Source organism: Shewanella sp. 10N.286.52.A9 (assembly GCF_041468985.1).
In the GTDB taxonomy this organism is placed as follows: domain Bacteria; phylum Pseudomonadota; class Gammaproteobacteria; order Enterobacterales; family Shewanellaceae; genus Shewanella; species Shewanella japonica.
This window is the reverse complement of record NZ_JBFRJQ010000004.1, coordinates 115,343-173,013: the sequence shown is the minus strand read 5'-3', so window position 1 is coordinate 173,013 and position 57,671 is coordinate 115,343. Positions and strand designations below refer to the sequence as shown.

Sequence of the window (57,671 nt, the reverse complement as noted above, 5' to 3'; positions counted from 1 at the left end):
ACCATTTATCCGATATTAATATTTATGGTGTATTCCCGCCTGGGGCGGCTGACTCAAAAAAATTACGTTTATTACTCGATTTTTTAAAGGTGTATTTTGATAAACAAATTAGTCAAATGAGCTTATCTAAAAAACATTTTAATCAGTAGATGAAACGTTTTTTAAGGCAGACTTCACTGTTAGTTTAAGACGATTTTTTGGCCGTTTTAATTGTGTCTTTACACCATTTAAGACTGCAGTACCAACTAACCAAAAAACAGCCTGCTGCTAATACATAAGTGATTGAGTTGTGCTCAGGAAAACTAAAAGGATGGCAAATTACATCAAGCCAAAAAAGGCTTGTGGTAATAGCCATGAGTACACTCAATGTGCCCAGTATGGTAATAGTCAGTTTGGAAAACATGATATGACGTTTTTTGCAATGACACATGGATGAAAAATCCACAATTTCTGCGTCACAATGAATGCAAGTTACTCTTCTTTTGTATGACTTACTCATCTGATTTCGAACCTGCTACACGTGAACCTGCTGTCGTGTGATTACTTAACATCAACAACTTACCTCTATCAATCTTGAATATTTGTTACCTAGGTAACCTTAGTGTTAAAGCTTGTTGGTTTCTTTGCATTAAATCAAAGAATACTGGATTAGAATTAAATTTTAAAAAAATAAAAAAATATTTTTTGATTTTTACTCATATAGATAGATGGTTTTTATAATATCTTTTTCCTCATATTTTATAGATTTATAAAATAAATCTAAAAAATGAAATTTTAATTTTCATTTTAAGGTCTCTTTATTTAACCGGTGCAGTGTTTTGTGCCAAGTGGAATAAGAAGATATTAATTGGAGTGAAATATGAATACCAAAATAATGATTTTGACCGCTTTTAGTTTTATGCTAACCAGTTTTACGGCTCAGTCATCAAGCATTACGTTTCATGATGATTTAGATGTTGATAGTGTGAATGGTGTTGTTATCGAATTTCAGCGTGAAGTGGATCTTATCCCTGGGGAGCAATTAATTGAAGTGAGCTATAGCGATCTGTTTCAAGATAACGCCGATGACTCAGGGCATTGGGTTAAGTCTGAACCACTTTATCTTAAGCTAAATGTCGAAGGTAATGAGCAGTATCATCTAGATTTACCTGAGTTGTATTCAGCTGATGATGCAAAAGACTTTTTACAAAATCCAGTGCTATCTTTGTCAGTTGATGGCGAGCCTCAAGATATTACATTATTGAGTCAATCACAGTTATTTACTTTACTATTATTAAAACAATAGTCATTGATTTTAATAAAATATTGCTTATAAGGTTATTTACATATCATCCTTAATTATTTCACTGTTTGAGATAGTTAACTCTGTGAAATATTTCTTTAGAATGCTACTCAATTATGAGTAGCATTTTTATATTTAATTACCCACCACGTTATAATAACCATTTGATTTGGATTTTAGTTAACTGCAAGTTGATGTTACTGATTTTCGATGAGTTGCCTCGAGTGTATGACATTCAATTTCAAGCTATAATTTTTAGATTCTAACTTGCGTTCCCTATACAGGATCCTTATTATCCTTATCCCAATTTTAAAAAGGCACCATCATGGCAATCAGAATCAAGCTTAGACCTAAGCGTGAAAAATCACTTGAACGTAAGCACCCTTGGGTATTTGCAAGTGGTATACATAACATAAAAGGTAAACCACAAGCAGGTGAAACCGTTGATGTTGTCGCTCATGATGGTCATTGGTTAGGCCGTGGTGCTTGGTCACCTGAATCACAAATTCAAGTGCGTGTTTGGACGTTTGATAAAGAAGAACAAATCGATAAAGACTTTTTTGTTCGTCGTATTCAGCGTGCTCAATTGGGGCGTGATGCATTAATTGAAGAACAAGGCCTTACCGGCTATCGTCTTATTGCTGCGGAATCAGATGGCTTACCGGGTATTACCATTGATAAGTACGCGAATGTTTTAGTCTGTCAATTACTGAGCACAGGGGCTGATTACTGGCGTGATACTTTAGTTGAGGTATTAGCAGAACTCTATCCTGATTGTGCCATTTACGAGCGTTCTGATGTCGACTCTCGTAAGAAAGAAGGTTTAAAGCCTGTCACCGGTTTATTGCACGGTGAATTACCAGTAATGCCAGTGGTAATTGAAGAAAATGGTATAAAAATTTCTGTTGATGTGACAAAAGGGCATAAAACGGGTTTTTATTTAGATCAACGTGATAACCGCGCTATTGCAGCACGCTTCGTAAAAAATAAGTCAGTGCTTAATTGCTTTTGCTATACAGGTACCTTCGGTTTGTATGCTGCAAAAGGCGGCGCAGCGAGCATTGAAAATGTCGATGTCTCTAAACTTGCGTTAGATACCGCGCGATTAAATATGGAAATAAACGGCTTTAATGATGATCACGTTAATTACCATGAAGCTGATGTGTTTAAGTTACTGCGCCAGTATCGTGATGAAGGTAAAACCTTTGATGTCATTGTGCTAGACCCACCTAAGTTTGCTGACAATAAAGCACAACTGAATGGTGCTTGCCGTGGTTACAAAGACATCAATATGATTGCGATGCAGTTATTAAATCCGGGTGGAACATTACTAACGTTCTCTTGTTCAGGGTTAATGGCCGCTGATTTATTCCAAAAAGTGGTTGCTGATGCGGCGCTTGATGCAAAGCGTGACGTTCAATTTATTGATAGATTGAGCCAAGCAAGTGATCATCCTATTGGTAGTGCATTTCCAGAAGGATTTTACCTTAAAGGCTTGGTTGCAAGAGTCTTTTAAAGACTATTGCCACTGACGCTCGTGATTAAGGCTGCCATATGGCAGCCTTTTTAATGCTTAAAATTCGCGAACTGTAATAATATGAACAATGCTTAAGCTAAGGTTTTGTTGATAGTTAACTTGATGTACTTTTAAGCATCATGGATAGGAAGGGCTAATAATGAAAAATATGAAAAAGACTTCTCGTGTAAACAGTATGCTGTCGTTTTTTATGATTGCGCCTTTGTTGTATGGCAGCGCAACTATGGTTAATGCCCACGAAGTACACGAGTTAACTACATCAAATGGTGGCACTTATGTTAAAGCATTTTCTTTTTCTAACCAGCAAAGTGTGGTGATTGCCGAAGGCCGTATCGAGCCACGTTCTATTGGTACCATAAGCATTAAGCTATATAAAAACTTGGATGTAGGTGATTTTGCTGATGGGATAATTATTCCTAGAGATGGCACAATTTTATCGGTAGAAGTCCTTAAAGATAATAGTGATGGCCAACAACTTAATATTACTACGGTAACCGCTGGAAGTGGAAACTATCAAACAAGCCAGTTGGTGTGTATTTCAGAAAACGCTGTCAGTTTATGCGACTAAAAAACAGTAAAACAAATATAATCGCTACACTAAGGCTGCTTATCGCAGCCTTTTTTAATGTGTATCTTCAATGTAAATTCGGTACCGTTAACTAAACCAATAAAGACCTAAAACACTCATAAACGTAACCATGACACTGGCTTCAAATACTTTCTTACTGCTCAATAAGCTTTGTTTACCTTGTTTTAAACTCCCAATTAATTGGTTTTGATTGTATAAACGACAGGTTAATTGCTCTGTTTGTGGGTCAATGAGTAACTGAAGTTGGCAAGGTTTGCCATTTTTAAGCTCAATACGGTGAGTACTTCTTTGGCTAAAGTTGATTTTACTTGATACAAGCTGATCATTAACTAAAACACGCTCTAATCCAAACCAATCACTGGCAAGCAATTCGATTTTTTCATGATTTAAATGATATTTAAAACTTGTCATTAATCTCTCCTTGGCGTGTAAACCTACCTTAAGATAAGCAGACAAATGTGACGTTTTCCACCAAGATAAATGAAGTTTTTTTGAATGGATTAGTATGTGATTGTTGAGATTGAAGAAAATTTTTTATTTTATTTTTGGAGCAAGCAATTGTTAGACAGAAACGTATAAAATATTTTTTGTCATTAATTATATGGTTTTATTTATATATAAAACAGTTAGTTATGGTTATTCGCCATTCAGGGGCTCTAAACCACAATAAAGAGCAAGTAGATCACGCCAACTCACAATACCGACAATTTCCTTATCCACTAATACAGGCAAGCAGGTGATCCCTTTAGATAAGATAAGTTCTGAAGCACTGTTAACATCCAACTCTGGAGGAATAGTGATAGGGTGGTGAGCCATCACTTGATGGACACGTTTTTGTAGTGTTTCAATATCTCGAGTTAGTTCTGCGGCCGTGCCAAGATTTGGACTGATAGCATTAACCAGATCGGCACGCGCCAAGATACCGGAGACTTGATTATGTTCATCTAACACCACAAGGTGATGAAAGGGTACATTGTCAAAAATATCTTTAGCCGTGGCTAACCGATCATCCATTTCAACGGTGACTACTCTGTGGCTCATTATTTGCTCAACAGTAACCATCTTGTTCTCCTTTTCAATTAATCTATTTATATCAGACAATTGAAAAGCCGACAAATGATGAATAATTGAGTCATGTATCGTGATTGATTAATTCATTGCTTATTTCAACAGTTATTTTATGGTTTAGTTAAGTGGTAATTAATGTATCGTTGCTGCTTTTTAGGTTTCAGCGCATGCACATCAACAAGTACCAGTCCATCAATACAGTTGCCAAAATCAGTATCGATACCAAAGTCGAGAAACGATACGCCATTTTGTTCGCACAATTCGCCATATTGTTTAAACAGTGGCGGTACTGCCGCCCCCATATTCGCCATTGTGTGTTTTAACACTTTGAAATTAGATGCGTAATCGTCAGCGGAATAAAGTGCATCGAGTTGTTGGCGTTTATCTTGGGTAAAGCGGTAAGGGCAATTAGAGATTGCTAACACCTCAGGGTTACTGAATTGCTTCTGATAGAAATGGACAAGCATTTCTTTCGCTTGTTCGGAGATTTGGTCACTAATAGACACAGGACCAAATAAATAGCGAAATTGTGGATTCTTAGCTAAATAAGCGCCAATACCAAGCCATAGGTAGTCTAGGCTTCGTTTTCCCCAATACTTTGGCTGCACGAAGCTACGGCCAAGCTCTAAGCCATTTTCAAAGTAGGGGGCAAACTCATCGTTATATTGAAACAATGATTGGCTATATAAGGCCGTTTTACCTTGATGCTCGTGAACCCACTTAGCACTTGCAAAACGATATGATCCTACAATTTCTAAATCATCCTTATCCCATAACACCAGGTGCTGATAATAAGGATCATATTGATCGTTATCTCGCCTGTTGCCGCTACCTTCCCCCACGGCACGAAATGCGATTTCTCTTAATCGGCCAATTTCTCGCATGATTGGATTGCAGCCTTGGTGCTGATATAAAAAGATTTGTTTATTGTCATTAGTCTCACCGAGCATCTCACATTGTTGCAAAGCTGATTGCAGTTCGCTTCGTGATTCTGGATGGGCAATGGCTTTTTGTGTAGCAAATAATGGCCGACGATTCTTTCCAATTCGATAAAGGTGATTCTTAAGTAACTGAACCTTGGTTTTGACATTAAAATCATGGCCAGTGATAGCTTCTTTAGGAATTAACTGTCCAATTCGTACTGGCATGGTGCGCTTTTGCTGTTTAAACATTTCTTTGACGAGCAATAAACTAGCGAGTGGCTTATAAATCATTGAAGCGCCATAGAATGAAAGTGAGTTTTTAGCATCAACAAACATTGGCAGTAACGGAGCATTGCAGGAGTTGGCCATTTTTAAAAAGCCAGAATGCCACTTTAAATCAGTGACACCTGAGGGTCTGAGTCTTGATACTTCTCCTGAAGGAAAAATTAATACAGCGCCTTCATTTTTTAGGTGCAAGTGAATATTTTCTAAGTGTTGTCTTGGGGTACCACCGGACATGTTATTCACGGGAAGCAGCAGTGAATGTAGTGGTTCAAGTGCCATCAGCAGTTCATTCGCGACGACTTTGATATCAGGTCGAACTTGGCTAATAAGTTTGATGAGAGCGAGTGCATCAAGGGAACCAATAGGGTGATTGGCATAAATAACCACTCTTCCGTCGATGGGAATATTTTCAATTTCATTACTAGGCACTGAGTAATTGAAATCAAAACAATCTAGTACATGCTCGACAAAATCTACCCCTTTCAAATAAGCGAATTCTGCCGCGATATCATTACATTGTTTTTCGTTTAATAAATAACGCAACATGGCTTTTGTTGGTGTTGCTAGCCAAGGTGTTTGGTGGATTTTGGGTAAGTTTTTTTCTACCACATTATCTACTGTAAAAATCATGTCCATAGCCTTTATTGTTATAAGAAGTGAATAGTCAGTGCTAAGCGACTTTTTGCTTTATTGGAGTAGCACTGGCTTCACTCAATGTGATTTGATTGATGACTTTGGTCGTGCACGCTTCATCACTCCAGCGAAGCAGCTGTAATTCACCACTGTGGGTTTCAGCAATCAGCGTACAATTTTCGACCCAGTCACCGTCGTTGGCATAAATGATATTCTTGTGTTGGGATAATTCTGGTTGGTGAATATGACCGCAAACCACTGCTTGTACTTGCTGTGTTTGTGCGTAGCGCAATACTGCATCTCGATACATGCTGATGGCATGTTGTGCTTTATTGACTCGGAGTTTCACGTAACTGGCTAAAGACCAATACGAAAAGCCTAAGCTGTGTCTAATACGATGTAATTTACGATTGAGTAATAACAAAACATCATATAAATGATCGCCAAGTTTGGCGTAGGTGCGACTTATACACACTTCTGAATCAAATTGATCGCCATGTAACATTAAAATTTTATCGCCAGTTATGCATTCATGTATATATTGGCGGGTGATGGTAATACCCCATATTTGGAAATTACTATAAGCTTTAAACTCTTCATCATGGTTGCCTGGTATAAACTTGATTTCGATACCGCTTTGCGCCAGTTGGATTAACTTTTGTAGGACTAGGTTATGACTTTCAGGCCAATAAACTTTACGTTTTAGTGCCCAGATATCAATGATGTCGCCAACTAAATAAAGCTTATTAGTGTGAGTTTGATTAAGCAGATCCAATAAATATTCTGCTTTGCAATCGACACTGCCTAGGTGAACATCTGAAATCCATAAAGCATTGAAAGTTTGTTTTACTTTGCCACTAGATTTAGGGGATTTGCTGGTTGTAATCGCATGTTCAAAAGGGCTGAAGTGAGAAGTGGGATTAGATGTAAGTTCATGTAAACCGGTCTTATCTTTAGCATTTTGAGTCATTGATATATCGCTCAACGATGAATGTCTAAACTAGCATAGGAGCGGTTTTTGAACTCAAGATGACGCCAATATGTCAAAGGGATGACAATTTACAGTGAACGGAGCCGAGTTAAACGAATGCAAGGCTAAGCAAGGCAATGCTACTTTGGATAAGATTTAGTAAGGCTCTAAGAGACAATAAGAGCCAAAATTTGGTCATTGGCAGTAAACGAATATAGATAACTAATATAAGTATCTAATATAAGTATCTAATAAAAGTATCTAATAAAAGTATCTAATATAAAAACTAATATAAGAAACTAAAGCAAAGTTAACGCTGGATTAGTAGCGATTCAATTCCAATAAAAAAAGGAGCCTGATGGCTCCCTTTAGTGAGGTCATAACCGTAACTCATTTTATAAAAAATAGGCTTATAAAATGAGTGCGTTGATTATTTAGCTGCGTTAATGATCTCACGCGCCATTTCGTCAGCAACATCACCGGTGGTGCAGTTGTCTTTTTCGGCTTGCTCGAAGATTTTGATTAACGTGTTATAGATTTCTTCGACTTTGGCAGTGGCTTTAGCTACATCATAGTCACTTTCGAAAGAAACATTGATGATACCGCCAGCATTGATGACATAATCAGGCGCATACAAAATGCCTAGCTCTTTTAATACTTCACCGTGACGAACTTCAGCTAACTGGTTATTTGCACAACCCGCAACAATTGTTGCTTTAAGCAATGGGATAGTCGTGTCGTTGATCGTTGCGCCAAGTGCACATGGTGCGTAAACATCAACATCTTGGGTATAGATATCTTGTGGTGCAACAACTGTAGCGCCAAATTCAGTGGCCACACGGTCTAAAGAAGCTTGGTGGATGTCAGTCACGATCAGTTCAGCGCCATCTTCATGAAGGTGCTTACATAAGTAATAACCAACATGTCCAACGCCTTGTACCGAAATTTTTAAGCCTTTTAAGCTATCTAGACCACGCTGATGTTTTACCGCGGCTTTAATACCTAAATACGTTCCTAAAGCAGTGAATGGAGATGGATCGCCACTTTTGCCCTCAAGACCAGCCATATAGGGTGTTTCTTCATGAGCAATCATAATATCAGCTGTGGTAGTACCCACATCTTCAGCAGAGTAGTACTTACCACCTAAAGTGTGAATAAAACGACCAAATGAGCGGAATAAGGCTTCACGATCGGTAGTTTTAGGGTCTGCGATGATAACTGACTTGCCGCCACCCATTGTTAAACCAGCAAGTGCGTTTTTATAAGTCATTCCACGAGATAGACGCAACACGTCATTGATTGCCTCGTCGTCTGAGTCATAATTCCACATACGACAACCGCCCACTGCAGGGCCTAGGTTAGTATTATGGATAGCGATAATTGCTTTTAAGCCACTTTCTTTGTCGTGACAAAATACGACTTGTTCGTGGTCATCAAACGATACATGATTAAATAGAGCCACTTGTGATCTCCGCTGTGCGATTAAATAGTCGTCAGAATAAAAGTGAATAACGACTGCTTGTTATTATTTATTGCAGAACGATAGCATTTAGCGATACTCTCAACAAAGTTAGATTCATATAATTTTGTGATCTACGTGGCAATTTAGCTTGCCACTTTACGTAAACGTAAACTTTTTTTGCGTTTCGTTGCATTTGTCACACAAATTGATATAAAGATGTAACTGTTATGATGACGACATATAACAATAAAATAGGAAGAAAGAATGACTGAATCAGTGGCTGAGCCTAAAACAGAACAACAAGATCCAGAAGTATTAAGACAACAATGGGTCCAAGCACAATTTCAAAAAGCCAATCGATTCCTTGCCGAAAAAGGCGTTATCCCGTCAAAAGTCCTTGCTGATGAAAGCCGCTATTTAGTGCCATATTTAGCAATTTGGAAAATGGAATCGAAACAACCTACCAAGCAAACTTTTTGGGTAATGTCAGGCGATTTACCTTCTGACTATGTCGATGTAAAAGTTGCTGGTACTGCGCGTGAGGCGATTCGTCACTTTTCAATGATGTGGCAAATTAAAGCTGAAAACTTACATAAGTCTGGCGCAACTCGCGATGAGACCCAACTTAAATTTGCTAACTTATTGGTGTCTCGCGCTGAGAGCCTATATAACATGCAAAATGATGAAAAGCTTTGGCAAGACCAAGCGTAATCAAATAGATATCAGTTTTTGTAAAAAATTAAAGGCACCGAGTTGGTGCCTTTTTTATTGGATGCAATGTGCTTAAATAGTCGGTTTAGATTAACGCTATTGACTGTTTAAATGACGTTGCATTAGGTTTTGATTAACGTCAGCCATGGATAATTGTTGATCTTCAAGTAGCACAATTAAGTGATACATAAGATCCGAAGCTTCATTAATTAACTCTTCTTTATCATGTGTTGCAGCAGCAAGCGCCGTTTCTAATCCTTCTTCGCCAACTTTTTGTGCAATTCTTTTTGTACCACGTTCAAAAAGCGATGCCGTGTAGCTTGAATCTGCGCTTTGGCCTTTTCGAGAAATGATCACATTGGTGAGGTTATCAATGAAGCTGTGAGCATTGCCGTTAGGCCAGCAGCTTTCAGTTCCTGTGTGGCAGGTAGGGCCATTTGGAATAACCTGAACCAGTAAACTGTCATTGTCACAGTCTTTATCAATGGCAACTAAATCTAATGTGTTGCCTGACGTTTCACCTTTAGTCCATAGGCGTTGTTTTGAGCGACTGAAAAAAGTTACTTTGCCTGTTTCTAAGGTATGTTCTAATGCCGCTTTATTCATATAACCGAGCATAAGCACCTTACCGGTTAAGTGGTTTTGAACCACGGCTGGTAATAAATCGTTTTGTTTATCCCATGCTAGTGCTGAGGTATCAAATGTCACAGTTGCAGATAATGTCATAATTCAGTTTCACTTCTTATTCAGTTTCTTTGCCTGTTAAATACGAATCGCAATGTTTTCATTGGCTAAATATTGCTTTAATTCAGCGATATCGATAATTCCCTTATGAAACACACTGGCTGCTAGGGCAGCATCAACTTTCGCTTGCTGAAACACTTCCTTGAAATGTGCCATTGTGCCAGCGCCGCCAGAAGCAATTAATGGGACATCACAAATTGCTCTTACCATGCTGAGCTGTTTAATATCATAACCGCCTCGCACGCCATCTTGGTTCATGACGTTCAGTACAATTTCGCCACAACCTCTAGTTTGAACTTCTTCAACCCAATCTTGAGTAAACCATTGCGTATCTTTAGTTGCAGCTTCGTCACCAGTAAATTGCTTTACTTTGTAGCTATCTGATTCGTCATCATAGAATGAGTCAATACCAATCACGATGCATTGGCGGCCAAATTCATCCTGTAATCGTGAAATTAAACTCGGGTCGCTGAGTGCTGGTGAGTTAATTGAAATTTTATCGGCACCATAAGCTAACATTTGTCGTGCTTGTTCGATGGTTTTAATTCCACCAGCGACGCAAAAAGGAATATCGATTTGCGCTGCGACTCGACTTACCCAAGACTTATCAATCACTCTATCATGGGCGCTGGCGGTAATATCATAAAACACTAACTCATCAGCACCTTCTGCCGCATATCTTGCTGCTAATGGTTCAATATCACCAATGATTTCATGGTTACGAAATTGAACCCCTTTTACGACTTGTCCATCACGAACATCGAGGCAGGGGACTAGGCGTTTGGCCAACATGTGATTGCCTCCTCAACGGTAAAATTATTTATCAGTAATGCTTTACCAATGATAATACCATTGGCGTTACTGTCTCTTACCGCCGCGACATCATCAAGGCTTGCTATTCCGCCAGAGGCTTGCCAAGTAATGTTTGGGTATTTACTTGCAAGCTCAGCATAAAGAACTGTATTAGCGCCTTGTAAAGTACCATCACGGCTAATATCGGTGACCAATGCATGTTTAAGTCCAACGGTGCTGTATTCTGACACTAATGATTCTAACGACTTACCACCGCCAGTTTGCCAGCCTGACACTGCGACAATTTTTTCGCCTTGCTCGTTAATATTGACATCTAACGCTAAACAAATGGCATCACTGCCGTATTTTACAAACCAGCTTTTTACCAATTCGGGCTCTTTGACTGCTAATGAACCAATGACGACACGTTTAACGCCACTATCTAATAATTCTTTTACTTGCTGCTCACTACGGATCCCGCCGCCGACTTGGATATCGGTGTTTAAGCCTGCAACCAATTGTGAAATCAATGCTATTTGGCGCTTTTCGGGATCCTTAGCACCTGTTAAATCTACGATATGAAGTAGCTTAGCTCCTTGGGATTCATAAGACTGAAGTTGAGCTAATGGACTTAAATCAAAAGTCGTTTTTTGTTGGTAGTCGCCTTGATATAAACGCACCACTTGGCCGTCGATTAAATCAATTGCTGGAATGATCATGTTTGGTTCCCCATATTTAGGAAATTTTGTAATATCTGCGAGCCTATTGCTGCACTTTTTTCTGGGTGAAATTGCACACCAAAAAAGTTATCTTTTGCGATGGCGGCACTAAATGCTTCACCGTATTGTGATGATGCGATGGTGTACTGACTGAGTGGCGCCTTAAAGCTATGGACAAAATACACATAACTACCGTCTTCAATCCCTTTAAATAACGGATGGTCAGATACTGTTATTTGGTTCCAGCCCATGTGTGGTAATGGCAAGCCTTGGCTGTCTAATTCATTAATTTGAGTAGGAATTAATCCCAAGCAGGTTATGTCTTGTTCTGTGCGCCCACCGTGCTCATTGGATTTCTCCGTGAGCATTTGCATCCCTAAACATACCCCCATGACAGGTTGGGTTAGGTTGTTAATAATGGACACTAGATCACGGCTCACAAGCGCATCCATCGCCGCGCCAGCAGTGCCGACACCAGGCAAAACGACTCTTGCGGCGGACTTAATCACTTGATGGTCAGCAGATACAATGACATCAGCGTTTAGGCGCTCAAATGCAAATCGTACCGAGCTTAGGTTGGCACAGCCAGTATCAAGAATGACGGTTGTGTTGTTATCTGACATGAATTGCGCTCCTTACAGTACACCTTTACTTGAAGGCAGCAAATCACCTTCGACTTTTACTGCTTGGCGTAACGTGCGGCCTAAAACTTTGAATAGCGCTTCAACTTTGTGGTGATCATTATCGCCATCGGTGCTGATGTGTAACGTACAACGCAGGCCATCGGCAAATGAGCGGAAAAAGTGTGGCACCATTTCAGTGGCCATTTCACCGACCATTTCACGATCGAACTGAGCATTGAATTTAATAAATGGACGACCAGAAATATCCATTAAACACTCTCCATTTGCTTCATCCATAGGCAGACTGAAGCCGAAACGGGCAATACCACGTTTATCGCCTAGTGCTTGGCGTAATGCGTCGCCTATGGCTAAGGCGGTATCTTCAACGCTGTGGTGATCGTCTATTTCTAAATCGCCATCAACAGTCACATCCATTCTGAAATTTCCGTGAGTTTGAATTTGATCTAGCATGTGGTCAAAAAAGCCAATACCTGTATCAATTTTGCCTTTGCTAGTATCATCAAGGTTAATATTAACTTTAATATCCGTCTCTTTTGTTGTGCGAACAACTTCACTGATACGGCCTTGATTTAAGATTGCATCTGTAATGGCAGCCCAATCGAGTGTTTCACGTTGATATTGAAAACTACGGATCCCCATAGCACTTGCAAGTTCTACATCAGTATAACGATCACCAATAACCGCCGAGGTCGTAAAATCGACTTTACCTTGTGTTAAGTACTCTTTGACCAAGCCTAATTTAGGCTTACGACAACTGCAATTATCAGCGTCAAAGTGTGGGCAAATGACGACATCATCAAATTTGACACCTTGGCTTTCAAAGATTTGCATCATCATATTGTGCGGTGCGTCAAAGTCTGCTTGTGGGAATGAATCTGTGCCTAAACCATCTTGGTTGGACACCATCACTAAACGGTAACCCGCTTTTTGTAGTTTCAGTAAAGAAGGAATGACTTGTGGTTCAAACACTAGCTTATCAAGTCTATCTAACTGCTTATCAATTGCTGGTTCCTCAACTAAGGTGCCATCTCTGTCGATAAATAAAATGTTTTGTTTCATCTCTTTTCCTTCAAAATATTTTTATTCTTTAAATTGGGTAATATCTATCAAACGGGTGAGTTTAGGCTGTTGATTGCATCGATGAGTCTGTCTGTGTCAGATGCATGGCTAAAACTAAATCGAATTCGACTTTGTAAACGTGGGTCTTTATAAGCCCGTGCAACTATCCCAGCTTGCTGCAAAGCGTTACTGACCGTATCAGGTTGAGTAAATTCAGCTAATACAAAATTACCGTGGGCAGGTAATACTTTAGCGCCAGCTTGTTGCAGCGCATTGGATAATCTCTGCCCTTGAGTGCTGAGCTGTGCAACTTGCTGCTGCATTAACTCAATACCCGTTATCGACAGTGCTTTTTGCGCTAATTCTGCAACGGGAAGAGGCACTGGGTAAGGCGCAATAACCCGCATAATTAAACTGATAATATCGCTGTTGGCCATTAAAAAACCGCAGCGAGATCCTGCTAATGCAAATGCTTTTGAAAGGGTTCTTAACACGACCAGGTTAGGATACTGAGTCACTAAGTCAGCCACTGAGTATTGCGGAGAAAACTCAATATATGCTTCATCAACCACCACAATGGCATTTGGCATAGCTTCAACGGCCGCTGTAATATCCTGCTTTTGAATAATCGTGCCAGTTGGATTATTGGGGTTGCAAATAAAGACGACTTTTGCGCCATCAATTTGCGAGGCATAATTTTCTGGGAGTTGATAGCTATCAGTTAGGTTTAAATTGTTGACACCTACATTGTATGTTTGTGCGCTGATCGCATACATACCGTAAGTCGGCCCAAAGCAAGCTATTTTATCAACGCCTGGGGTACAGAAGGTTCTAATAAGTAGCTCAATCCCCTCATCAGCACCACGAGTTGAAACGATATTTTCAACAGGCACCTTAGCATATTGACTGTAAGCATTAATTAATGGCTCAGGCTGACATTCAGGGTAACGATTTAATGTATCTAAATCGCTATTATTAAAAGGCGACTCATTGGCGTTTATCCAAATATCGCCGCGACCACCAATGCGTCTCGCACTTTCATAGGGAACAAGGCTTAACAGCTCTGGTCTAGCTAACGATTCTGCTAACGTTAGCGCAGATTTTGATGAGGATTCACTGTTATTTGTCATCTATCTTTACTCTTTATAAGCTATTTAAGCGAATGGCTACGGCATTTTTATGAGCATCAAGTAACTCATTTTCTGCTAGTACCATGACTGTTTCGCCAAGACCTTGTAAGCCTTGTGGAGTTAATTCTTGTACGGTAAATCGGCGAGAAAAATCAGCTAATGACAAACTAGAAACGCTGCGACTATATCCGTAAGTTGGTAATACATGGTTGGTTCCACTCGCGTAATCGCCAACTGATTCTGGCGTATATGCCCCTAGAAAAACACTACCTGCGGCTCGAATATTGGTTAATACATCACGAGGTTTTTCAGATTGTATGATTAAGTGCTCAGGACCATAAAGGTTAGATACCATGGCTGCTTGAGACATATCATCAACAATGATAGACCGGCTGCAACTGAGTGCTTGTGCGGCTATATCTTGTCGAGATAAGACGTTAAGTTGCTTACTGAGCTCTCGGTTGACTTCATTAGCCACTGATTCAGAATCTGTGACTAACATAACCTGTGAATCAGGCCCATGTTCTGCTTGGGATAACAAATCAGCCGCGATAAAGGCTGGATTTGCGAGTTCGTCTGCAATGACAAGCACTTCCGAAGGGCCAGCTGGCATATCAATTGCGACGCTGCAGCGGCCATCTTGTGAAACTAAACGTTTAGCTTCAGTGACAAAGCGATTACCGGGGCCGAAGATTTTATCAACACTTGGCACCGATTCAGTACCAAAGGCGAGGGCAGCGATAGCTTGTGCACCACCAACCTGATAAATTTCTGTGATGCCACAGACCTTTGCAGCATAAACAATTGCGTTATTAATTGGTGGAGGACTGACTAAAACACGTTGCTCACAGCCTGCAATTTTAGCTGGTAAAGCCAGCATCATTACCGTAGAAATTAGCGGCGCACTGCCGCCTGGTATGTATAAACCGACTTTCTGAATTGGCTCAGAGCGAAGCTCACAGCGAACACCGGGTTGCGTTTCTACATCAATTGCTTGGAATGTTTGTGCTTGGTGAAACGTTTCAATATTATTCACGGCATTAGCAACAGCAGACTTAACCTCTTCAGATACTCTGGTACAAGCTAGTGAGATATCATCATCAGACATAGCAATGGAGTCGATACTAACCCCATCGAACTGCTGACTATATTTGACTAAAGCGCTGTCACCATCAGCCACAACGGTGTTGATGATGTCTCTAACTGAACGCTCAACACTATTGTCACCAACTAATGGCGAGCGATTTAGCGCAGTTTGTTGCTTTGTTGAACTTAATTCATTCCAATCTAGAATTTGCATTGTTTGCTGTGTTTGCATATGCAGCTCCACTACGACAAATGTGTTAGTTAACCGGCCATTTTTTCGATAGGCATAACAAGGATTGAACTCGCACCCAGTGCGGTTAATTCTTCCATTGTGTCCCAGAATAAATCTTCAGTGCTAACGGCATGGATTGCGACCCGATCAGTATCATCATTGAGTGGTAATACGGTTGGGTTTTCAGCACCCGGTAATAGTGCAACGATTTGATCAAGAGTTTCTCTTGGTGCGTGTAGTAGAATGTACTTGCTTTCACGAGCTCGTACGACGCCGTTCATGCGTGAAAGGATTTTATCGATGAGTGCTTGTTTTGCTGGTACTTGTTCCTCAGCTGATTGAATAATGCATGCCATTGATTGATAGATGATATCTGTTTCGTATAAACCATTCGCTTCAAGAGTTGCACCTGTTGAAACTAAATCACAAATACCGTCAGCTAATCCTGCACGTGGGGCAACTTCAACCGAACCTTTTAACATACAGTCGCTATAGTTAATGCCTTTTTGTTGCATGTAACGACGTAGAAGGTTTGGATAAGAAGTCGCAATACGTAAACCTTCTAGTGAGCTTGCATCTTCATAGCTAAATTCATTTGGAACAGCGAGTGAAAGACGACATGCTCCGAAATCTAATTCACGTAATTTTACACAGTCAGCTGGCTTACCAAGTGTTTGACGTTCTATTTGTTCTTCTTCAAGAACATTCTCGCCAATAATACCTAAATCAACGACACCATCCATAACTAAGCCAGGGATATCATCATCACGTACACGCAGTAAATCGATTGGCATGTTGTCAGCGTGTACAATTAAACGTTGTTCGTTTACGTTGAACTTTACGCCACAACTTTTAAGTAATTTTTGTGATTCTTTTGAAAGGCGACCTGATTTTTGAATTGCAATACGCAGTCTGTTATTTTCGCTCATGATGTATTTCCTATTAAATTTGATATAAAAACAATTATTTAAAGCCTAAAACTAAAAAACCCCTGAAATTTCTTTCAGGGGTTTGTGTATGTTTTTACAACCGCCTGAAGGAAATAGTCCTCCGGCAGTAAGCATCCGAAGGCTACCGCAAATGGTGATGATGATGGTTTGTATTGATTCGGATGAACATAATAAATTCTCTATTAAACTAGCTTGTGTAATTTCATTACAAACAATCTAACCCCTTTTAATTTTGTTTGCAATACAGAATAAACACTATTTGCATTTTTTTGCTAAATAAAAAATATATCTTATATCAGTATGATTTTTAGGCTTATTTTTGCTCTGTTTGTATATACAAGTAAGGTGTTTAATTCAGATAAATCAATGTTTATCGTCGAAATCATCAATGATGAGCCTTAACTCAAAGAAACTTTATTTCATTGTTTACTGTTGTAAATCATTGGATAATGAAAAGCTTGATAGATGACCGAGTACGGTTATTTGTTTTTTCCACTAAAAAGGCAAGATTAAGCATCATAGTGAGCAGCAAATTACGCAAAGAAGTCGACTTGGCTTTTTCTCCTCAGGGCGCTTTAGCAAAAAGTGTTCATCAATATCGTCCAAGGCAAAGTCAGTACGACATGGCTTTGGCTGTGACGAGTGCCATCAGTGATAAACACAATTTAATTTTAGAAGCAGGAACAGGTGTAGGTAAAACGTTTGCTTATCTGATCCCTGCATTATTAAGTGGTAAGCAAGTGATCATTAGTACAGGGAGTAAAAACCTGCAAGAACAGCTTTTTTTCAAAGACTTACCACTATTATTAACCATGTTTTCTGTCGCGCCCAAAACGGCGCTACTAAAAGGTCGCAGTAATTACTTATGTCAGCTTAGGTTGGAAAAGAACTTACAAAAAATAAGTCAAATGTCACCGCAAGTGGTTGATGAGCTGATCAAGATAAATCAATGGGCTAGTATGACCAAAGATGGTGATATTGGTAACTTAACCTCAGTAGCAGAACATTCGGCCACCATTGCCACAGTCACCAGCACCAAAGAAAGCTGCACTGGTAAAAAGTGCAGTTATTACGATGCCTGTTTTAGTCGTAAAGCCAAGGTTAAAGCGCAAGATGCGAAAATTGTTGTGGTTAATCATCATTTATTCTTTGCCGACCGATTACTAAAAGACACAGGATTTGCAGAATTATTACCAGAAGCCGATGTCGTCGTTTTTGATGAAGCTCACTTGGTTCCTGATGTTTGCATTAACTATTTTGGCCAACAAATTGCGACGCGTGATATCGACAGAGTGCTAAATCAAATTATTGATGTGTATCGAACAGAGCTAAGAGACAGCATTCAATTGGAGCAGCTGAGTCAACGACTATTAGTGAAGTTATCTCGTTGGCAAAATGCATTGCTTGAGGGGGATGTCACAGATTGGCGCCACGTTATTTCAAATAAAGATTTAGCCACACAATCTTGGGATTTATTGAATGAACTGACGACGTTGCTTGCTGTGACAACAGAACATGTTGGCCGCAGTGAAACGTTAGATAATGTAGTAGGTCAACTATCTTCAATCGTTGCACAGCTTCAATTGTACTTTGAATGTAATGATCAAAATGCCGCTTACAGTGTTGAACCTAGTGGTCGATTTACTATGTTAAGAATTGCACCGATTAATATCGCAAAGCAATGTCAGCAATTGTTTGATAAACAAACTCAATGGGTTTTTACCTCGGCGACGTTACAAGTGAACCGACAGCTTAAACATTTTGCTGACGAGTTGGGGCTGGGTAAAGCAAAGCAAATTATCTTAGATAGTCCGTTTGATTATCCAAACCAAGCATTATTTTGTGTGCCAAGACATCTTGCTAAGTCTGGTCAAACTGAAGCTAATGTTAATCAACTCGTAGATGTCTGTACTCAAGCAATTAATGCAGCTCAAGGACGGACTTTTATTTTATTCACCAGTCATCATATGCTGCAGCAAGTTGCGATAATGCTTCAACGTAAAGTGAATTATCCTTTGTTGGTACAAGGACAGGCGAGTAAGCAAAGCTTGTTAAATAAATTTCGCCAACTCGGTAATGGTGTATTGCTGGGGACAAGTAGCTTTTGGGAAGGTATTGATGTGAGAGGGCGGTTACTTAGCTGCGTAATCATCGACAAATTACCTTTTGTTTCTCCTGATGACACGTTATATCGCGCTAGAGCGGCAAACGCTGAGAGAAGTCATAACGATCCTTTTACGTCTATATCATTACCGCAAGCCGTTATTAGCTTAAAGCAAGGTGTGGGTCGTCTCATTAGGGACGAGAAAGACAGAGGGGTATTAATACTGTGTGACAACCGTATTGTAAATAGACCCTATGGCGAAGCATTCATCAATTCATTACCGCCAATGAGCAGGACTCGTGATTTAGATACTGCGTTACGCTTTTTAAAAAGTATCCCATAAGTTATTATAGCGACCATTATTTACCGAATTACTCTAGGGTTAACACGTCTTACATGGCTCACATTGATTCAGATTTAACAATACTTGCATTAGACACTTGCACAGAATCTTGCTCAGCAGCGCTGTTGCATAACCAAGATTTACATTGTCGTTCAGCAAATGCACCAAGAGAACATAGCCAGCGTTTATTGCCAATGGTTGATGAAGTATTGAAAGAAGCAAATATTAAGATTGCAGATGTAAACTTGATTGCATATGGGCGTGGGCCAGGTAGTTTTACTGGAATTCGAATCTGTACAAGTATGACTCAAGGCTTAGCACTAGGACATGATATACCTGTTATCGGTATTTCTACTTTGGCAGCAATGGCACAAATGGCTATTGACGCTGACAGTGCTAAACAAGTATTTGTAGCCATTGATGCAAGAATGAATGAAATATACTGGGGACAGTTTACTAATTCAGATGGTATTGCAACGTTAGTTGGCGAAGAACATGTATCTACTCCAGAGCAAGTAAATATACTGTTAGATACTGAGCAAACGATCACACTGTGTGGCACTGGGTTTGATGCATATCCTGATTTATTGTCAAATCTTGATTCTACACAAATGAGTGATATTAAATTACCCGATGCCAAAGCGATGTTAACACTTGCGCAATTGGGATATAAGCAAGGTTTATCGACTCCTGTGGATGAGCTTGCTCCCGTGTATTTGCGTGATACGGTGACTTGGAAAAAATTACCAGGGCGCGAATAATAGATTAGCTTTATTTGCTTGATGAGTTTGTGTTTAACTCTTGGCTTATTATTAGCTTAGTATTAGCTAAATATAGGTTTAATATTAGCTTTCTAATAATGTAGTTAAGTATGTGTGTGGTTAAATATGTGTTTAGTTAAATAGGAGGACAATTTGCTTCATACAATGCAATCATCAATTCAGCCTTTGTCTTCTTATAATCCATTTACATTAAGAACTGACACAAACAAGATTGCTGATAATAATAGTCAAAATAACCAAGCGGTAAGTAATCAGCAATCGACAGTTGATAGGTTAACTCGTTCTCGCCAAGTCTCTGAAGTGAATCATACTTCTGCGGCAAAACAAGAAACCTTGACCAAGGCAGTTGAACCGACTAATGCGCACGTTGTCTTTGTTGAGCAATCTGTTATTAACGATGCCGTCGATGCAAAACTGCAGTACGACAAGCAAACGCATTTTAACGCATCACAGCAACAGCATGTTCAAGGAAGTGAAGGTGCGATTAAAGAATACTTATTAAACCAACATGCTGCTCAACGAGAGCAAATTCAACAAATGGTGGGTATTGATTTATATGCATGATCCTAAGCCTGCTCGCTTATCTGCTATTCCTTCTAAAGGGCTTTTCTTTTTTGAACTACTGATTGCTTTTCTGATTACTAAACTGCCTATTATCAGTATTCCTTTTAAATGGTTTGAAAGCTATTTTCATGAGATTTCCCACGGATTAGCGGCTATAGCCAGTGGTGGCATTGTCACTCAAATTCAACTATTTCCGAATGGTGCGGGCTTATGTTTTACCCAAGGTGGCTTTGCTCCTTTCATCACTTTTAGTGGCTATTTCGGTGCTGCGCTGTGGGGGTATATCATCTTCTTATTGGCGACTTGGCGAGCGGGCATTAAATTTACCTTAGGCATTCTTGGTACAACAGTCCTCGCATCATTAATTTTCTGGGCGAGAGATTTATTAACCATATTCATTTTAATTTCGTTAGCCGTTGTGTTTCTAATGCCGCTTAAATTTAATAATTTTGCATGGCTTAACAGTTTGTTACGAACACTGGGTTTGATGATTGTGCTTAATGCTATGGCGAGCCCGACAATTCTTTTTGGTTTATCAACTCAAGGAGATGCGGCTAAGCTATCACAGTTAACATGGCTACCAGCTTGGCTTTGGGTAATAATCTGGTTAGTGTTTAGCTGCACTATGTTATGGATGTGTTGGCGAAGAGTAGACGACAAAAAGCCAGAAACAGTTTAGAGTGATCAACTTAGCAATTTTTGCCGTATCAGTTGCTGTTTTTTAAAACAATTTCTTCAGGGAGAAGACAATGAAACGTACGTTATTGTTAACCACAATGTTAGGTTTAAGTTCGATTGGTCTATCGACCATCAGTACAAATGTGGTTGCACATGATCACGGTCATTCAACAAGTGACAAAGCACAAGCTGTTAAAGTTAACCCTCAACTCGCAGAAGCTGTAGCAAGTAGCTTCAGAAGCGAAAAAAATTCAGCCCGTGATGGATATCGTCATCCTGCTGAAACCTTAGCTTTTTTAGGTGTTCAAGCGGATGATACCGTTATTGAGCTTTGGCCTGGCGGCGGTTGGTATGCCGAAATCTTGGCACCTTACCTTGCAGAAAAAGGTCAGTACATTGGTGGTATTTTTGAAACCAATCCAAAAGAAGATACTAAGCGCACTCAATATTACGCTAAAGCAGGTAAAAAGTTTCAAAGCTGGTTAGCTGATAACAAAGATGCTGTAGGTAATGCTAAAACGGTGACTTTTCAGCCACCTGCATCTGTTGTTTTAGGTGAAGATAACAGTGCTGACTATGTATTAACATTCCGTAACTTACATAATTGGGCTGGCCAGAAACAACTTGAAAATGCTTTTACAGCTTCTTTTAATGTACTAAAAGATGGCGGCGTTTTTGGTGTGGTTGAACATCGTGCAAACCCTGGTATGTCATTTGATAGCGGCTATATGGATCAGGCTGAAATGATTGCACTGGCTGAAAAAGTCGGCTTTACATTAGCGGCGTCATCGGAAGTGAATGCCAACCCTAAGGATACAAAAGATTATCCAAAAGGTGTTTGGACATTACCGCCACGTTTAGCCCTTGAAGATCAGGACAAAGATAAATATCTCGCGATTGGTGAAAGTGATCGTATGACTTTAAAATTTGTTAAAAAAGCGAAATAACCACGCTATAACTGATAAAGAAGATAATGATGAATGAGCCAATTGATGCGGCATTAGAATTTGAAGATGTCGATTTTCAATTGGCTCATATTCGTTTAGCAGCAAAGCGATATGGAAGTAGTAATAAACCCGTTTTACTGGCTTTACATGGTTGGTTAGATAATGCCGACAGCTTCGTACCGTTAGTTAATGCGCTATCTGAGCAGCAAGTATTTACAGATTATCAAATTATTGCCGTCGATTGGCCTGGTCATGGCTTATCTCAACATCGTCCAGGGCAATATCCATTGCATTGGATTGATTACCTCTACGATTTACACGAACTCGTTTTATTACTTAAGCAAGACCAGCCTGTAACCGTTATCGGACACTCTTTAGGTGGGATAGTTGCGGCAGCTTATAATGCGGCTTTCCCTGATAGCTTAAAGCAACTCATATTAATTGAAGCTTTATCGCCATTATTTGAAGATGTGTCGAAATCTAAAGCAAGAGTTAATCGAAGCTTTCAGCAGCATATCAGATTCAATCAAGCTGGGATTCAGGGGCAGAAACAACCTGAGTCTTCATCAAACTTAACGCTTGAGCGGGCCGTAAATGCCCGTCATAAACTCACTGGTATGGATCCTGAGTGGTGTGAGTTAATTATAAAGCGAAATCTTGAAATCAAAGATCATCAATATTGTTGGAAAAGTGATCCTCGTTTGAAACTGGATTCTCCTTATAGATTAACCTTTGAACAGGTTGATGTTTTAATGAGCGTCAGTGATACCCCTTGTTTATTAATATTAGCCGAAGAGGGCTATAAACAGTTAAAATTAGCAATACCGCAAGCTAAGCTGTGGTTTACACAGCTTACGAATGTGCAGATTAAAGGCGATCACCATTTACATATGGGAAGCGCAGCACAAGTTGCTAACACGATTAGAATATTTATTCTAAATTAAGCTTTCTTTGTTTTAAAATCACTAGGATTTTTAATTTATTTATGTGATTATGGTCTGAATTAAAACGGTCGTATGATTTTTTGCGGCTCAAGAATAATAACTATCAATAACGTTTTTACTGCAACTCATAACAATAATAAAAATATCAGCTAGTTTTAAGTGCAGTGATCTTCGACCTTGTAAAAATTGAAGCCCGTCTTCTTAGCAATGGTCAGGATAAATAGGAGAATTTTGTGGACCAGCCTTGGATTAATAATTTACCAGAACACGTACCGGCAGAAATTGACTCAGCGCAATTTTCAACCCTTGTCGATATGTTTGAATCTGCGGTAGCTAAATATGCTGACCAACCTGCGTTTATCAATATGGGGGCGACACTGACTTATAGGAAGTTAGAAGAAAGAAGTCGTGCATTTGCAGCCTATTTACAAAATGAACTCAAGTTAGAAAAAGGCGACAGAGTCGCCTTGATGATGCCTAATTTACTGCAATACCCAATTGCATTATTTGGTGTATTACGTGCGGGCATGGTCGTGGTTAATGTTAACCCTCTATATACCCCAAGAGAATTAAAACATCAGTTAGTTGATTCTGGTGCTAAAGCCATTGTCGTTGTGTCGAATTTTGCACGAACATTGGAAGAAGTAGTTTCAGAAACGCCTGTTGAATCGGTGATCATCACTGGGTTAGGTGATCAACTGAGTGCACCAAAAAGAACCTTAGTCAACTTCGTGGTTAAGTACATCAAGAAGATGGTGCCTAAATACAACTTGCCCCATGCATTGTCTTTTAGGCAGTCTTTAAGTAAAGGCCGTCGTTTACAATACGTAAAACCTGAGATTTCACCAGACGATTTGTCTTTCTTGCAATATACCGGTGGTACTACGGGTGTTTCAAAAGGCGCGATGTTGAGTCATAAAAACGTTGTGAGTAATGTTTTGCAAGCCAATGGTGCTTATTCGCCAGCTTTGAAAGATGGTACCGAATTTGTCGTTACTGCATTGCCGCTTTATCACATCTTCGCACTCACAGTTAACTGTCTGCTGTTTTTACATAAAGGCAGTAAAAACTTATTAATTACTAACCCTCGTGATTTACCTGCGTTCGTTGGCGAGTTAAAGAAGTATCCTTTTACAGCGCTGACAGGGGTTAACACGTTATTCAACGCCTTAGTTAATGATGAAGACTTCAATAGTCTTGATTTCAGCCGCTTAAAGCTTTCTATTGGCGGCGGAATGGCCGTACAAAAAGCCGTTGCTGACAAATGGCAAAGCATTACTAAGACACGATTACTTGAAGGTTATGGGTTAACTGAAGCATCGCCACTGGTGACGTGTTGTCCTTATAACCTTGATGGTTATAACGGATCGATTGGTTTCCCTGCGCCGTCAACTGACATACAAGTGCGTGATGATGAAGGTAATGTATTAGCCCAAGGTGAAACTGGTGAGCTATTTGCGAAAGGCCCGCAAGTTATGCAAGGCTACTGGCAGCGTCCAGAGGAAACTGCAAAAGTCATCGACAAAGACGGTTGGCTAGCGACTGGTGATATTGGTTATATGGATGAAAAAGGATTCTTTTTCATTGTTGACCGTAAAAAAGACATGATTTTGGTATCAGGTTTTAATGTATTTCCAAATGAAGTTGAAGATGTCATTGCACTGCATCCTAAAGTCATTGAGGTTGCGGCTGTTGGTGTTCCAAATGAAGCCAGCGGTGAATTAGTTAAAGTATTTGTCGTCGCAAAAGATAACAGCTTAACTGATAGCGATATTATTAAACATTGTCGTCATCATTTAACAGGATATAAGGTACCAAAGCTGGTAGAATTCAGAGATGAGTTACCAAAATCCAATGTAGGTAAGATTTTACGACGAGAGCTTCGAGACGAAGTTAAATCAGCGTAAAGTAAAGCCGGCAGTTGCCGGCTTTTTAATGCATCCTATTTAGACCTTTCATTGGCGATAAGTTAATACTGGAGTGAATTTTGTTATCGTTCGAATACATTAGTGACCAAGCAAGTTTAGAAGCGTTAGTGGCACAATATCAACAAAGTGAATTACTGGTCTTAGACACTGAATTCGTAAGAACAAGAACCTACTACGCAAAGTTGGGTCTTATTCAAGCCTATGATGGCAAAACATTGGCGCTAATCGATCCCGTTGCTCTACCTGATTTATCGTGTTTTTGGGAGTTATTAACAAATACTTCAATTACTAAACTTGTGCATTCTTGTAGTGAAGATTTAGAAGTGTTCGCACGTTACGGACAATGTCAGCCAAGTCCTTTATTTGATAGCCAAATTGCCGCTAGCTTATGTGGTTTGGGACATGGGGTTGGTTACGCAAAATTAGTTAATATGTTTTTAGACATTGAGATTGATAAAGGCGAGTCACGAACTGATTGGATGAAACGTCCGTTAACCGATGCACAATTACAATATGCCGCGAATGACGTTTACTATTTATATAACCTTTACCAACAATTACTTGAAAAAGTTAATCAAGCCAGCCGCATGGATTGGTTGCTGGAAGAGGGTGAGCGGATGACAGAAGGGCGTTTAACGCCACCTGATGAAGAGTTTGCTTATTTAAAGGTGAAAAATGCGTTTCAGTTATTCCCAAAACAATTGGCTTACTTGAAAGTATTGGCCACTTGGCGTTTACAAAAAGCATTAAAGAAAGATTCTGCACTTGGCTTTATCATTAAAGATCATGCCTTGATTGCTTTAGCAAAAAAACAGCCGAAAACGGTAGTCGAGTTGAATCAATTAAATGACTTAACCGATCATGAAAAGCGTTTCCATGGTAAAGAGATCATCAAACTGCTTCAAACAGCAGATTTAGAAAACTTACCAGAAGCTGTGGACGTGATAGCCCTTAAAAATGGTTATAAAGCCTCATTTAAAGAAGTTAAAGTGATCCTCACGCAACTGGCTGAGCAACATGATGTCGCGATTGAGTTTATTGGCTCTAAACGTCTCATTCATGAATTTTTACTGTGGCTCTATCATAAAAAACAAACAGATACGCCATTATTATTAACCGGCTGGCGAGCGAGCATCATTAAAGATAGTCTAGAAGAAATAAAGTTTGGTTAACACGAAAGGAACTTTTATATCGTCAGCAAGGCTATTGAGTTAACGATATTAAAAAAGCCAAGATACGTGTTAATCTTGGCTTTTTTATAGTGAGGTTCAGCTTAGTAAGCTATGACCTGAAAAACGTTATTTGCCATCAGGTAAGGTGACGTTTAACTCAAGTACCGACAGCTTGTCATCATTTTGGTCAAGCTGAACTGATACCTGATCCTCAGAGATATGAACGTATTTGCGAATAACTTCAATGATCTCTTGTTTCATTTTTGGGAAGTAATCAGGCGCATCACGTTCACCACGTTGATGAGCAACGATAATTTGCAGGCGCTCTTTGGCTGTCACCGCAGTGTTGGTTTTTTTATTGCTTCTAAAATAATCAAGTATAGACATAGTTAGCTACCAAATATCCTTTTTAAGAATCCCTTTTTCTCTTCTGTCAGAAAACGAAATGGTACTTCATCACCAAGTAAACGCGCCACAGTGTCAGCGTACGCTAAACCTGCATCACTTTCTTCATCGTTAATGACTGGAATACCAGAGTTTGATGCTTTTAATACTGCTTGTGATTCAGGAATTACACCGACTAATTTAATGGCTAAAATTTCTGATACGTCTTCGACACTTAACATTTCACCTGTTTTAACTCTAGCAGGTGAATAGCGAGTTAATAATAAAAACTCTTGAATTGGTTCAAGATTTTGTTCTGCACGACGAGAGCGACTTTGTAACATACCAAGAATACGGTCTGAATCTCGTACAGAGCTCACTTCTGGGTTAGTCGTTACAATAGCAATGTCTGCAAAATACAAGGCCATCATTGCACCTTGTTCAATACCCGCTGGTGAGTCACAAACAATATAGTCAAAGTCTTTGCTGAGTTCATCAAGCACTCCGCCTACACCTTCTTTAGTCAGTGCATCTTTATCACGGGTTTGTGACGCTGGTAAAATAAATAGCTTATCACAACGTTTATCTTTAATTAGTGCTTGATTGAGATTAGCTTCACCGTTGATAACGTTGACGAAGTCATAAACAACTCTGCGCTCACAACCCATAATTAAATCAAGGTTACGTAAACCGATATCGAAATCGATAACAACAGTCTTTTTTCCTTTAAGTGCTAAACCTGTCGCAATAGCTGCACTTGAAGTTGTTTTACCTACGCCACCTTTACCTGATGTGACAACAATGATTTGTGCCATTTGTTATTATATCCTTTTATGTTGCCAACTATTGAGGCAATGATTCAACCATGAGTGTTTCGTCATTAAGACGAACACAACCGCGTTGATCGCTACAATGCTGCTGCAAATGTTCTGCTAGCCAATATTGTCCAGCAATTGATACTAATTCGGCGTCAAGGCTATTGGCTATGATGATGCTATTGCGATCACCTGAAGCTCCCGCCATTGCTTTACCTCGTAAAGCGCCATATATATGAATGCTACCATCCGCAATCACTTCTGCGCCATTACCAACCGCACCAAAAATGATTAAGTCAGCATTTTTTGCATAAATTTGCTGCCCTGAACGTACATTTTGTTTAATGATTTTGGTTTCTTTGGTTGGGGCTGGCATATTCTTGGCTTGTTTGCCCGATTTAACGACTGCAAGGCCTAACGATTTTGCTTGTTTACTAATATCATCGTTTGCAGATGTTACACCAACGATGATTAATTGGTTATCAGTAAGAAGTTGTTTTAATGTAGCAAGATTAACGTCGTGTTGTTCTATCGCACTTAAATTTAAAATTAATGGTGCGCCGATAAAGAATTGCGGTGCTTGAGATAGCTTTCTGTCTAAATCAGCAGCTACCGCACTTATATCGTGTGTATTGATATGAAGAACTGAAAGTGTAAAAGAGGTCGCTTTGAGCTCAAGACTTTGTGTGGCCATCCAGGCGTTAATCTCCAAAAATTTCAGTGTGTGAACTGATTTGCAATTAAATTATGACTGTCCATGTTATAGTGTGCGTTGTTGACTATCAAGCAAGAAACATAGGAATTTAACTTCAAAATGATATGCGCAGTATATAAAAGCAGCCGAAAAATTGATACTTACTTATTCGTTGAAAAACGTGATGTTTTTGACGCTGTACCTGAAGCATTAATGCAAATGTTTGGCACTCCCCAATTGGTTATGATGGTGCCTTTATCCAAACGCACTGAGTTAGCGATGGCTGATATTGAGAAGGTCAAATCAGAATTAGCTGATAAAGGCTTTTATTTACAAATCCCGCCTCCTGTCACGAATTTGTTAGATGAACACAGAAAAAGTTTAGGGATAAAAGACTAGCGTCGCCTGTTATTACAGTGATAGTTTATTGGTCTGAAAAGCGTTTTTTTAAATGATATAAAATTTACAATAGCTTGTTTTTAATACAGTTATCAATTTTAGTATTTCGACGTTAACACAAATGTGTTAACGTTTAGTTAATAAGAACAAAAACAGCAGTAATGAGTTAACTTAGGACATTTTATGATTGGGAAGATCATTTCATCAGTAGTCATCTCTCTGATTACTTTTAACATTGCTCATGCACAGCAAACCGTTACTTTCGATGATTATTTAGCTTCATTAAAAGACAAAGCAATACAGGCTGGTGTTTCACAAAATACTATTAATAAACACTTTTCGAAAATAAAAGTGTTTAAACGAGCCACTGTTAACGGCGCTGATAAGAGCATTAATCTAGAGAGTTATATTCCACAAAATGCACCTGAAATAACAGTCAGCACTGCTAGGGCAATGTTTAAAGAACAAGAAGATGCGTTAATTACGCTGGGTGACCGTTACGGTGTTCAGCCTCGTTTTCTCGTCGCCTTATGGGGAATGACTTCAGAATTTGGTGAACAGAAGGGGAATTTTCCTATTTTATCTGTCACTGCTTCTAACGCTTATTCAGGTGTAAAAGAACAGTTTTACATCGATGAGTTTATCGCAGCGCTGCAAATCATCGATAGCCAACAAGTTACCTATGAGCAATTAATTGGTTCCTCAACAGGTGCTATGGGCCATATGCAGTTAATGCCATCTCAATATCTAGCCTATGCCCAAGATGGCAATGGAGATGGAAACAAAGACATTTGGAACAACCAATTTGACGCTTTTGCTACTGCAGCTGCAATGCTTAAAGATACCGGATGGAAAAACGATGAAACTTGGGGAAGACAAGTTAGTTCAGTTAATCCAGTTCCGCAGTATCTGATTGGTGCTGACCACACTCAAACATTTAATGAGTGGCAAGAGTTGGGCGTTCGTCGATACAACGGCAATGATTTACCTAAACGTGATGACATGCAAGTGTCTTTCTTAATGCCTGATGGCGAGAAGGGCCGAGAGTATCTGGTTTATAATAATTTCCGACTGCTGCAAGCTTGGTCAAAGAAAGAACATTTCTTACTGACTGTGACCTATCTATCTGAACGAATCAAAAATCCTCCTATTAAATAATGATACAATACTGGAATTGTAAGTTATTACCGTATTGAATTATGTCTTTTTGGGTTGAAAAAAAGCTAAACCAACTTACCACCGTGCAATGGGAATCATTGTGCGATGGTTGTGGTAAGTGTTGTCTGAATAAGTTAATTGATGATGAAACCGAGGATCTGTATTACACAGATGCTGCTTGTCATCTACTCGATGACGATACGTGCGCCTGTCGTCATTATCCTGAACGATTTAAATATGTGCCAGCTTGTACAGCGATTACCGTCGATAATATTGCAGAATTAACTTGGCTGCCTGACTCTTGTGCTTATAAGCGTCTGCACGATGGCAGGGAGCTTCCTTCTTGGCATCCATTATTAACCGGTTCAAAAGAGGCAATGCACGCAGCGGGTATCTCAGTTAAGGGGAAAACCATTAACGAGAAACGAGTTAAAGATGTTTTTGACCATATTGTTCTATGGCCCTTGAAAGACCTAGATTAACGCTAAAAGGGTTGAACAAGTGAAGTTAGGTTCGATTGACCACAAAAAAAGCACTCTGATTGAGTGCTTTTTTTTTATAAACGAATCAACTTCGTGGTGTTAGCTGCGCTTTAATGGTTTTATTGCTGGAAATAACATCACCGCCAGAACGAGTAAATAGATAACAAAAGTGACAACCATCCACTGCGCCATACTCACTGACAAAAATGTCCAAGGATCATCACTACACATACCCGTAGGAGAAAAGACCGAAGGCAGCCACTGATCTAATGGCATCCAAGTTGGAAACTCTGGGAAAAACGAACAAGTAGAAAATGGTGATGGATTAACTTGTAATTCATTTAACTCAAGCGATAACGATAAGCCCCACACGCCGCTGACTCCCCAACCAATGAGACCAAGAAAGCGAGTTAACCAGAATTTAGGTGCTAAGGCGCCTACAATTCCTGCAATGATTAACCCTAATACAGCTACACGTACATAGATACACATGACACAAGGGTCTAATTCCATTACGTACTGAAAGAATAGTGCAGCTGCTTCTAGGCCTATTGCGGATGTAAGTAGCATTAGCCATGCAGTACGCGAACGAGTAAATTCCTGTAAACCAGTCAAATCAATCTCCTGTCGATTTATGACGATAAAAAAACACCCTCGATTGAGGGTGTTTTCAGGTCAAACTTAATTCAAATTGGCATTAATGTCCAACCGAAATTCCACCAATATCTTTAGCTGAATGGTGAATAATGATTTGATTATCATAATAGTATTGCGTCATATCGGTTAAGAAACCTGATTCAATTGCAATAATACCGACGATAGATAACACAATCGTATAAGGCAAAGCCATCCAAACCATACGGCCGTATGACAATCTAACTAATGGCGCTAATGCAGACGTTAATAAGAACAAGAATGCGGCTTGGCCGTTTGGTGTTGCCACTGAAGGTAGATTAGTACCTGTGTTAATTGCAACGGCAAGTAAGTCAAATTGATCGCGGGTGATTTGACCATTGATAAGAGCGGCTTTAACTTCGTTAATATAAACTGTTCCGACAAAGACGTTATCACTCACCATGGACAGTAATCCATTGGCAATATAGAAGATAACCAGTTGCGCGTTTCCTTCAAAGCTTAATGCCCATTGAATCACTGGCGCGAATAAGTGTTGGTCAATGATTACGCCGACAACAGCAAAAAACACGGCTAATAGTGCTGTAAAGGGTAAGGCTTCTTCAAATGCTTTACCCAATGCATGTTCATCTGTAACGCCATTAAATGCTGTGGTTAAAATAATCACAGATAAACCAATCAGTCCGACAGAAGCTAAATGGAATGCAAGACCAATAACTAGCCAAACCCCTACCAATGCTTGAACAAGTAACTTCACTTTATCCGCTTTAGTACGATTTTGATCTTCGTAATCTGAATAGTCACTTAGAATTTTATGAACAGCATCTGGTAATTGTGCACCATAGCTGAATAATTTAAATTTCTCGACCAAGAAACAGGTTGTAATACCAGCAATAAACACAGGCATAGTGACTGGTGACATGCGAAGGAAAAACTCACTAAACTGCCAGTGCGCTTGCGCTGCAATGATCAAGTTTTGTGGTTCACCAACCATAGTACATACACCACCAAGTGCTGTACCAACACCTGAATGCATCAGCAAGTTACGTAGAAAACCACGGAAAGCTTCAAGTTCTTCATCGTTAAGTTGTTCACGCTCTTCTGAAGTATGGTCATGCTCTTTGTCACAGCTAAAGTCTTTGCCTGAGGCAACTTTATGATAAATAGAGTAGAACCCGACTGCGACCGCAATGATGACGGCAATAACAGTTAAAGCGTCTAAAAATGCGGAAAGGAAAGCGGAAGATACGCAAAACATCAATGAAACAATAATTTTAGAGCGTACTTTAGTGATCATTTTGGTGAATACAAAAAGAAGCAACTGCTTCATGAAGTAAATACCAGCAACCATAAATATGAGTAGTAATAAAACTTCTAAGTTTGCTTCTATCTCATGCAGTACCTGTGTTGGGGAAGTCATACCAATCATGACAGCCTGTATTGCTAGTAAACCACCAGGCTGAAGCGGGTAGCACTTCAATGCCATAGCTAAGGTAAAAATAAATTCTATTACTAATACCCACCCGGCAACGAACGGACTGACTAAAAAGAATAAAAGGGGATTTATTACAAGAAACGATAATATTGCGTATTTGTACCATTTTGGGGAGTTACCCAAAAAGTTACTAAAAAACGCAGCACCAGTGGTTGACGGCATAATAGCCTCTCCAGTTATGAATTTACGATAGTGAATTTTTGAGGAAGGAATTTTGTAGACCAATTTAAGCCAAAACAAAAACTGCTGTTATGGTTGGTGATTTTGCCCCTAAACTATTTTGTCTAATGATTGCAAAATAACAAAGCTTAACTCTATTTATGTTGTTGTTTTATATTGCTTTTATTTGATATTTCAAAATTCGTTAGTTGTACCACTAACTTACATCCATTAATTTTCGCGCTAGTTTAGCGCAAACGGTTTCTATTGTAATGCGAATTAATTTTTGGGACGAAAAAAAATAACGAATATAACTCCTATCTCACATTCTTTACCTGTATCGTCTGTTTATTCACCAGTAACGTTGTAGAACAGTGTGTTTGACCTTTATCAATAGTGCCTATTTGGAATACCTCTGGTATGATCAGTTCATTGAGTAATCACAGGATGTTCAAGTTGACAATTATCAATGCAAAAGGTCCTGCAAGTTTTGCAGAGAAGTATATCGTCCGTTCTATTTGGGAAAATAAATTTCCACCAGGTTCAATTTTACCTGCTGAGCGAGAACTATCAGAGTTAATTGGTGTCACTAGAACCACGTTACGTGAAGTACTTCAACGATTAGCACGTGATGGCTGGCTTAAGATTCAGCATGGTAAACCAACCCAAGTAAATAACTTTTGGGAAACATCAGGGCTTAATATTCTTGAGACTATTGCCGATCTTAATCCGGATGGTTTTCCGTTATTGGTCGATCAATTGTTATCAGCAAGGGCGAACGTCAGTGCGATTTATTTTCGTGGTGCTGTTCGAAATAACCCTGAAAAAGCGCAGGAAGTATTAGCCAAAATTCATGAGTTAGAAGAAACAGCTGAAGCGTATGCTGATTATGACTATGAATTACATCATGCTTTGGCTTTTTCATCCGGAAACCCACTTTATGTATTAATTCTTAACGGCTTTAAAGGCTTATACAGTCGTGTTGGTCGTTATTACTTTTCAAGCCAAGAAGCACGCACTATTGCGCTGGATTTTTATAAAGCGCTAGAAAAATTAGCTCAGGAAGGTAAATATACTGAAGTGCCTGCGCTGATGAAGTCCAACGGCATTAACAGTGGTATAATGTGGCAAAAGCTACGTGATGACATGCCTGCAGAAATTGCAAAAAACGATAAATAAAAATAGCAATTAAAAAACCAACCGAGAGGTTGGTTTTTTGTTGGTGATGAAAAAGGTGAACCATCAACCATTGCTATCTATAGTGTAGTCATTTTTTGCTGTTCTTCCTTTGTGGGACATTGAGCTAAGACTGTTGTTTTGCCACTTGCATCAACTTGTTCAATGCTGACATCGAAGCCCCATAAACGATGTAAATGTTTTAACACTTCTTCATGACTCCCGGCTAGCGGTATTCGATTGTTTGGCACATACCGTAATGTTAATGACCGATCACCATTTATGTCTACTCGTTGAACTTGGATGTTTGGTTCAAGGTTGGATAGATTGTACTGCTGCGATAGTTTTTCACGAATGAGGTGGTAACCTCGATCATCGTGAATAGCTGATACTGATAATCGATTACAGCTGTCATCATCAAGAATACTGAATAATTTAAAATCACGGATCACTTTAGGCGAAAGGTATTGGCTGATAAAACTTTCATCTTTAAAGTTTTCCATCGCAAAGGTAACGGTTGTAAGCCAGTCACTGCCAGCGATATCAGGAAACCACTTTATATCTTCTTCAGTAGGGGATTCACATATCCTTCGGATATCTACAAACATGTTAAAACCTAAAGCATAAGGGTTTATCCCACTATAATACGGACTGTTATACGCAGGTTGTGCGACAACCCCTGTGTGGCTTTGTAAGAACTCAAGCATGAACCTATCGGTAACAGTACCTTCATCAAACATGTGATTTAGGATGGTGTAATGCCAGAACGTTGCCCAGCCTTCATTCATGACTTGGGTTTGTTTTTGTGGGTAAAAATATTGCGCCATTTTTCTAACTATTCTTACAATTTCTCGCTGCCAAGGCTCAAGCAGTGGCGCATTTTTTTCAATAAAATAGAGAATATTTTCCTGTGGTTCATCAGGAAAGGATGCACTGTTTTCTTGTTGGTTTTCATCGAGGTTTTTAGGTACCGTTCGCCATAAGTCGTTCACCTGACTTTGTAAGTAGCTCTCACGATCTTTTTGACGCATTTGCTCTTCTTTAAACGACACCTCAGCGGGTCGCTTATATCGGTCCACACCATAATTCATTAGTGCATGGCAAGAATCTACAGTTAACTCGACTTGTTCCACTCCATATTTAAGCTCGCACTCATGAATGTAGTTTTTAGCAAAAACTAAATAGTCGATAATTGAACTTGCATCAGTCCAAGTTTTGAACAAATAGTTATTTTTAAAAAAACTGTTATGTCCAAAGCTTGCATGAGCCATCACCAAAGCTTGCATTGTGATGGTGTTTTCTTCCATTAAATAAGCAATACAAGGATCTGAGTTAATTACAATTTCATAGGCCAATCCCATTTGGCCACGACGGTAACCTTGTTCAGTTTCTATAAATCGTTTACCAAAAGACCAATGAGTGTAACCAATTGGCATACCAATACCTGCATATGCATCCATCATTTGCTCAGCAGTGATCACTTCAATTTGATTTGGGTAGCTATCGAGTTTATAAAAAGCAGCCACTTTTTCAATTTCAGTCATGTAAGCTTCAAGTAAATCAAAGCTCCAATCTGGCCCATCACTTAATGGCTGTTTTGCTTTGGCTTTATGATTCGTCATCATGTTCTCCTTAGCTAGGCTGCTTTTTAAATAACTCACGGAAAACAGGGTAGATGTCATCCACCTCACGGATATGTTGCACTGCAATATTTGTGTAATCTTGTTGTAGGTTTTCGTATTCACGCCAAAGGGTTTGGTGGGCGCGTCGGGTAATTTCTATGTAACTGAAATAACGAGATACTGGTAATATCTTTTCTGCTAAAACTTGTTTACAGACAGGGGAGTCATCAGCCCAATTGTCGCCGTCTGATGCCTGTGCTGCATAGATATTCCATTCATCGGCAGGGTAACGATCCTGTTGGATTTCATGCATTAAATTCAATGCACTTGATACAATTGTGCCGCCTGTTTCTTGTGAATAAAAAAACTCATGCTCATCGACTTCTTTAGCTTGAGTATGATGGCGTATATAAACGACTTCTAAGTTTTTGTATGTTTGCGTTAGAAAAAGATATAACAAGATATAAAATCGCTTTGCCATGTCTTTAGTTGCTTGATCCATAGAACCTGAGACATCCATTAGGCAGAACATTACCGCTTGGCTTGAAGGTTTTTCACGCTTAGCAAAATTATTAAAACGTAAATCAAAACTATCGATAAAAGGAACGCTATCAATTTTTTTCTGTAAGTCGTCAATTTGTTGTTTTAAATCGATTATAACTTCAGCTTGGGTACCGGGAGTATTTTCAAGATTTGATAACTCAGCTTTTAATTGTGCGAGTTTTTTCTTTTTTCCCGCGGTCATTGCAATGCGTCTTGCATGTGAAGACCGTAAAGAACGAACGATGTTTATATTGGCAGGTACACCGACATTGGTAAAACCGGCGCGGTAGGTTTCAAATTCCACCATTTGTTTAGCGTTGGTTTGCTGTAAATCAGGCAGAGCCAAATCTTCAAATAGCAATTCTAGGTATTCATCATTTGATATCTCAAATAAAAATTCATCTTTACCTTCACCAGAATTTGATGCATCACCTTCGCCACTTCCTTCACCTGCACCACCACCTTTAGGGCGCTCGATTTGATCGCCTTGATTAAATTGGTCGTTGCCTGGGTGGACTCTTTCTCTTATACCACCTTGTCCTTGATGAAAAATGGGCTCACTGATATCTCGTGTCGGAATACTGATCTTCTCGCCTTTATCAATGTCGGTCACGCTACGGCGTGTCACTGCTTCACTGACAGACTTTTTGATTTGTTTTTTATATCGTTCAATAAATCGTTGACGGTTTACAGTGCTTTTACCTTTAGCGTTTAGGCGTCTATCAATAAAATTTGCCATACACAGCTCCTAATGTAGCTCGTTAAAAGATGGCCTAATGAGGGCAATTTTCAAATGAAAATCGCCCACAACGACTAGGCTCACTAAGCGACATTTATGATGACTTACGGACTCTTAAGTACCATTCTGATAGCAGTCTTACTTGTTTTTGGGTATAGCCTTTTTCCATCATTCGGTTGATAAAATCATCATGCTTACGTTGATCGTCAGCAGATGTTTTCGCATTAAATGAAATAACGGGGAGTAAATCTTCGGTGTTAGAAAACATTTTTTTCTCAATCACCACTCGCAGTTTTTCGTAACTTGTCCAAAGTGGGTTGTTGCCTTCATTATTGGCACGTGCACGAAGAACAAAGTTAACGATTTCATTTCGAAAATCTTTAGGGTTACTTATTCCTGCAGGCTTTTCAATTTTCTCAAGTTCGGCATTTAAAGCTGATCTATCGAACAGTTGGCCTGTTTCTGGGTCTCTGAACTCTTGATCTTGAATCCAGAAATCAGCATAGGTGACGTACCTATCGAAAATATTTTGGCCATATTCGGAATAGGATTCTAAATAGGCAGTTTGAATTTCTTTTCCGATAAATTCGACATATTTAGGAATTAGATACCCTTTTAAAAACTCTAAATACTTTTCACTGATTTCGTTAGGGAATTGTTCTTGCTCGATTTGTTTTTCGAGGACATAAAACAGATGCACAGGGTTAGCTGCAATTTCTGTATCGTCGAAGTTGAATACTCGAGATAGTATCTTGAACGCAAAGCGGGTTGATAACCCGTTCATGCCTTCGTCGACGCCTGCATAATCACGATACTCTTGAAAGGATTTTGCTTTGGGATCGGTATCTTTCAATGTCTCGCCGTTATACACGCGCATTTTTGAATAGATTGACGAGTTCTCTGGTGCTTTTAGACGGGATAAAATACTAAATTGCGCTAAGGTTTCTAGTGTACCAGGTGCACAAGGCGCTTTAGATAGCTCGGAGTTTGATAGCAATTTTTGATAAATTTCAATTTCTTCGGATACACGTAAACAATATGGCACTTTAACGATATAAACCCTATCTAAAAATGCTTCATTATTTTTATTGTTCCTAAATGTTGTCCACTCTGACTCGTTCGAATGAGCCAATATCATGCCGTTGTAGGGAAGGGCCGATAATCCTTCTGTTCCGTTATAATTACCTTCTTGAGTGGCTGTTAATAGTGGATGCAGTACCTTTATCGGTGCTTTAAACATCTCAACAAATTCCATCACACCTTGGTTTGCTCGACATAAAGCCCCTGAATAGGCATAGGCATCGGCATCATCTTGTGAGAAGTGTTCAAGCTGACGAATATCTACTTTACCGACTAATGCCGATATATCTTGGTTATTTTCATCTCCTGGTTCAGTTTTAGCGATTGCAGTTTGATCAAGAATAGAAGGATATACTTTAACTACTTTAAATTTAGTAATATCGCCACCAAACTCATGTAACCGTTTCACTGCCCAAGGTGACATGATGGTTTTAATGTATCGAGTAGGAATATTATATTCTTTGCTCAGTAGTTCTCCGTCTTCTTCTGCGTCAAATAAACACAGTGGACTATCGTTAACAGGACTACGCACGCCATTGGCTGTTAAAATAAAAATCGGTACCTTTTGCATGAGTGACTTAAGTTTTTCTGCTAAAGATGACTTACCGCCACCAACTGGCCCTAGTAGATAAAGTATTTGTTTAGACTCTTCTAATCCTTGAGCTGAATGTTTTAAGTAAGAAACAATTTGTTCAATTGATTCTTCCATCCCATAGAAATCTTTAAAACTTGGATAGTGAGTAATAAGTCGGTTTGAAAAAATACGACTTAAAACAGGATCTTTTGATGTATCAATTGTTTCAGACTCACCAATTGCCATTAGCATTCTTTCGGCGGCTGAAACATACGCACTTCTGTCTTCCTTACAGATTTCAAGAAACTGTTGTAATGAATATTCTTCATCTAGCTTTTGTTCATAACGTTGTTGGTAATGTTCGAATATGCCCATAAGAAACCCCTTGAAACTTAGCTGAAAGAAAGTATGTGATAGCGCATGTTTGGTTTGTTTTTACGGTGACATTTGACTGTCTTAAATGAGTAAATAAACCCACTTGCTAAATTAAGTCTAGGCTAGAGATTTGAACTTGGCGAGAAATTAGAAATAAAAATTATCAATAAAAACAATGATAAACAGTTGCAATTGCAACTGTTGCAAAAGTTTTATTTAACTATAAATGCGTTTGGTATTAGATGGGTAAATGAAAAATATCTCATTTTGAGTAATAAAAAAGGAGCCATCAGGCTCCTTTTACTTCATCTCAATTGTTACTTTGTGGGTAGATTAACCCGCGAAGTTTGCGTTAACGAAATCCCAGTTAACTAGTTCCCAGAACGCAGCCATGTAGTTAGGGCGAACGTTACGGTAATCGATGTAGTAAGCATGTTCCCAAACATCAACTGTTAGTAGTGATGTTACTGACTCGTCAGTTAACGGAGTAGCAGCATTGCTAGTGTTAACAATAGAAACAGTACCGTCAGCATTTTTTACTAACCAAGTCCAAGCGCTACCGAAGTTGTTTACAGCAGAATCTGTAAACTTAGCTTTGAACTCTTCGAAAGAACCGAAAGCTGCGTTAATTGCATCAGCGATAGGACCAGTAGGTGCGCCGCCAGCATTTGGAGCTAAACAGTTCCAGTAGAAAGTGTGGTTCCAGATTTGAGCAGCGTTGTTGAACATGCCACCAGTAGAAGTTTTAACAACTTCTTCTAATGTTTTGTTAGCAAATTCAGTACCTTCAACAAGACCATTAAGCTTAACAACGTAAGTGTTGTGATGCTTACCGTAGTGATATTCAATAGTCTCTTCAGAAATGTGTGGTGCAAGTGCGTTCTTAGCATATGGTAATGCTGGTAATTCGAAAGCCATTATTATCTCTCCATGGACATAGGTTATCGTTATTTTATGAGTACCACTTAGGCATCATTGCTCTGCCGACATTGTACTTAAAATTTTTGTGATGTGAATCATTGTTTGATGAATAATGTCGATAGTGACCATCTAAAAAAGCGTTTTTTATTATAACCCTACAAACTGTGGGATTTTGTTATGGCTCAGGGTCGAGTACAATGGGTCAAGATTATTAAGTTGCACTTAGGAATTACAATGGAAACAGTAGACAAGATTAAACAGCAAATCAGTGAAAACCCAATTATTTTATATATGAAAGGTTCTCCAAAGTTACCAAGCTGTGGTTTTTCATCTCAAGTCGCTCAAGTTATGATTAACTGTGGAGAGCAGTTTGCATTCGTTGATATTTTACAGCATCCAGATATCCGTGCTGAATTACCAAAATTTGCTAACTGGCCAACATTTCCACAATTGTGGGTTGAAGGTGAATTAATTGGTGGTTGTGACATCATCACTGAAATGTACCAAAAAGGCGAATTACAGCCAATTATCAAAGAAACTGCTGATAAGTTCCGTACTGAAGAAGGCGCTGAGTAAGCTTCAGATTATGCTATAGCCCGCACTATTGCATAAATTATAGTTTCTATGCTTGGTTCATATCGGTTGCCGTTAATGGCCAGATACAAAAAAACCTAAAGTGTTTTCACTTTAGGTTTTTTATTGTCTATTTTACTGTTTGTTTTCTCTTTTATGGCGCTTTAGTTGTTTCGGGGGTTTTAGGTAAAATTAGGTTCATTACAATGGCAACTAAGCCACATAAACTTATCCCAGTTAAACTAAATTCTCCGATACCGAAAGCCATACCACCAATACCAAATACTAATGTCACTCCCACAATACTTAAATTACGTGGTTCGTTTAAGTCAACTTGGTTACGAATTAACGTACCGAGCCCCACAGCTGCAATAGAACCGAAAAGCAAACACATGATGCCGCCCATCACGGGTAATGGAATGGTTTGCATGAGCGCACCTAATTTTCCTATAAAGGCTAAACAGATAGCGGTAATCGCTGTCCAAGTCATAATTCTAGGATCGAAGTTTTTAGTAAGTGTCACTGCACCAGTCACTTCTGAGTAGGTTGTATTCGGTGGTCCACCAAAAGCAGACGCTGCCATTGTTGCAACACCATCGCCAGTAAGCGTGCGATGTAACCCAGGTTTCTTCATGTAATCTTTGCCAGTTACGTTAGATATTGCTAACAAATCACCGATATGTTCAACCGCTGGAGCAATAGCAACTGGGATCATAAAGAGGATGGCTTGCCAGTGAAACTCTGGTGCGACAAAATTTGGCATGGCAAGCCAAGCAGCTTGATGAACCGGGGAGAAGTCTACAATTCCGAAAAATAAACTAAGACCATAACCAACAAGAATACCTGCTAGGATTGGCATTAATTTCAATACCCCTTTGGCAAATACTGCTACAGCGACTGTGGTTGCCAATGACATTAATGCAATAAACAGTGCGATGTTAGGCTCGACCAGCACTGTACTCCCATCGCCCGTTTTACCCAATGCCATATTCACAGCCATAGGTGCAAGGCCTAAACCGATAATAATAATCACCGGACCGACAACGACAGGCGGTAAGAGTTTATGAATAAAACCGCTGCCTTTCACTTTAACTAAAGCACCTAAAATGACATAAACAAAACCAGCTACCATCAGCCCGCCCATGGTTGCAGGTATTCCCCAGGTTTGTACGCCGTACATAATCGGGGCGATAAAGGCAAAGGATGATGCGAGAAATATTGGAACTTGTCTTTTAGTGATGACCTGAAAGATTAGGGTACCGATACCCGCAGTGAAAAGGGCAACACTCGTATCTAAACCACTCAGTAATGGCATCAATACTAATGCACCAAAGGCCACAAATAACATTTGCGCACCTTGTAAAGGAATGAATAAACGGTTCATAAGCCGGTAGGTATCCTGTCTCGTTTTAATTATTCAGTAAGATAGGCCATAAAGGGGTAAATGTCTGTAATACAAATCAAGTTTAATCAGAGTTATTCGAATAATTTCAATAATAAATCTGCTTATATTGTCTTGGTTATCTCATTCTAGTCATAAAAATAATATGCTACACTTCTGATCATTATTACTTTTTTATGATTTTTATATGCCAAAATTTTTATTACAAATTTTGTTATTTGTCCTGCTTTCAGTAGGATTAACAACAAGTAGCATGTCTGCTGAAGTCGGCTTATTAGATGAAGCGGATATTGTTGTCTCTTCACGTGCTAAATCTGAACGTCAACAAGCATTAAAAACGGCACTTTCCGCTGTATTTGTAAAAAATTCCGGTTTACCTTCTGCAGTTTCACATCCATTAGTAAAGGCTCAGATTAACCAGCCTGAAGTGTTATTGACTCAATATGGTTACAGTGAAATTGACGATGAGTTAGTCCTAAAAGCTAACTTTGATCATAAAAGAATTATTTCAACACTTCGCCAGGCTGAGTTACCTGTTTGGGGCAAGCAACGTCCTTTAACCCTATTGTGGGTGTCAATCGAAGACAATGGCGAGCGTCATATCTTGTCTGACATTTCTGATATGGATACTCGTACTCAAATTGAGCTTGAATCAAGCAATAAAGGCATTCCAGTCATTTTGCCTTTGATGGACTTAGATGATGTGATGAAAATCAATGTTTCTGACGTCCGAGGTATGTTTACTGATGTTGTCTCTGAAGCCTCAAAGCGTTACCGCGCAGACTATTTTGCTATTGCGGATATGGATCAAGTCGGTGGATTTGTTCGCTTTCAAGTTTCGTTATTTGATAAAGAAAGTGACTCTGCTGTAATGCAACCGCTTATTCACCATCAGGCTGAAGTGCTTGATTATGAAACGGCTACTAATCAAATATTATCAACACTTGCCGAGTACTTTGTTAGCCAATATGCCTTTGCTGATAGTGGTAATAGTGCAACGACACATTTGTCGTTAGTTGGTGTCCAAAATATGGCTCAGTTAGTCGAGATTGAAGCTTATTTAAACCAATTAAGTGCAATAAAATCTGTCAGTTTACATCAGTTTAAAGCTGATACAGTGACTTATAAATTATCACTATTTGGTACTGCTGATGATTTACAGAAATTACTGAATATCAATAAAAGATTGACCCAACTTGATACACTAAATCAGTCTGAACCCGTTGACGCTGTGTTACCAAACCCAGAATCAGAGGAAGACTTTAAGACGGAACTAACAGAAACATTGATTTATCAGTGGCATTAAGCGTTAACAATTGCTGATTTATTCAGCGTTGAAGTGGGAAAGTTGATCTTAGTGTGTTTAGGGAACCTTTAACGCTTAGTTATTCAACAGCAGTTATTAACTTGGCTGTGTTATACTTTACTTTGCTTGTTTTATTATTAGAGAATTTTTGAGTGACCCAAAACTCACCAAAACAATTATCATTGCCTGTATATTTACCTGACGATGAAACTTTTCAAAGTTATTACCCCGCAGTGGGGAATGATGAATTGATTCAAAAACTGCAAGCGACTGCAGAGGGCAGTTTATCGTCAAGTATGTATTTGTTTGGACCGGTTAAGTCAGGTCGTACACATTTGATGCACGCTGCTTGTGCCCATGCCAATGAGCTTGATAGACGAACCCTGTATATTCCCTTAGGTATTCATGCCAGTATTTCTCCTGCTTTGTTCGAAGGTGTGGAATCGCTACAATTAATTTGTATTGATGACATCGATGCTATTGCGGGTCACCCTATCTGGGAAGAAGCGTTATTTCATTTATACAATCGTGTCGCCGAGCAGCCTGACTGTCGATTAATTGTTAGCGGCAGTTCATCACCCACAGAAGCTGGCTTTGCATTACCAGATTTAATATCTCGAATGCAGTGGGGGCTTATTTATCAATTACAGCCCATGGCTGATGAAGAAAAGTTAGTCGCACTCCAACGTCGTGCTGCAATGCGTGGATTGCAATTATCTGATGAAGTCGGGCGTTTTTTGTTAACTAGAATGGCACGCGATTTACGTACCTTGTTTGATGTATTAGATAAGTTAGATAAAGCCTCGATGGTACATCAAAGAAAATTAACGATTCCATTTATCAAAGAAATGCTGAGACTATAATAAACAATTTCAGCCACTAGCTTGTCATTGTCGATGTCATTTTTTACGTAAAAAAGCCACCATTTAGGTGGCTTTTTATCATTGTATTGATTTTAAATTAACTCGTAACATATTTATTGACGAATGAGTGGTGGCAGTTTTTTATGCTCTCTGCCCATTTGAACTGGACGACGTTCAACTTCAGTCGATATTGCCTCAAAGCCGCTCACTCTTGCTGGGTTACTGGAATTTACTGGCGTAATGGCAATATTATCATACCAATTTATACCAGCAGTCATATTAATGGGTTCAGGTAGTGCATTAAGCAGTGTTTTACCGTCAACCTCTGGCATGATTTCATCAATAACGAAGGCTGCTCTATTTAACAGTTCAGCTGAGCCAACTCTGCCACGTTGTCCCCAATCAACGATTAAGTCCGTTGCATCAGTTACTGCAACATCACGTTGGATTTGATATCTATGACTCATGAAGGATTCTTCAAACAGCATTGCTGCATCCTCACGAGTTGAAGAGTATGCATAAAAGTCATTTGCATGATCTGTTAAAAAGAAGCTGGTAATGTCGCTCGGTAAATAGGCTTTTTGGGTTGCATTAGCGTCAGTGCCTTGAAAGCTAACACTGGCTAAACCATACATTTCACTGCTGGTGAGTGGGTCGACATTTTGAAGTTGGTCTGACACCAATGAATTACTATCGGTTCTTCGATAAAAGTCATCAATGAGAGTTGGCCCTATTAAAGTATCATGTACTGAGCGAGGGAAAAAATCATTCGCATGAGCTAATTCATGATATAGCAAACTGGCTAGACTGGGGGTGATATCTGCAATGCTACGTGTTTGGCGCTTTGTTCGCTCAACACTGGAGTATGCGTAATCATTATCCTTTACATATCGCCAAGGCATTCTAAATTGTAACTCATTACCAAAATCACTACGGTAATCTGGTGCTTCGTTAATTGAATCTCGTTGCTCTGGTGTTAACCATAAATATTCAGGATCTAGGTAAATAGCGCCTGTCGCAACCCAATAAAATGACGGTCTAACATCGTAGCTTATTACGACGGCTGTGACTGATTGTAACAGTTTAATAAAATCACTATTGGGGTCAGCTTGAGTTAAAAATGTTTCGAAATTTTTACCCATCCAATCGTGTGAAACAACAACACGATCCATCACAGAACTGATGTTTTCAGCATTATTCATTTGGCCAATTAAAGGTAAATCTACAATCTCACAAGTTTGCTGTAATTGAGTTGAGTAAACACATGAACTGGCAATATCTGCATAACTTGATTCAGTATTATATGAATAAGTTCGTGCTACAGGTTGATCAAAGTAAGGCGAGGTAATTGATGGTTCATTGGTTACCAAAACAAACACTTCATCAGATAAACTCTGACCAGAAACTTGACCCGTTGCTTTTAAACCAATAATGCTGTCGGTGCTGACAGTTGGAGCGGTAAACAGTGGACGTTCTTCGTTGGTTAAATCAAGGTTGATTTCTTGTCCAGAGAAGTAACACCACTCAATATCATTTGCGACTTGGCCATTGATCCGCTGTAGTCTCAAACTCACGCCGTTACCTTCTACGACTTGATGGTCGCTATTTATGTTTAATTGGGCAATAGCAGCGCCTGCATCAATATTGACAGTTTCAGTAAGCTCGGTTTGATCGCCGGTAACAGTAACTGAAAATGAATAACTGCCTGGTTCAGGTATAACAAATGATAGCAAAGGGCTGTTTTCAGAAACCGTACTAATGATAGGGCCTGATAGTTGTTGCCACTTGAAGCTCATTCCAGATGACTGACCAGCGCTCATACCTGCAATAATTGTTGCTGATTGCCCAGCAGTGTATTGCTGCTCAACATTAAAAATCAGATTTGATGCCGTTTCGACTTGAACTAAGCCTAAACTGGTTTCACAAGCGTTAATAGGGGTTCCATTACTTTCTGAGTCGCTAGAAGAACCTCCACAGGCGGATAGAACCAATGCCGTAATACTCACAGCGAGTGTTGAAGATATTGAAAGCGAATTAATAGGGCCAAGTTTCATGCACAATCTCCGTTGCTTATTACTACTTACTTCGACGACCTTTTAAGCGCTAAAGGCTAGTGCAAAGTTATTATAATTCACTATAGCATGGGAATTAAGTTACCTAAAGATTGTGTTAACCCATTGGTAACTTTAGTGTAAATATATATTCACTTATAAAATAAACCGAGATACTTGGAATAAAAATAATAAAAAAGCGCCATGAGGCGCTTTAAAAATCAACTATGACGATGTTATTTTTCTTGTTGGGACTTTTTCTTTAAGCCCAAGCCTAACTCTCTACCGCGTTTACGGGCATAAAACGGAAAGCCTATGAGTAGGGCACTAATTAATAATGACTCAATAATGGCAAAGTATAATGCGTCTTCTGTGACCCAGACTAAAGTTAACCCATGTAATAGGTATAAGCAGAGAATGAAACTCGCCCAAGCATAAGTATAAGGCTTGCCTGTTAGGATCCCTTTAATAGGGAGCAATAGGGGAACAATCCATAATAAGCTAAACGCCATTGAATATACACCACTAAGACCTTGTTGAATAAACCAACCTGTTAATAGCATTAGCAATGCAACATATCCTAGCCGGCACAGCTGAAACAAAGAATGTGTGCTCATGATGATCCTATAAAATCGCTAGTACATTTTCAGGCGGTCTGCCTATTGCCGCTTTGCCATTTGCAAGCGCGATAGGGCGTTCAATCAGTTTTGGTGTTGCAACCATCGCTTGAATTAGTTCTGCTTCAGTGAGCGCTGAGTCTGCTAAATTCTGTTCTTTATACTCAGTTTCTTTAGTTCGCATCAATTCGCGCGGAGTAAGATTCAGTAATGAGAGAATTTGTTGGATATCTTCAACTGTCGGCGCTTGTTTTAAATATTCAACAATTTGAATAGAGGCATTATTTTCTTCAAGTAATGCAAGTGTTTGACGGCTTTTTGAACAGCGAGGGTTATGGTACAAAGTCACAGTAGTCATGGGCTTCACTTCTATTTATATTTTGGCGACAGTCTAGCAAAGAATCTTTCAAAAAGTTAGCCACTTCTAATGGAAGTGGCTAATTCATTTAGCGGTTATTTTAATGCGTCTAATGAGCGTTTAGCTTGTCTAAATTGCCTAATGCGAGCTTCAATTCTGGCAATCTGTAAAGCTTGCCCCTCTGAATGACGATAAGCATAATTAAGCTGGTCTATGGCGCCATCATAATTTGCTGCAAGTGCCATGGCTTCAGCGTTGCTGTAGTGCTCTAGGGCTTTATTACCTAATTTACGATAAGCCTGTGTCATGATTTGATATGGCAAGGTATTTTGTTTGTCGAGGAAAATTAAATCTTCCAACAAAGGAATTGCTTTTCTAGGCTGATCGGCTTCTACATAAATATTCGCTAAATTGGCAGCAATGACTGACGATGTTGGTTTTAATTTAAGGTGATGATTAAGCATTGCAATGGCTTCAGCATAATCGTCTTTTTGCGCCAATAAATCGGTTTTGGTATCGATATAGAACAAGTTATTTCTATCTTGTTCTAATAATTTATCAATGATCTGCTCTGCTTCGTCAAAACGTTTAACTCTGAATAAAGCCAGTGCTTTACCATACTCAGCAGCACTCTTAAATGTGTAGGTCTTTTTACGTAATTGATCATCAAATAAAGACATTGCTGCTTGGTCGCTGTAATTTGAAAATCTTACCTGTATTCTGGCTTTTGCAAGTTGGTAATTAAGCTGATCTGGAATATAGCGATGCGGATATTGCGCTGCACGATTTCGAGCATCCGTGATCCGAGATTCAGGTAATGGGTGAGTAAGCAACATTTGTGGTGGCGTACTCGTAAAACGATATCGAATGGCCAGCTTTGAGAAAAAATCAGAAGCGCCGTTAGGATCAAAGCCTGCATCAGCTAAAATTTGCATGCCGATTCTATCTGCTTCACGCTCATGTAATCGAGTAAAGTTAATTCGAGCTTGAGTCGATAATGCTTGCGTGGTTGCTAGTGCTGCCATACCAGCTTGTGGGGCTGCAATTGTTAACAAAATAGCGCCTAACATACCAACAATTGTTGCTGTTGAGCTTTTGTCTTGGGCTTCTAATGACCGTGCTAAATGTCGTTGGGTTACGTGAGTAATTTCATGGGCAAGAACCGAGGCTAACTCACTTTCCGTATCGGCATGTAAAAATAGCCCTGTATGAACGCCAACATGACCACCAAAAAAAGCGAACGCGTTAATTTCATCATTTCTCAGTAAAAAGAAATAGAAAGGGGTTTTTACCCCTGTTGCGTGCGCAACTAGCTTATTTCCTAGCTCTGATAGGTATTGATTTAAGACAGGATCACTAATAACTGGCGCCGAAGAACGAATGACACGCATGTAGGCATCGCCATATATCATTTCTTTTTCAAGGCTGAAGGTATTAACTGCGGCAGTGCCAAGATCTGGAAGGTCATTATTGGCGAAACTTTTCGCAACTCCTGCCGTCAGTATTAAGGAGACTGCAGTAGTGATAACACCTTTGGAAAACTGAGAAAACGATAATTTGCGCAAATGAAACCTTTATTATAATTATTTCAATAGGGTGGTGTGTAAAATGACAATAATACTCACACAGTTTGGCTTGTGGTTTATCTTCCTTGCTAGGATAATAGCCAGAGAATATGTAAAGCAAGTTTAGAATGAAAATTATTGATTTAACTGCTCATCATTGTCCTTATCCTTTAGTGCAAATCAAGCTCGCATTAAAAAAAATGCAGCCTGGAGAATTGCTCGGGATTAGTATCTCTGACTCTGGTTCACGTCGAGATGTTCCGCCATTTTTAAAAAAAATTGGTCATCAGGTTGAGATTACTGATGATAACCCAAAAAAGCTATCGATGGTCATTACGAAAGGTAACACTTTCTAAGTTTAATTATGTGTATAGTTAACTTAATATCATTAAATAGTGAATTCAAAGTGCGACATTTTTTTAGGTATTTTACATGCTCTCTTATTTAGGCGATTGGTATAAAGCGAGATTCAGCGACCCACAAGCTATCACGCTTTTGTTTATCTTACTCGGAATTGGATTACTACTGTATTTTGCTGGTGGCTTGCTAGCGCCTTTATTGGTCGCATTAGTTTTAGCGTTTTTGCTTGAGTGGCCAGTGGCTCAAATTTCTCGTTTTGGCATTAATCGAAGTGTTGGGGCCTCGTTAATTTTAGTTTTATTTATCGGCTTGATGGTGCTGATCGCATTTGGTTTAGTGCCAAGTCTATGGCGACAAGGTATCGCTTTAGCCACTGATTTACCTGTAATGATTGATACAGGCATGCAATCTTTAGTGTCACTGAGTGAAAAGTACCCACAATACATCAGTATTGAACAAATTGATGCGATGGTGATTGAGCTTAAAAAACTACTGGATACTCAGCACTTGCTGGATATCGGTAAGCAACTTCTGGGCTATTCAGCATCTTTACTTGTGTTAATGGTGTACGTCATTTTAGTTCCTTTACTTGTATTCTTCTTTTTAAAAGATAAAGAACAGCTGATTAAAAGCAGCAAACGATTTTTCCCTAATAACCGTGATTTAGCACGTAAAGTCTGGTTTGAAATGGATCAGCAAATCTTCAACTATATACGTGGTAAAGTGATTGAAATTGTCATTGTTGGGGCAGTGAGTTATATCTTTTTTGCCGTTATGGGCTTGAGGTATTCAGCACTTTTAGGTGTGTTAACAGGATTGTCAGTGTTAATTCCCTACGTTGGGGCTACTTTAGTGACTTTACCCATTGCACTTGTCGCTTTTGTTCAGTGGGGTGTGAGCCCTGAATTTGGCTATGTGATGATTGGTTATGGAATTATTCAGGCGCTTGATGGTAATGTCTTAGTACCTATATTGTTCTCAGATGCTGTTGATTTACATCCTGTACTTATTATTGCCGCTGTGTTGGTTTTTGGAGGCTTATGGGGCGTTTGGGGAGTCTTTTTTGCGATTCCATTAGCATCGCTAGTTAAAGCGGTTATTAATGCTTGGCCAGACAGCCAGCCTGCTGAAAGCGAACCCATAGTCAAGGCCGATTGAGCCAACGAGTTTGCACTCATAACGGCCTTAAGAATTGAATATAAAAAAAGGTGACATAATGTCACCTTTTTCTTGGGATACTTTTACTGATAGTGAAGGATAATATTACTTATCTTTTTGAGTCTCTGAATCTGATGCTGAATCTGAATGCTCAGTGTTAGATTTGCCTTGGCTGTCAGAAGGCTTTTTAGGATCGCCAAACTGCGGCATTTTAAATTTAGCACTGTATTTCAATACGGCTAAATTACTCGCAATAATACCAACCACCAAAATGATAATGATCCAAACTTCTAATCCAGATAAATCCATAGTTGCCTCAAATTTTGATGTTCAGTTAATCAACAGCTAAACGTTGTTCACATTTACGAATATCTTCAGGCGTATCTACTTCAGGCGAGTCAAATGCACTGATTGCAACCTTAATCTTGTGACCGTACTCAAGCGCTCGAAGTTGCTCTAATTTCTCTAAGTCTTCTAATCTACCTAGAGGAAGCTTTGCAAAAGCATTTACAAAACGGCGAGTGTAAGCATATACGCCTAAATGCTTGTATACAGGATAGTCGTCTGTATCTCGGCCAAACGGAATACAAGAACGAGAGAAATATAAGGCATTAAACTCATTGTCGAATACCATCTTCACGTGTAGTGGGTCGTCTCTTTCTTGCTTATCAATGATTTCAAAACCTAATGTCGCCATTTCAAACTCACCTGGGTGACGTTCAAACAAACTAATGATTTGTTCAATTGAAATAGGATCAATTAGCGGTTGATCACCTTGAAGGTTAATGACTAAATCGTCATCATCAAGACCCAATTGACTAATGGCATCATTGATACGGTCAGTACCCGACGCAGCTTCTGGGCTTGTCATGACGACTTGTCCACCAAATGATTCAACCGCTTCTTTGATACGGTCGTCATCTGTCGCAACGTAAATATTATCTAATCCTTTGGCTAATGATGCTCGCTCAAAAACGTGCTGGATCATTGGCTTACCATTAATAGGTGCTAGTGGTTTGCCAGGAAAACGGCTAGAACCATATCTAGCAGGGATTAAAAGGGTAACTTTCATTAAAAAACCTACTTATCATTATTCGATAAACAAAAGGGCTCAAAAGAGCCCTTAATTATAGCGAGGGGGGCTATTAAATACGACGGAAAAGTTTAGTCAGCATTTCGTCTGTTACTTTCTCTTCCCAGCCTTCGCCATAAACATTGTCCCATAATGGACCCATGCTCTTAGTTACAGCAACCATTTTAGCAATGGTTTCATCTGGTAAGTCTTTACAGATATTCTTAGGTAAAGTGATGTTGTGAACTTCCATCATTTTACGGAACTCTTTAACACCTTCAGGGTAAAACTCTTCAAGTACGTCAAATGCTAAACAGTTACCTATACCGTGATGGTAACCCAACACGTAACCTAGACCATAAGATACCGCATGACATGCACCTACTTGGCTGTATGCGATGCTCATGCCACCCATGTATGACGCCATCATGAGCTTGTCATCTTTTTCTTCATGATTGTCTAAGAACACTTCGCGGCATAAATCCATTGATTTTTCGGCAAATGCTTTAGCAAATTCATTTAAGTATGTGCCTTCTAATGACTCAACACAATGGATATAACAATCCATGCCCGTGTAGAACCATTGATCAGTTGGTACACCAGCAATTAACTCTGAATCCATGATAATTTGGTCAAACACAGTGTAATCTGAGTTCAAACCTAACTTACGTACTGGACCACAAAGTACAGCTGTACGTGATGCTTCTGCACCAGTACCTGATACAGTTGGAATACCAATATGATGAATAGCAGGGTTCTTAATTAAATCCCAACCTTGGTATTCAGCACTACCGCCTTCATTGGTCAGCATAAGTGACACAGCTTTAGCTAAATCAAGTGTTGAACCACCACCTAAACCAATCACACTTACAGGTGCTTTCGAATTAAATGCTTGAACTTGTGCGGTTAAGTCATCAACTTGTTTCGTTGTCGGCTCATCATCTACATTCACGTAGATTAATAAATCATGGTCTTTTGCAGGGACACGGCCAGCAAGTGGCTTATCTTGATGCACATCATCAACTAAAAAAACCACGAAATCGTTTGCTTCTTTACGCTCTTCTGCAAGTACGGCATCAAGTTGAGCAAAAGAACCGCGACCAAAAATCATTTTTGGCACACACTTAAAATTTTTGAAACTCATTACAACATTCTCCGTTGAGATTAGTACTGTAAAAAGTACTATTGAGCTATTACTTTGGTAAGCTTTAGCTCAATAGAAAGAGTAGGATTAATTAAGCAAAAGCACGCTTGATGTTTTCAATACGTTGAGCAATTTCTTCTTCTGTCCAAGATAACTTGATTAACATAGAGATAGTACGGCTCATGATTGCATCAGACTTTGGCGTTTCCACTTTAGTGTAATCTGGACGATCTTGAATTAATGTGATCGGTAAAGCAGCTGGCGATTTAAGCTCTTGAATATGCTTCCAGTTGTTTAAGTAGTGCCAGTTGTTAACATACCAATAGAAACAACCATCAACGCCGTTTTCTGCTAACTTCTTGTTGATTTCAATTGTGCGCTCTTCGGTCGGCATTAAGAAGGTTAAGAAACCTGCTGAGTCACCTTCAGGATCTGGGATTTCACGGAATGTGACTTCAGGGATTTCGGCCATTGCATCTTTGATTAGCTTTTTATTAGTACGCTGGATATCAATAATTTTATCAAGCTTACGAAGCTGTGCCAGACCCATCGCTGAGTTCATTTCTGAGATGCGGAAGTTCAGTCCCATGATAGGGTGGCCTTCAGCGCCGCGATCATTACCAACATGGTCATGACCGTGATCTGAGAACATGTGCGCATGGTTATAGATGGTTTCATTGTTAGTCATGATAGCGCCGCCTTCACCACAGGTGATGGTTTTAACAGAATCAAATGAATAACAACCAACATCACCGATTGTGCCTAATGCTTTACCTTTGTAGCTGCCGCCGATAGCCTGACATGCATCTTCAAGGATCACTAGGTTATGTTTTTTACATACCGCTAAAATTTCATCCATTTTAGCCATAGAACCACACATATGAACAAGGTTAATTGCTTTAGTGCGTGGAGTAATTGCAGCTTCAATGCCTTCTGGTGATAGACATAGTGTTTCATCAATTTCAGCGAAAATAGGTACGGCACCAGCCATAAATACTGCTTCTACAGATGCAACAAAAGTAAACGGTGGAACAATAACTTCGTCGCCTGCGCCAATACCTGCAGCAGCCATTGCCGTTTGTAATGCAGCGGTACCACTAGAAACAAGATGCGCATGTTTTGCGTTCATCTTTTCACAAAGAAGCGCTTCCATTTCACGTGTTTTCCAACGATCATTACGCATGTGATCGAAGTTGTAGCGAAAGGTAAAACCGTTTTCCATCACGTCAGCGACTTCTTGCTTTTCCTCTGGTCCAAATAATTCAAAACCTGGCATGGAAATTATCTCCTAAAAAATGCAGTGCGCGAGGTCGCGCTAAATAAACCCGAAGATTATAACTGTGTTAGGCAACTAAATGCATTAACAATATGACCTTATCTGAGCGAAGTAGGTGAGTTTACTTGCCCAAGAATGCATAAACAGCTAAACCTTCTCTATTTCGATTAATATTTAACCGGCGTTATTAAAGATTGATGTTGTTCAATAATAGCTAAAGATGACAAATTTGAAGGGGTTTATTGAGTATCTAGCGATATGAGAGGGTTAAATACGAGGCAAACAAGTCCATATACCTATTATTGCAAATGTGTAAATGGACGTTAAGTTTGCTGTATGATTGATTATTACTGGTGATTACGCTTTATTGTCAGCATGCTCACTTGATACCGTGACATCTAAATCAGTCAATAATCCATTATTAATGCCGTAGATCCAGCCGTGAATAGCCAGTTCTTGACCACGATCCCATGCATCTTGAACAATTGAGGTGCTACTTACATTGGCGACTTGTTCCATCACATTTAATTCGCACAATCTGTCGAATCGTTTTTCATCATCAAGCTGCTCTAAATCGCTACGGTGAATACGATAAATATCTTTTAAATGTCCCAACCAGTTATCAATTAAACCAAAGCGCTCAGTAGTCATTGATGCTTTAACACCACCACAACCGTAATGACCTACCACCATGATATGTTTGACTTTTAGTACTTCAACCGCATATTGAATAACTGACAAACAGTTTAAGTCGGTGTGAATGACCATGTTAGCGATATTACGATGAACAAAGACTTCGCCTGGCATTAGGTCAATAATTTGATTTGATGGAACACGGCTATCAGAACAACCTATCCACAAATATTCAGGGCTCTGTTGTTGTGCTAGCTGTTTAAAGAATTCAGGGTCTTCTTCGTTAATGCGTTCGGCCCAGCGGCGGTTATTATCAAAAAGTGGTTTAAGTAATTTCATCGTGTTTGGTAGACCCTAATAAATAAAAGTATGCTAATTCAGATTCGTAAACTGTCTGATTAATATCATTTTTAGAGTATATCAGTATTTATTGTTATGCTGGTCTATCCATTCGTAATAGATTGAGAATACTGATTTAGAAATAGCGAACTCAGCCACTACAGCTGAGTTCTTAAGCCTATTTGTCATTGATTGACGAGTGTGAGGCACTAGCGTACAAGACTAACCATTAGGTTAGCTTTCGAAAAAATTGATCAAATGTTGATTTACCATGGCAGCCTGTTCAACATTTGCTAAGTGACCTGCTGCAGTAAGTTGTTTTAAGGTACTTCCTGTAATGCAATCCTGCATCAAGTAAGCTTCTAAAACTGTTCTTAACTTGTTTTGCTCGCCAACTAAAATGAGGCAAGGCAAAGTTAATTGCTCCGCTAACTCGAGTGTGTCTCGCTTGTATAAAAAAAGTGGCGCCATCAATGCAAGCTCAGCAATGTTATTTGGGCTGAGATTTTGAAGCGCTTGAGAAAACCTTTCTGGAGTTAATGAGTTATTCGTGTTTGCATCATTGCTATTATCCGAATGATTCACCTCATTGTTATGGCTCTCAATTGCAAGATTAGCGAAATACTGCTCTGTAATAAGGTCAGCCATCTCTTTAGAGCAGCATTGTTGTTGACTGATTTGATCAATCCATTGCTGATATTTGATGCAGTTAACTTGTGGCTCAAAACCAATAAAACCGTTTGCCATCACCATTTTTGTAACTGATGTGGGCGATATCAATGCCATCTCTGCGGCAATTGCACAACCTGAACCGTTAGCAACTAATCTGAACTGGTTAAGGCCAAGTGATGATAACAATGATAAACATTGCTCAGCGATGGTGACCAGTGATGTTGTTCCCTTAGGCATAGGATCTGATTGACCATGTGACCATAAATCAATGGCGATACACCGATGTTGTGATTTAAGCGCATCGATTTGAGCTTGCCACATACTACTGTCTGTTAAAAAGCCATGAATGAATACAATAGGTTGTGAATCTGTATTGTGTTTATCACTATCTGAGTAATACATAGATTGGCCATCAATTGTGGCAGTTAAGTAATGTAGCGGCTTTGTCATGTGGTTCTCGATGTTTTTAGCGATAGTGTTTGATTATTTGAATACGGTCATGGCAGCTATCGTTACTGGAATCAATAAACATTATCAATGGTTATTGATTTGGCGGCTGCGCAACGTAAAAAACATATTCTTCTACAAGTTTATCTAGTCTTTTAAGTAGCGCAGATTGTAAAGCGATTTCTGATTGAGACAAGAGCTGTCTTAAAGATTCTACCTGATAATGTGACATAAATTGCGACGATTCTGGATAGTAACTTAAATGCCAAGGCTCTGGGCTAACACCACTCTTATTAGGTTGATACGGTAGGTAGAAACCAAACTCATGGGCATGTTGCGTTAACCAACTGGCTAACTGAGCACATGGTCCATTGCCCGTATATTCATCCGTAATCAAAGCTAAGTCAGCTTTTTGGATATTGTTGGCATCAAATATATCGATATCAGTCCCCCAATGATGGCGGGAGGCACCAGGCAAGGCTGACCAGGTTAAAATACAATCTATGAGTTCATTTTCTGAAAGACATTTGCTATCAATAGCTTGGTTATTAATATCGAGTAGTACTCGTTTACCATGAGCTTTAGCATTCCAAATTGCCATTTGCCTATGAAAATCACGATAGGCGGAGCAGATTTGAATATTAATACCTGAATCTGCCGCATGCTTTTGTAACCGCTGAAAAGCTGCAGCTGTTTTTTGAGTTAGCAGAAATTGATCAAAAGAGACAAGATGCTCAGCATCCAGCCCATAAAGAGCCGGATGAGCAATACTTTTGAGTGAAGAGGTTAGCAAAGGAGCTTTTCCAGAATAGACTCGTAACATTTGGCCAATAGTTCAAGATCTGAGATTTTTACACACTCATTCACTTTATGAATTGTCGCATTTACCGGGCCTAACTCAATAACTTGAGCACCAGTGGGGGCGATGAATCGGCCATCAGACGTGCCACCTGAAGTTTGCGGGTCGGTTTCATAGCCTGTGACTTCAAAAATGGCGTCTTTCGTTGCGTCCAGCAATGGGCCATCCCCAGTAAGGAAAGGAAGACCATTAAATACCCAATCAATATCATAATCGAGCCCATGGGCATCAAGTATGTTTAGTACACGTTTGATTAATTCATCGGCTGTGACTTCAGTTGAGTATCTGAAGTTAAACATCACCTGTAAGTCACCAGGGATAACATTAGATGCGCCAGTACCACCGTTAATATTTGCTATTTGGAAACTGGTTGGTGGGAAAAATTCATTGCCGTTATCCCAATGCATTTGCGCGAGTTCAGCAAGTGCTGGTGAGGCTTTATGAATAGGGTTATCAGCAAGGTGAGGGTAGGCAACGTGTCCTTGAATCCCTTTCACCGTTAAATTACCGGTTAAACTACCACGACGACCGTTTTTAACCACATCACCTAACTTATGAGTCGATGAAGGCTCACCAACCAGTGACCAAGTAATTTTTTCATTACGAGCTTCAAGGGTATCAATGACACGAGTTGTACCATTAATAAATGGACCTTCTTCGTCGCTGGTAATTAAAAAAGCTATGGAGCCATTATGATCTGGGTGTTTTGCCACAAAGCGTTCTGTAGCAATAACCATAGCTGCTAATGATCCTTTCATATCGGCTGCGCCGCGACCATGAACATAATCATCGATGACAGTTGGTTCAAATGGCGGGGTGTGCCATTTGTTTAAATCGCCTGTGGGAACAACATCAGTGTGTCCAGCAAAACAAAAAACGGGGCTTTTAGTGCCTTTTCTTGCCCACATGTTGGTGGTGTCTTCAAATACCATTGATTCAATGTTGAAACCAACAGCAGATAACCTATCAGCCATCAAAGTTTGACAGCCTTCATCAAGTGGGGTTACTGACGGGCGTGCGAGTAAATCTTTAGTGAGCTCAAGTACGTCCTGGGTCATTAGTTAAACCACGCTTGATAGTCTGCAGCTTTGAAACCGATTAATATTTTATTATTTGTTATTAATACAGGACGTTTAATTAGCGTTGGAAACTCCAGCATCAGCTCGAGCGCCTTTTTCTGATCAATATCAGCTTTTTGATCATCGGTTAAATTTCGAAAACTCGTGCTACGTTTATTAAACAGTAGCTCCCAATCACTTAACTCAAACCACTGGTTGATAATATCAGCTGTGATGCCATCTTCGCGAAAGTCATGGAAGGTGAATGGCTGATTTTCTGCTTCTAGCCATTTACGTGCTTTACGCACTGTATCGCAGTTTTTAATACCATAAATAACACTGTTGCTCATGGGGTAATGTATTCCTTGAATTAAGTTATTGTTACGCACTG

58 protein-coding genes (1 of these 58 cut by a window edge) are annotated in these 57,671 nt (G+C 39.4%); 22 read left to right on the top strand and 36 right to left on the bottom strand.

The genetic code is table 11. From position 1 onward, the window contains the following. The 4 genes from AB4128_RS03295 to AB4128_RS03280 all read left to right on the top strand — a co-directional run. Window positions 1-149 carry the end of a LysR family transcriptional regulator gene (locus AB4128_RS03295; RefSeq protein ID WP_192022798.1) on the top strand. 784 nt of this gene lie to the left of the window's left edge, so only the last 149 of its 933 coding nucleotides appear in the window; its start codon lies beyond the left edge, outside the window; its stop codon occupies window positions 147-149. 710 nt (window positions 150-859) lie between these two features. Beyond that, window positions 860-1,285 (top strand): DUF2057 family protein, encoded by a 426-nt coding sequence (locus AB4128_RS03290; protein ID WP_055023226.1) that lies wholly within the window; start codon window positions 860-862, stop codon window positions 1,283-1,285. Between the two features lie 322 nt (window positions 1,286-1,607). Beyond that, window positions 1,608-2,798, top strand: a complete 1,191-nt coding sequence (locus tag AB4128_RS03285) for a class I SAM-dependent rRNA methyltransferase (protein WP_065107949.1) — start codon at window positions 1,608-1,610, stop codon at window positions 2,796-2,798. Window positions 2,799-2,958: 160 nt separating this feature from the next. After that, window positions 2,959-3,387, top strand: a complete 429-nt coding sequence (locus AB4128_RS03280; protein WP_372036802.1) for a PliI family lysozyme inhibitor of I-type lysozyme — start codon at window positions 2,959-2,961, stop codon at window positions 3,385-3,387. An 87-nt stretch (window positions 3,388-3,474) separates the two neighbouring features. Here the strand turns inward: AB4128_RS03280 and AB4128_RS03275 are convergent, their stop codons facing one another. The 5 genes from AB4128_RS03275 to AB4128_RS03255 all read right to left on the bottom strand — a co-directional run bounded on the left by AB4128_RS03275 (window position 3,475) and on the right by AB4128_RS03255 (window position 8,749). Further along, on the bottom strand, window positions 3,475-3,819 hold the full coding sequence (locus tag AB4128_RS03275) for a hypothetical protein (RefSeq protein ID WP_192022796.1): 345 nt from the start codon (window positions 3,817-3,819) through the stop codon (window positions 3,475-3,477). A 225-nt stretch (window positions 3,820-4,044) separates the two neighbouring features. Further along, on the bottom strand, window positions 4,045-4,470 hold the full coding sequence (locus AB4128_RS03270; RefSeq protein ID WP_372036800.1) for a CBS domain-containing protein: 426 nt from the start codon (window positions 4,468-4,470) through the stop codon (window positions 4,045-4,047). Window positions 4,471-4,586: 116 nt separating this feature from the next. Further along, window positions 4,587-6,314, bottom strand: a complete 1,728-nt coding sequence (locus AB4128_RS03265; protein ID WP_372036798.1) for a GNAT family N-acyltransferase — start codon at window positions 6,312-6,314, stop codon at window positions 4,587-4,589. 40 nt (window positions 6,315-6,354) lie between these two features. After that, on the bottom strand, window positions 6,355-7,287 hold the full coding sequence (locus AB4128_RS03260; RefSeq protein WP_372036796.1) for a UDP-2,3-diacylglucosamine diphosphatase: 933 nt from the start codon (window positions 7,285-7,287) through the stop codon (window positions 6,355-6,357). A 430-nt stretch (window positions 7,288-7,717) separates the two neighbouring features. Next, a complete protein-coding gene (locus AB4128_RS03255; protein ID WP_372036794.1) occupies window positions 7,718-8,749 on the bottom strand; it encodes a Glu/Leu/Phe/Val dehydrogenase dimerization domain-containing protein in 1,032 nt (343 codons plus the stop codon). A 264-nt stretch (window positions 8,750-9,013) separates the two neighbouring features. Here AB4128_RS03255 and AB4128_RS03250 point away from each other — a divergent pair, with 264 nt between their 5' ends. Then, a complete protein-coding gene (locus tag AB4128_RS03250) occupies window positions 9,014-9,460 on the top strand; it encodes a DUF4826 family protein (protein WP_055023219.1) in 447 nt (148 codons plus the stop codon). Window positions 9,461-9,556: 96 nt separating this feature from the next. On the opposite strand, the gene hisIE is transcribed toward AB4128_RS03250, so the two are convergent. Genes hisIE through hisG form a run of 8 tightly spaced genes read right to left on the bottom strand, consistent with a single transcriptional unit; the run spans window position 9,557 to window position 16,795 of the window. Continuing rightward, entirely contained in the window at window positions 9,557-10,186 is a 630-nt protein-coding gene (gene hisIE, locus AB4128_RS03245) for a bifunctional phosphoribosyl-AMP cyclohydrolase/phosphoribosyl-ATP diphosphatase HisIE (RefSeq protein ID WP_055023218.1), read from the bottom strand. A gap of 36 nt (window positions 10,187-10,222) precedes the next feature. Further along, window positions 10,223-10,996: an imidazole glycerol phosphate synthase subunit HisF gene (hisF, locus tag AB4128_RS03240; RefSeq protein WP_192022793.1), complete on the bottom strand. Its 774-nt coding sequence runs from the start codon at window positions 10,994-10,996 to the stop codon at window positions 10,223-10,225. Then, entirely contained in the window at window positions 10,978-11,715 is a 738-nt protein-coding gene (hisA, locus tag AB4128_RS03235) for a 1-(5-phosphoribosyl)-5-[(5-phosphoribosylamino)methylideneamino]imidazole-4-carboxamide isomerase (RefSeq protein ID WP_055023216.1), read from the bottom strand. Before hisA ends, hisF begins: the two co-directional genes overlap by 19 nt. Continuing rightward, window positions 11,712-12,338 carry an imidazole glycerol phosphate synthase subunit HisH gene (hisH, locus tag AB4128_RS03230; RefSeq protein WP_055023215.1) on the bottom strand — a complete coding sequence of 209 codons (627 nt, stop codon included), beginning with the start codon at window positions 12,336-12,338 and terminating at the stop codon, window positions 11,712-11,714. The genes hisA and hisH overlap by 4 nt, the downstream gene beginning before the upstream one ends. A gap of 12 nt (window positions 12,339-12,350) precedes the next feature. Next, entirely contained in the window at window positions 12,351-13,418 is a 1,068-nt protein-coding gene (gene hisB, locus AB4128_RS03225) for a bifunctional histidinol-phosphatase/imidazoleglycerol-phosphate dehydratase HisB (protein ID WP_065107955.1), read from the bottom strand. A 47-nt stretch (window positions 13,419-13,465) separates the two neighbouring features. Beyond that, window positions 13,466-14,548 (bottom strand): histidinol-phosphate transaminase, encoded by a 1,083-nt coding sequence (gene hisC / locus AB4128_RS03220; RefSeq protein WP_372036790.1) that lies wholly within the window; start codon window positions 14,546-14,548, stop codon window positions 13,466-13,468. Between the two features lie 13 nt (window positions 14,549-14,561). Continuing rightward, a complete protein-coding gene (gene hisD / locus AB4128_RS03215; protein WP_372036972.1) occupies window positions 14,562-15,848 on the bottom strand; it encodes a histidinol dehydrogenase in 1,287 nt (428 codons plus the stop codon). A gap of 47 nt (window positions 15,849-15,895) precedes the next feature. Beyond that, window positions 15,896-16,795: an ATP phosphoribosyltransferase gene (gene hisG / locus AB4128_RS03210; protein ID WP_055023212.1), complete on the bottom strand. Its 900-nt coding sequence runs from the start codon at window positions 16,793-16,795 to the stop codon at window positions 15,896-15,898. Window positions 16,796-17,337: 542 nt separating this feature from the next. Here hisG and AB4128_RS03205 point away from each other — a divergent pair. From AB4128_RS03205 to rnd, 8 genes are all read left to right on the top strand, one after another. Next, on the top strand, window positions 17,338-19,263 hold the full coding sequence (locus AB4128_RS03205; protein WP_372036787.1) for an ATP-dependent DNA helicase: 1,926 nt from the start codon (window positions 17,338-17,340) through the stop codon (window positions 19,261-19,263). A 53-nt stretch (window positions 19,264-19,316) separates the two neighbouring features. After that, window positions 19,317-20,024, top strand: a complete 708-nt coding sequence (gene tsaB / locus AB4128_RS03200) for a tRNA (adenosine(37)-N6)-threonylcarbamoyltransferase complex dimerization subunit type 1 TsaB (RefSeq protein ID WP_119968580.1) — start codon at window positions 19,317-19,319, stop codon at window positions 20,022-20,024. A gap of 153 nt (window positions 20,025-20,177) precedes the next feature. After that, window positions 20,178-20,609 (top strand): hypothetical protein, encoded by a 432-nt coding sequence (locus tag AB4128_RS03195; RefSeq protein WP_372036785.1) that lies wholly within the window; start codon window positions 20,178-20,180, stop codon window positions 20,607-20,609. Then, entirely contained in the window at window positions 20,602-21,288 is a 687-nt protein-coding gene (locus tag AB4128_RS03190; protein ID WP_055023208.1) for a M50 family metallopeptidase, read from the top strand. Before AB4128_RS03195 ends, AB4128_RS03190 begins: the two co-directional genes overlap by 8 nt. A gap of 70 nt (window positions 21,289-21,358) precedes the next feature. Next, window positions 21,359-22,234 carry a class I SAM-dependent methyltransferase gene (locus tag AB4128_RS03185; protein ID WP_372036783.1) on the top strand — a complete coding sequence of 292 codons (876 nt, stop codon included), beginning with the start codon at window positions 21,359-21,361 and terminating at the stop codon, window positions 22,232-22,234. 29 nt (window positions 22,235-22,263) lie between these two features. Further along, a complete protein-coding gene (locus AB4128_RS03180) occupies window positions 22,264-23,178 on the top strand; it encodes an alpha/beta fold hydrolase (RefSeq protein WP_372036781.1) in 915 nt (304 codons plus the stop codon). A gap of 233 nt (window positions 23,179-23,411) precedes the next feature. Then, on the top strand, window positions 23,412-25,085 hold the full coding sequence (gene fadD / locus AB4128_RS03175; protein ID WP_372036779.1) for a long-chain-fatty-acid--CoA ligase FadD: 1,674 nt from the start codon (window positions 23,412-23,414) through the stop codon (window positions 25,083-25,085). Window positions 25,086-25,165: 80 nt separating this feature from the next. Then, window positions 25,166-26,278: a ribonuclease D gene (gene rnd / locus AB4128_RS03170; protein WP_372036778.1), complete on the top strand. Its 1,113-nt coding sequence runs from the start codon at window positions 25,166-25,168 to the stop codon at window positions 26,276-26,278. A gap of 126 nt (window positions 26,279-26,404) precedes the next feature. On the opposite strand, the gene minE is transcribed toward rnd, so the two are convergent. Genes minE through minC form a run of 3 tightly spaced genes read right to left on the bottom strand, consistent with a single transcriptional unit; the run spans window position 26,405 to window position 28,171 of the window. Next, on the bottom strand, window positions 26,405-26,665 hold the full coding sequence (gene minE, locus AB4128_RS03165) for a cell division topological specificity factor MinE (RefSeq protein ID WP_055023203.1): 261 nt from the start codon (window positions 26,663-26,665) through the stop codon (window positions 26,405-26,407). A gap of 2 nt (window positions 26,666-26,667) precedes the next feature. Then, window positions 26,668-27,477, bottom strand: a complete 810-nt coding sequence (gene minD / locus AB4128_RS03160; RefSeq protein WP_055023202.1) for a septum site-determining protein MinD — start codon at window positions 27,475-27,477, stop codon at window positions 26,668-26,670. Between the two features lie 28 nt (window positions 27,478-27,505). Next, the gene (gene minC, locus AB4128_RS03155) at window positions 27,506-28,171 is read right to left on the bottom strand and encodes a septum site-determining protein MinC (protein ID WP_372036776.1); all 666 of its coding nucleotides are present in this window, start codon (window positions 28,169-28,171) and stop codon (window positions 27,506-27,508) included. Between the two features lie 120 nt (window positions 28,172-28,291). Here minC and AB4128_RS03150 point away from each other — a divergent pair, with 120 nt between their 5' ends. The 3 genes from AB4128_RS03150 (at window position 28,292) to AB4128_RS03140 (ending at window position 30,210) form a co-directional block, all read left to right on the top strand. Continuing rightward, window positions 28,292-28,570 (top strand): YcgL domain-containing protein, encoded by a 279-nt coding sequence (locus AB4128_RS03150; protein WP_372036775.1) that lies wholly within the window; start codon window positions 28,292-28,294, stop codon window positions 28,568-28,570. Between the two features lie 183 nt (window positions 28,571-28,753). Beyond that, window positions 28,754-29,728 carry a lytic transglycosylase domain-containing protein gene (locus tag AB4128_RS03145; protein WP_055023199.1) on the top strand — a complete coding sequence of 325 codons (975 nt, stop codon included), beginning with the start codon at window positions 28,754-28,756 and terminating at the stop codon, window positions 29,726-29,728. 41 nt (window positions 29,729-29,769) lie between these two features. Next, the gene (locus tag AB4128_RS03140; protein WP_055023198.1) at window positions 29,770-30,210 is read left to right on the top strand and encodes a YcgN family cysteine cluster protein; all 441 of its coding nucleotides are present in this window, start codon (window positions 29,770-29,772) and stop codon (window positions 30,208-30,210) included. Window positions 30,211-30,309: 99 nt separating this feature from the next. On the opposite strand, the gene dsbB is transcribed toward AB4128_RS03140, so the two are convergent. Together dsbB and nhaB are read right to left on the bottom strand one after the other, a co-directional pair. Then, on the bottom strand, window positions 30,310-30,825 hold the full coding sequence (gene dsbB, locus AB4128_RS03135; protein WP_372036773.1) for a disulfide bond formation protein DsbB: 516 nt from the start codon (window positions 30,823-30,825) through the stop codon (window positions 30,310-30,312). Between the two features lie 82 nt (window positions 30,826-30,907). Continuing rightward, the gene (gene nhaB / locus AB4128_RS03130) at window positions 30,908-32,500 is read right to left on the bottom strand and encodes a sodium/proton antiporter NhaB (RefSeq protein WP_055023197.1); all 1,593 of its coding nucleotides are present in this window, start codon (window positions 32,498-32,500) and stop codon (window positions 30,908-30,910) included. A gap of 459 nt (window positions 32,501-32,959) precedes the next feature. Between nhaB and fadR the strand changes: the two genes are divergently transcribed. Continuing rightward, window positions 32,960-33,676, top strand: a complete 717-nt coding sequence (gene fadR, locus AB4128_RS03125; RefSeq protein ID WP_372036970.1) for a fatty acid metabolism transcriptional regulator FadR — start codon at window positions 32,960-32,962, stop codon at window positions 33,674-33,676. Between the two features lie 77 nt (window positions 33,677-33,753). On the opposite strand, the gene AB4128_RS03120 is transcribed toward fadR, so the two are convergent. The 4 genes from AB4128_RS03120 to sodB all read right to left on the bottom strand — a co-directional run bounded on the left by AB4128_RS03120 (window position 33,754) and on the right by sodB (window position 39,524). Next, window positions 33,754-35,295 carry a SpoVR family protein gene (locus AB4128_RS03120; RefSeq protein WP_080915852.1) on the bottom strand — a complete coding sequence of 514 codons (1,542 nt, stop codon included), beginning with the start codon at window positions 35,293-35,295 and terminating at the stop codon, window positions 33,754-33,756. Between the two features lie 10 nt (window positions 35,296-35,305). Further along, a complete protein-coding gene (locus tag AB4128_RS03115) occupies window positions 35,306-36,577 on the bottom strand; it encodes a YeaH/YhbH family protein (protein ID WP_372036771.1) in 1,272 nt (423 codons plus the stop codon). A gap of 94 nt (window positions 36,578-36,671) precedes the next feature. Further along, entirely contained in the window at window positions 36,672-38,606 is a 1,935-nt protein-coding gene (locus AB4128_RS03110; protein ID WP_055023194.1) for a PrkA family serine protein kinase, read from the bottom strand. A 333-nt stretch (window positions 38,607-38,939) separates the two neighbouring features. Beyond that, window positions 38,940-39,524 carry a superoxide dismutase [Fe] gene (gene sodB, locus AB4128_RS03105; protein ID WP_065107969.1) on the bottom strand — a complete coding sequence of 195 codons (585 nt, stop codon included), beginning with the start codon at window positions 39,522-39,524 and terminating at the stop codon, window positions 38,940-38,942. Between the two features lie 237 nt (window positions 39,525-39,761). Between sodB and AB4128_RS03100 the strand changes: the two genes are divergently transcribed. Further along, window positions 39,762-40,103, top strand: a complete 342-nt coding sequence (locus AB4128_RS03100) for a Grx4 family monothiol glutaredoxin (protein ID WP_065107970.1) — start codon at window positions 39,762-39,764, stop codon at window positions 40,101-40,103. A gap of 151 nt (window positions 40,104-40,254) precedes the next feature. Here the strand turns inward: AB4128_RS03100 and AB4128_RS03095 are convergent, their stop codons facing one another. Next, window positions 40,255-41,484, bottom strand: a complete 1,230-nt coding sequence (locus AB4128_RS03095; RefSeq protein ID WP_080915849.1) for a uracil-xanthine permease family protein — start codon at window positions 41,482-41,484, stop codon at window positions 40,255-40,257. A 205-nt stretch (window positions 41,485-41,689) separates the two neighbouring features. Here AB4128_RS03095 and AB4128_RS03090 point away from each other — a divergent pair, with 205 nt between their 5' ends. Further along, window positions 41,690-42,808: a DUF2066 domain-containing protein gene (locus tag AB4128_RS03090; protein ID WP_065107971.1), complete on the top strand. Its 1,119-nt coding sequence runs from the start codon at window positions 41,690-41,692 to the stop codon at window positions 42,806-42,808. A 152-nt stretch (window positions 42,809-42,960) separates the two neighbouring features. Further along, the gene (hda, locus tag AB4128_RS03085) at window positions 42,961-43,671 is read left to right on the top strand and encodes a DnaA inactivator Hda (RefSeq protein WP_055023189.1); all 711 of its coding nucleotides are present in this window, start codon (window positions 42,961-42,963) and stop codon (window positions 43,669-43,671) included. Window positions 43,672-43,784: 113 nt separating this feature from the next. Here hda and AB4128_RS03080 read toward each other — a convergent pair whose 3' ends face one another. From AB4128_RS03080 to AB4128_RS03065, 4 genes are all read right to left on the bottom strand, one after another. Further along, window positions 43,785-45,725 (bottom strand): hypothetical protein, encoded by a 1,941-nt coding sequence (locus tag AB4128_RS03080; RefSeq protein WP_372036768.1) that lies wholly within the window; start codon window positions 45,723-45,725, stop codon window positions 43,785-43,787. Between the two features lie 233 nt (window positions 45,726-45,958). Next, window positions 45,959-46,339, bottom strand: coding sequence for a DUF2069 domain-containing protein (locus AB4128_RS03075; RefSeq protein WP_372036766.1), 381 nt, complete (start codon window positions 46,337-46,339; stop codon window positions 45,959-45,961). Between the two features lie 7 nt (window positions 46,340-46,346). Beyond that, window positions 46,347-46,697: an arsenate reductase (glutaredoxin) gene (gene arsC / locus AB4128_RS03070; protein WP_055025990.1), complete on the bottom strand. Its 351-nt coding sequence runs from the start codon at window positions 46,695-46,697 to the stop codon at window positions 46,347-46,349. 95 nt (window positions 46,698-46,792) lie between these two features. Continuing rightward, window positions 46,793-48,262 carry a M48 family metalloprotease gene (locus AB4128_RS03065; RefSeq protein ID WP_372036764.1) on the bottom strand — a complete coding sequence of 490 codons (1,470 nt, stop codon included), beginning with the start codon at window positions 48,260-48,262 and terminating at the stop codon, window positions 46,793-46,795. 128 nt (window positions 48,263-48,390) lie between these two features. On the opposite strand from AB4128_RS03065, the gene AB4128_RS03060 reads away from it, so the two are divergent. After that, a complete protein-coding gene (locus tag AB4128_RS03060) occupies window positions 48,391-48,618 on the top strand; it encodes a sulfurtransferase TusA family protein (protein ID WP_055025992.1) in 228 nt (75 codons plus the stop codon). A gap of 76 nt (window positions 48,619-48,694) precedes the next feature. Next, on the top strand, window positions 48,695-49,780 hold the full coding sequence (locus AB4128_RS03055) for an AI-2E family transporter (RefSeq protein WP_055025993.1): 1,086 nt from the start codon (window positions 48,695-48,697) through the stop codon (window positions 49,778-49,780). Between the two features lie 105 nt (window positions 49,781-49,885). On the opposite strand, the gene AB4128_RS03050 is transcribed toward AB4128_RS03055, so the two are convergent. The 9 genes from AB4128_RS03050 to AB4128_RS03010 form a co-directional block, all read right to left on the bottom strand. Next, window positions 49,886-50,089 (bottom strand): DUF2897 family protein, encoded by a 204-nt coding sequence (locus AB4128_RS03050; RefSeq protein ID WP_372036762.1) that lies wholly within the window; start codon window positions 50,087-50,089, stop codon window positions 49,886-49,888. Window positions 50,090-50,114: 25 nt separating this feature from the next. Next, window positions 50,115-50,852: an 8-amino-3,8-dideoxy-manno-octulosonate cytidylyltransferase KdsB gene (gene kdsB, locus AB4128_RS03045; RefSeq protein WP_055025995.1), complete on the bottom strand. Its 738-nt coding sequence runs from the start codon at window positions 50,850-50,852 to the stop codon at window positions 50,115-50,117. A 73-nt stretch (window positions 50,853-50,925) separates the two neighbouring features. Further along, window positions 50,926-51,996: a 3-deoxy-alpha-D-manno-octulosonate 8-oxidase KdnB gene (gene kdnB, locus AB4128_RS03040; protein WP_055025996.1), complete on the bottom strand. Its 1,071-nt coding sequence runs from the start codon at window positions 51,994-51,996 to the stop codon at window positions 50,926-50,928. 91 nt (window positions 51,997-52,087) lie between these two features. Further along, window positions 52,088-53,272 carry an 8-amino-3,8-dideoxy-alpha-D-manno-octulosonate transaminase KdnA gene (gene kdnA / locus AB4128_RS03035; RefSeq protein WP_055025997.1) on the bottom strand — a complete coding sequence of 395 codons (1,185 nt, stop codon included), beginning with the start codon at window positions 53,270-53,272 and terminating at the stop codon, window positions 52,088-52,090. 357 nt (window positions 53,273-53,629) lie between these two features. After that, window positions 53,630-54,244 carry a carbonate dehydratase gene (gene can / locus AB4128_RS03030; protein ID WP_055025998.1) on the bottom strand — a complete coding sequence of 205 codons (615 nt, stop codon included), beginning with the start codon at window positions 54,242-54,244 and terminating at the stop codon, window positions 53,630-53,632. Between the two features lie 234 nt (window positions 54,245-54,478). After that, window positions 54,479-55,366: an alpha/beta fold hydrolase gene (locus AB4128_RS03025; protein WP_372036759.1), complete on the bottom strand. Its 888-nt coding sequence runs from the start codon at window positions 55,364-55,366 to the stop codon at window positions 54,479-54,481. A 91-nt stretch (window positions 55,367-55,457) separates the two neighbouring features. Then, a complete protein-coding gene (locus AB4128_RS03020) occupies window positions 55,458-56,156 on the bottom strand; it encodes a M15 family metallopeptidase (RefSeq protein ID WP_372036758.1) in 699 nt (232 codons plus the stop codon). Then, the gene (gene dapE, locus AB4128_RS03015) at window positions 56,150-57,280 is read right to left on the bottom strand and encodes a succinyl-diaminopimelate desuccinylase (RefSeq protein ID WP_055026001.1); all 1,131 of its coding nucleotides are present in this window, start codon (window positions 57,278-57,280) and stop codon (window positions 56,150-56,152) included. The genes AB4128_RS03020 and dapE overlap by 7 nt, the downstream gene beginning before the upstream one ends. Then, the gene (locus AB4128_RS03010) at window positions 57,280-57,630 is read right to left on the bottom strand and encodes an ArsC family reductase (protein ID WP_055026002.1); all 351 of its coding nucleotides are present in this window, start codon (window positions 57,628-57,630) and stop codon (window positions 57,280-57,282) included. Before AB4128_RS03010 ends, dapE begins: the two co-directional genes overlap by 1 nt. Window positions 57,631-57,671 lie beyond the last annotated feature (41 nt).

Coding starts and splice junctions, on each gene's coding strand:
- hisA (WP_055023216.1), bottom strand. CDS start 11,715: ATGATCATTCCAGCAATTGATTTAATCGACGGCCAAGTGGTGCGTTTA.
- AB4128_RS03075 (WP_372036766.1), bottom strand. CDS start 46,339: ATGAGCACACATTCTTTGTTTCAGCTGTGCCGGCTAGGATATGTTGCA.
- AB4128_RS03100 (WP_065107970.1), top strand. CDS start 39,762: ATGGAAACAGTAGACAAGATTAAACAGCAAATCAGTGAAAACCCAATT.
- AB4128_RS03110 (WP_055023194.1), bottom strand. CDS start 38,606: ATGGGCATATTCGAACATTACCAACAACGTTATGAACAAAAGCTAGAT.
- minC (WP_372036776.1), bottom strand. CDS start 28,171: ATGGCCACACAAAGTCTTGAGCTCAAAGCGACCTCTTTTACACTTTCA.
- AB4128_RS03260 (WP_372036796.1), bottom strand. CDS start 7,287: ATGACTCAAAATGCTAAAGATAAGACCGGTTTACATGAACTTACATCT.
- hisF (WP_192022793.1), bottom strand. CDS start 10,996: ATGTTGGCCAAACGCCTAGTCCCCTGCCTCGATGTTCGTGATGGACAA.
- AB4128_RS03270 (WP_372036800.1), bottom strand. CDS start 4,470: ATGGTTACTGTTGAGCAAATAATGAGCCACAGAGTAGTCACCGTTGAA.
- AB4128_RS03095 (WP_080915849.1), bottom strand. CDS start 41,484: ATGAACCGTTTATTCATTCCTTTACAAGGTGCGCAAATGTTATTTGTG.
- AB4128_RS03280 (WP_372036802.1), top strand. CDS start 2,959: ATGAAAAATATGAAAAAGACTTCTCGTGTAAACAGTATGCTGTCGTTT.
- AB4128_RS03140 (WP_055023198.1), top strand. CDS start 29,770: ATGTCTTTTTGGGTTGAAAAAAAGCTAAACCAACTTACCACCGTGCAA.
- tsaB (WP_119968580.1), top strand. CDS start 19,317: ATGGCTCACATTGATTCAGATTTAACAATACTTGCATTAGACACTTGC.
- AB4128_RS03120 (WP_080915852.1), bottom strand. CDS start 35,295: ATGACGAATCATAAAGCCAAAGCAAAACAGCCATTAAGTGATGGGCCA.
- AB4128_RS03150 (WP_372036775.1), top strand. CDS start 28,292: ATGATATGCGCAGTATATAAAAGCAGCCGAAAAATTGATACTTACTTA.
- AB4128_RS03080 (WP_372036768.1), bottom strand. CDS start 45,725: ATGAAACTTGGCCCTATTAATTCGCTTTCAATATCTTCAACACTCGCT.
- hisIE (WP_055023218.1), bottom strand. CDS start 10,186: ATGACATTATCTGCAACTGTGACATTTGATACCTCAGCACTAGCATGG.
- hisB (WP_065107955.1), bottom strand. CDS start 13,418: ATGAAACAAAACATTTTATTTATCGACAGAGATGGCACCTTAGTTGAG.
- hisD (WP_372036972.1), bottom strand. CDS start 15,848: ATGCAAATTCTAGATTGGAATGAATTAAGTTCAACAAAGCAACAAACT.
- nhaB (WP_055023197.1), bottom strand. CDS start 32,500: ATGCCGTCAACCACTGGTGCTGCGTTTTTTAGTAACTTTTTGGGTAAC.
- AB4128_RS03250 (WP_055023219.1), top strand. CDS start 9,014: ATGACTGAATCAGTGGCTGAGCCTAAAACAGAACAACAAGATCCAGAA.
- AB4128_RS03145 (WP_055023199.1), top strand. CDS start 28,754: ATGATTGGGAAGATCATTTCATCAGTAGTCATCTCTCTGATTACTTTT.
- AB4128_RS03180 (WP_372036781.1), top strand. CDS start 22,264: ATGAATGAGCCAATTGATGCGGCATTAGAATTTGAAGATGTCGATTTT.
- kdnB (WP_055025996.1), bottom strand. CDS start 51,996: ATGAGTTTCAAAAATTTTAAGTGTGTGCCAAAAATGATTTTTGGTCGC.
- kdnA (WP_055025997.1), bottom strand. CDS start 53,272: ATGCCAGGTTTTGAATTATTTGGACCAGAGGAAAAGCAAGAAGTCGCT.
- dapE (WP_055026001.1), bottom strand. CDS start 57,280: ATGACCCAGGACGTACTTGAGCTCACTAAAGATTTACTCGCACGCCCG.
- minD (WP_055023202.1), bottom strand. CDS start 27,477: ATGGCACAAATCATTGTTGTCACATCAGGTAAAGGTGGCGTAGGTAAA.
- minE (WP_055023203.1), bottom strand. CDS start 26,665: ATGTCTATACTTGATTATTTTAGAAGCAATAAAAAAACCAACACTGCG.
- AB4128_RS03025 (WP_372036759.1), bottom strand. CDS start 55,366: ATGACAAAGCCGCTACATTACTTAACTGCCACAATTGATGGCCAATCT.
- AB4128_RS03050 (WP_372036762.1), bottom strand. CDS start 50,089: ATGGATTTATCTGGATTAGAAGTTTGGATCATTATCATTTTGGTGGTT.
- arsC (WP_055025990.1), bottom strand. CDS start 46,697: ATGACTACTGTGACTTTGTACCATAACCCTCGCTGTTCAAAAAGCCGT.
- AB4128_RS03115 (WP_372036771.1), bottom strand. CDS start 36,577: ATGGCAAATTTTATTGATAGACGCCTAAACGCTAAAGGTAAAAGCACT.
- can (WP_055025998.1), bottom strand. CDS start 54,244: ATGAAATTACTTAAACCACTTTTTGATAATAACCGCCGCTGGGCCGAA.
- AB4128_RS03265 (WP_372036798.1), bottom strand. CDS start 6,314: ATGATTTTTACAGTAGATAATGTGGTAGAAAAAAACTTACCCAAAATC.
- hisH (WP_055023215.1), bottom strand. CDS start 12,338: ATGTCAGATAACAACACAACCGTCATTCTTGATACTGGCTGTGCCAAC.
- AB4128_RS03185 (WP_372036783.1), top strand. CDS start 21,359: ATGAAACGTACGTTATTGTTAACCACAATGTTAGGTTTAAGTTCGATT.
- hisG (WP_055023212.1), bottom strand. CDS start 16,795: ATGAGCGAAAATAACAGACTGCGTATTGCAATTCAAAAATCAGGTCGC.
- AB4128_RS03290 (WP_055023226.1), top strand. CDS start 860: ATGAATACCAAAATAATGATTTTGACCGCTTTTAGTTTTATGCTAACC.
- AB4128_RS03190 (WP_055023208.1), top strand. CDS start 20,602: ATGCATGATCCTAAGCCTGCTCGCTTATCTGCTATTCCTTCTAAAGGG.
- AB4128_RS03090 (WP_065107971.1), top strand. CDS start 41,690: ATGCCAAAATTTTTATTACAAATTTTGTTATTTGTCCTGCTTTCAGTA.
- AB4128_RS03285 (WP_065107949.1), top strand. CDS start 1,608: ATGGCAATCAGAATCAAGCTTAGACCTAAGCGTGAAAAATCACTTGAA.
- sodB (WP_065107969.1), bottom strand. CDS start 39,524: ATGGCTTTCGAATTACCAGCATTACCATATGCTAAGAACGCACTTGCA.
- AB4128_RS03055 (WP_055025993.1), top strand. CDS start 48,695: ATGCTCTCTTATTTAGGCGATTGGTATAAAGCGAGATTCAGCGACCCA.
- AB4128_RS03010 (WP_055026002.1), bottom strand. CDS start 57,630: ATGAGCAACAGTGTTATTTATGGTATTAAAAACTGCGATACAGTGCGT.
- hisC (WP_372036790.1), bottom strand. CDS start 14,548: ATGACAAATAACAGTGAATCCTCATCAAAATCTGCGCTAACGTTAGCA.
- AB4128_RS03060 (WP_055025992.1), top strand. CDS start 48,391: ATGAAAATTATTGATTTAACTGCTCATCATTGTCCTTATCCTTTAGTG.
- AB4128_RS03275 (WP_192022796.1), bottom strand. CDS start 3,819: ATGACAAGTTTTAAATATCATTTAAATCATGAAAAAATCGAATTGCTT.
- kdsB (WP_055025995.1), bottom strand. CDS start 50,852: ATGAAAGTTACCCTTTTAATCCCTGCTAGATATGGTTCTAGCCGTTTT.